54 protein-coding genes and 1 pseudogene (2 of these 55 cut by a window edge) are annotated in these 57,671 nt (G+C 47.5%); 44 read left to right on the plus strand and 11 right to left on the minus strand.

The window, feature by feature from the left end:
• Together ACFORK_RS13350 and ACFORK_RS13355 are read right to left on the minus strand one after the other, a co-directional pair.
• A protein-coding gene (locus ACFORK_RS13350) for a WecB/TagA/CpsF family glycosyltransferase (protein WP_379199587.1) crosses the window boundary here: on the minus strand, positions 1-650 show its 5' portion. It extends 115 nt beyond the left edge of the window; 650 of the gene's 765 nt are visible here — the first part of the coding sequence; its start codon is at positions 648-650; the stop codon falls past the left edge of the window.
• A 56-nt stretch (positions 651-706) separates the two neighbouring features.
• On the minus strand, positions 707-1,579 hold the full coding sequence (locus tag ACFORK_RS13355; protein ID WP_379199589.1) for a LysR family transcriptional regulator: 873 nt from the start codon (positions 1,577-1,579) through the stop codon (positions 707-709).
• Positions 1,580-1,690: 111 nt separating this feature from the next.
• Here ACFORK_RS13355 and ACFORK_RS13360 point away from each other — a divergent pair, with 111 nt between their 5' ends.
• A complete protein-coding gene (locus tag ACFORK_RS13360) occupies positions 1,691-2,110 on the plus strand; it encodes a tautomerase family protein (RefSeq protein WP_379199591.1) in 420 nt (139 codons plus the stop codon).
• On the plus strand, positions 2,107-2,427 hold the full coding sequence (locus ACFORK_RS13365) for a carboxymuconolactone decarboxylase family protein (protein WP_379199593.1): 321 nt from the start codon (positions 2,107-2,109) through the stop codon (positions 2,425-2,427). Before ACFORK_RS13360 ends, ACFORK_RS13365 begins: the two co-directional genes overlap by 4 nt.
• Before the next feature lie 782 nt (positions 2,428-3,209).
• Here ACFORK_RS13365 and ACFORK_RS13370 read toward each other — a convergent pair.
• Positions 3,210-3,776, minus strand: coding sequence for a TetR/AcrR family transcriptional regulator (locus tag ACFORK_RS13370; RefSeq protein WP_379199595.1), 567 nt, complete (start codon positions 3,774-3,776; stop codon positions 3,210-3,212).
• Between the two features lie 197 nt (positions 3,777-3,973).
• Here ACFORK_RS13370 and lpdA point away from each other — a divergent pair, with 197 nt between their 5' ends.
• The 5 genes from lpdA (at position 3,974) to ACFORK_RS13395 (ending at position 7,983) form a co-directional block, all read left to right on the plus strand.
• Positions 3,974-5,362, plus strand: a complete 1,389-nt coding sequence (gene lpdA, locus ACFORK_RS13375; RefSeq protein ID WP_379199597.1) for a dihydrolipoyl dehydrogenase — start codon at positions 3,974-3,976, stop codon at positions 5,360-5,362.
• A 30-nt stretch (positions 5,363-5,392) separates the two neighbouring features.
• Positions 5,393-6,025, plus strand: a complete 633-nt coding sequence (locus ACFORK_RS13380; RefSeq protein ID WP_379199599.1) for a biotin/lipoyl-containing protein — start codon at positions 5,393-5,395, stop codon at positions 6,023-6,025.
• The gene (locus ACFORK_RS13385) at positions 6,009-7,148 is read left to right on the plus strand and encodes an ABC transporter permease (RefSeq protein WP_379199601.1); all 1,140 of its coding nucleotides are present in this window, start codon (positions 6,009-6,011) and stop codon (positions 7,146-7,148) included. The genes ACFORK_RS13380 and ACFORK_RS13385 overlap by 17 nt, the downstream gene beginning before the upstream one ends.
• A gap of 78 nt (positions 7,149-7,226) precedes the next feature.
• Entirely contained in the window at positions 7,227-7,649 is a 423-nt protein-coding gene (locus tag ACFORK_RS13390) for an SRPBCC family protein (RefSeq protein WP_379199603.1), read from the plus strand.
• A 1-nt stretch (position 7,650) separates the two neighbouring features.
• Entirely contained in the window at positions 7,651-7,983 is a 333-nt protein-coding gene (locus tag ACFORK_RS13395; protein WP_379199605.1) for an ArsR/SmtB family transcription factor, read from the plus strand.
• Between the two features lie 171 nt (positions 7,984-8,154).
• Here ACFORK_RS13395 and ACFORK_RS13400 read toward each other — a convergent pair whose 3' ends face one another.
• On the minus strand, positions 8,155-9,060 hold the full coding sequence (locus ACFORK_RS13400) for a DMT family transporter (protein ID WP_379199607.1): 906 nt from the start codon (positions 9,058-9,060) through the stop codon (positions 8,155-8,157).
• 300 nt (positions 9,061-9,360) lie between these two features.
• Positions 9,361-9,953, minus strand: a pseudogene (locus tag ACFORK_RS13405) (YheC/YheD family protein).
• Between the two features lie 318 nt (positions 9,954-10,271).
• On the opposite strand from ACFORK_RS13405, the gene ACFORK_RS13410 reads away from it, so the two are divergent.
• The 10 genes from ACFORK_RS13410 (at position 10,272) to ACFORK_RS13455 (ending at position 22,273) form a co-directional block, all read left to right on the plus strand.
• Positions 10,272-11,252, plus strand: coding sequence for a phosphotransferase (locus ACFORK_RS13410; protein ID WP_379199609.1), 981 nt, complete (start codon positions 10,272-10,274; stop codon positions 11,250-11,252).
• A gap of 230 nt (positions 11,253-11,482) precedes the next feature.
• On the plus strand, positions 11,483-12,331 hold the full coding sequence (locus ACFORK_RS13415; RefSeq protein WP_379199611.1) for an AraC family transcriptional regulator: 849 nt from the start codon (positions 11,483-11,485) through the stop codon (positions 12,329-12,331).
• Positions 12,332-12,778: 447 nt separating this feature from the next.
• Entirely contained in the window at positions 12,779-13,501 is a 723-nt protein-coding gene (locus ACFORK_RS13420) for a GntR family transcriptional regulator (RefSeq protein WP_379199613.1), read from the plus strand.
• Between the two features lie 24 nt (positions 13,502-13,525).
• Positions 13,526-14,890, plus strand: coding sequence for an ABC transporter substrate-binding protein (locus ACFORK_RS13425; protein ID WP_379199615.1), 1,365 nt, complete (start codon positions 13,526-13,528; stop codon positions 14,888-14,890).
• Between the two features lie 53 nt (positions 14,891-14,943).
• Complete coding sequence (locus ACFORK_RS13430) at positions 14,944-15,834, plus strand: carbohydrate ABC transporter permease (protein ID WP_379199617.1); 891 nt, start codon at positions 14,944-14,946, stop codon at positions 15,832-15,834.
• Complete coding sequence (locus ACFORK_RS13435) at positions 15,831-16,697, plus strand: carbohydrate ABC transporter permease (RefSeq protein WP_379199619.1); 867 nt, start codon at positions 15,831-15,833, stop codon at positions 16,695-16,697. Before ACFORK_RS13430 ends, ACFORK_RS13435 begins: the two co-directional genes overlap by 4 nt.
• Positions 16,698-16,723: 26 nt before the next feature.
• On the plus strand, positions 16,724-18,079 hold the full coding sequence (locus tag ACFORK_RS13440; RefSeq protein WP_175371265.1) for a sulfatase family protein: 1,356 nt from the start codon (positions 16,724-16,726) through the stop codon (positions 18,077-18,079).
• A gap of 206 nt (positions 18,080-18,285) precedes the next feature.
• Positions 18,286-20,460: a LamG-like jellyroll fold domain-containing protein gene (locus tag ACFORK_RS13445; protein WP_379199622.1), complete on the plus strand. Its 2,175-nt coding sequence runs from the start codon at positions 18,286-18,288 to the stop codon at positions 20,458-20,460.
• A 73-nt stretch (positions 20,461-20,533) separates the two neighbouring features.
• Positions 20,534-21,508 carry a formylglycine-generating enzyme family protein gene (locus ACFORK_RS13450; RefSeq protein ID WP_379199624.1) on the plus strand — a complete coding sequence of 325 codons (975 nt, stop codon included), beginning with the start codon at positions 20,534-20,536 and terminating at the stop codon, positions 21,506-21,508.
• Between the two features lie 300 nt (positions 21,509-21,808).
• A complete protein-coding gene (locus tag ACFORK_RS13455; protein ID WP_379199626.1) occupies positions 21,809-22,273 on the plus strand; it encodes a hypothetical protein in 465 nt (154 codons plus the stop codon).
• A gap of 384 nt (positions 22,274-22,657) precedes the next feature.
• Here the strand turns inward: ACFORK_RS13455 and ACFORK_RS13460 are convergent, their stop codons facing one another.
• Positions 22,658-23,236, minus strand: coding sequence for an ABC transporter substrate-binding protein (locus ACFORK_RS13460; RefSeq protein WP_379199989.1), 579 nt, complete (start codon positions 23,234-23,236; stop codon positions 22,658-22,660).
• Complete coding sequence (locus ACFORK_RS13465) at positions 23,233-24,147, minus strand: helix-turn-helix transcriptional regulator (protein WP_379199628.1); 915 nt, start codon at positions 24,145-24,147, stop codon at positions 23,233-23,235. Before ACFORK_RS13465 ends, ACFORK_RS13460 begins: the two co-directional genes overlap by 4 nt.
• 102 nt (positions 24,148-24,249) lie before the next feature.
• On the opposite strand from ACFORK_RS13465, the gene ACFORK_RS13470 reads away from it, so the two are divergent.
• Positions 24,250-24,720 carry a VOC family protein gene (locus tag ACFORK_RS13470; RefSeq protein ID WP_379199630.1) on the plus strand — a complete coding sequence of 157 codons (471 nt, stop codon included), beginning with the start codon at positions 24,250-24,252 and terminating at the stop codon, positions 24,718-24,720.
• Positions 24,721-24,731: 11 nt separating this feature from the next.
• Positions 24,732-25,319 carry a YdeI/OmpD-associated family protein gene (locus tag ACFORK_RS13475; RefSeq protein ID WP_379199632.1) on the plus strand — a complete coding sequence of 196 codons (588 nt, stop codon included), beginning with the start codon at positions 24,732-24,734 and terminating at the stop codon, positions 25,317-25,319.
• A gap of 215 nt (positions 25,320-25,534) precedes the next feature.
• Here ACFORK_RS13475 and ACFORK_RS13480 read toward each other — a convergent pair whose 3' ends face one another.
• A complete protein-coding gene (locus ACFORK_RS13480; protein ID WP_379199634.1) occupies positions 25,535-26,284 on the minus strand; it encodes a DeoR/GlpR family DNA-binding transcription regulator in 750 nt (249 codons plus the stop codon).
• Between the two features lie 283 nt (positions 26,285-26,567).
• On the opposite strand from ACFORK_RS13480, the gene ACFORK_RS13485 reads away from it, so the two are divergent.
• Genes ACFORK_RS13485 through ptsP form a run of 8 tightly spaced genes read left to right on the plus strand, consistent with a single transcriptional unit; the run spans position 26,568 to position 35,034 of the window.
• Positions 26,568-27,272 (plus strand): ribulose-phosphate 3-epimerase, encoded by a 705-nt coding sequence (locus tag ACFORK_RS13485; RefSeq protein ID WP_379199636.1) that lies wholly within the window; start codon positions 26,568-26,570, stop codon positions 27,270-27,272.
• Complete coding sequence (hxlB, locus tag ACFORK_RS13490; RefSeq protein ID WP_379199638.1) at positions 27,273-27,833, plus strand: 6-phospho-3-hexuloisomerase; 561 nt, start codon at positions 27,273-27,275, stop codon at positions 27,831-27,833.
• A gap of 20 nt (positions 27,834-27,853) precedes the next feature.
• Positions 27,854-29,011 (plus strand): mannitol-1-phosphate 5-dehydrogenase, encoded by a 1,158-nt coding sequence (locus ACFORK_RS13495; protein ID WP_379199640.1) that lies wholly within the window; start codon positions 27,854-27,856, stop codon positions 29,009-29,011.
• A gap of 19 nt (positions 29,012-29,030) precedes the next feature.
• Complete coding sequence (locus tag ACFORK_RS13500) at positions 29,031-29,468, plus strand: PTS sugar transporter subunit IIA (RefSeq protein ID WP_379199642.1); 438 nt, start codon at positions 29,031-29,033, stop codon at positions 29,466-29,468.
• A 53-nt stretch (positions 29,469-29,521) separates the two neighbouring features.
• Positions 29,522-30,961 carry a PTS mannitol transporter subunit IIBC gene (locus ACFORK_RS13505; RefSeq protein ID WP_379199644.1) on the plus strand — a complete coding sequence of 480 codons (1,440 nt, stop codon included), beginning with the start codon at positions 29,522-29,524 and terminating at the stop codon, positions 30,959-30,961.
• Between the two features lie 41 nt (positions 30,962-31,002).
• Positions 31,003-33,024, plus strand: a complete 2,022-nt coding sequence (gene tkt / locus ACFORK_RS13510; protein WP_379199646.1) for a transketolase — start codon at positions 31,003-31,005, stop codon at positions 33,022-33,024.
• Between the two features lie 17 nt (positions 33,025-33,041).
• Positions 33,042-33,314, plus strand: a complete 273-nt coding sequence (locus ACFORK_RS13515) for an HPr family phosphocarrier protein (RefSeq protein WP_379199648.1) — start codon at positions 33,042-33,044, stop codon at positions 33,312-33,314.
• On the plus strand, positions 33,307-35,034 hold the full coding sequence (ptsP, locus tag ACFORK_RS13520) for a phosphoenolpyruvate--protein phosphotransferase (RefSeq protein ID WP_379199650.1): 1,728 nt from the start codon (positions 33,307-33,309) through the stop codon (positions 35,032-35,034). The genes ACFORK_RS13515 and ptsP overlap by 8 nt, the downstream gene beginning before the upstream one ends.
• A gap of 157 nt (positions 35,035-35,191) precedes the next feature.
• Here ptsP and ACFORK_RS13525 read toward each other — a convergent pair whose 3' ends face one another.
• Positions 35,192-36,382: a coenzyme F420-0:L-glutamate ligase gene (locus ACFORK_RS13525; RefSeq protein WP_379199652.1), complete on the minus strand. Its 1,191-nt coding sequence runs from the start codon at positions 36,380-36,382 to the stop codon at positions 35,192-35,194.
• A gap of 108 nt (positions 36,383-36,490) precedes the next feature.
• Here ACFORK_RS13525 and ACFORK_RS13530 point away from each other — a divergent pair, with 108 nt between their 5' ends.
• From ACFORK_RS13530 to ACFORK_RS13545, 4 genes are all read left to right on the plus strand, one after another.
• A complete protein-coding gene (locus ACFORK_RS13530; RefSeq protein ID WP_379199654.1) occupies positions 36,491-37,381 on the plus strand; it encodes a LysR family transcriptional regulator in 891 nt (296 codons plus the stop codon).
• A gap of 38 nt (positions 37,382-37,419) precedes the next feature.
• Positions 37,420-37,845, plus strand: a complete 426-nt coding sequence (locus ACFORK_RS13535) for a GNAT family N-acetyltransferase (RefSeq protein WP_379199657.1) — start codon at positions 37,420-37,422, stop codon at positions 37,843-37,845.
• A 116-nt stretch (positions 37,846-37,961) separates the two neighbouring features.
• Complete coding sequence (locus ACFORK_RS13540; RefSeq protein WP_379199659.1) at positions 37,962-38,555, plus strand: GNAT family N-acetyltransferase; 594 nt, start codon at positions 37,962-37,964, stop codon at positions 38,553-38,555.
• 44 nt (positions 38,556-38,599) lie between these two features.
• Complete coding sequence (locus ACFORK_RS13545; protein WP_379199662.1) at positions 38,600-39,538, plus strand: SDR family NAD(P)-dependent oxidoreductase; 939 nt, start codon at positions 38,600-38,602, stop codon at positions 39,536-39,538.
• Between the two features lie 219 nt (positions 39,539-39,757).
• On the opposite strand, the gene ACFORK_RS13550 is transcribed toward ACFORK_RS13545, so the two are convergent.
• Positions 39,758-39,985 carry a VOC family protein gene (locus ACFORK_RS13550; protein ID WP_379199664.1) on the minus strand — a complete coding sequence of 76 codons (228 nt, stop codon included), beginning with the start codon at positions 39,983-39,985 and terminating at the stop codon, positions 39,758-39,760.
• Positions 39,986-40,325: 340 nt separating this feature from the next.
• Complete coding sequence (locus tag ACFORK_RS13555) at positions 40,326-42,302, minus strand: beta-galactosidase trimerization domain-containing protein (protein ID WP_379199667.1); 1,977 nt, start codon at positions 42,300-42,302, stop codon at positions 40,326-40,328.
• A 136-nt stretch (positions 42,303-42,438) separates the two neighbouring features.
• Between ACFORK_RS13555 and ACFORK_RS13560 the strand changes: the two genes are divergently transcribed.
• The 13 genes from ACFORK_RS13560 to ACFORK_RS13620 all read left to right on the plus strand — a co-directional run.
• Complete coding sequence (locus ACFORK_RS13560; protein ID WP_379199669.1) at positions 42,439-43,317, plus strand: AraC family transcriptional regulator; 879 nt, start codon at positions 42,439-42,441, stop codon at positions 43,315-43,317.
• Between the two features lie 269 nt (positions 43,318-43,586).
• Positions 43,587-45,926 carry an AraC family transcriptional regulator gene (locus tag ACFORK_RS13565; RefSeq protein WP_379199671.1) on the plus strand — a complete coding sequence of 780 codons (2,340 nt, stop codon included), beginning with the start codon at positions 43,587-43,589 and terminating at the stop codon, positions 45,924-45,926.
• 141 nt (positions 45,927-46,067) lie between these two features.
• Entirely contained in the window at positions 46,068-47,714 is a 1,647-nt protein-coding gene (locus tag ACFORK_RS13570) for an extracellular solute-binding protein (RefSeq protein WP_379199673.1), read from the plus strand.
• Between the two features lie 78 nt (positions 47,715-47,792).
• Positions 47,793-48,713, plus strand: coding sequence for an ABC transporter permease (locus ACFORK_RS13575; RefSeq protein WP_379199676.1), 921 nt, complete (start codon positions 47,793-47,795; stop codon positions 48,711-48,713).
• A gap of 24 nt (positions 48,714-48,737) precedes the next feature.
• Positions 48,738-49,619: a carbohydrate ABC transporter permease gene (locus ACFORK_RS13580; protein ID WP_379199678.1), complete on the plus strand. Its 882-nt coding sequence runs from the start codon at positions 48,738-48,740 to the stop codon at positions 49,617-49,619.
• 244 nt (positions 49,620-49,863) lie between these two features.
• On the plus strand, positions 49,864-51,951 hold the full coding sequence (locus ACFORK_RS13585) for an alpha/beta hydrolase fold domain-containing protein (RefSeq protein WP_379199680.1): 2,088 nt from the start codon (positions 49,864-49,866) through the stop codon (positions 51,949-51,951).
• Between the two features lie 93 nt (positions 51,952-52,044).
• Complete coding sequence (locus ACFORK_RS13590) at positions 52,045-52,452, plus strand: MerR family transcriptional regulator (RefSeq protein ID WP_379199682.1); 408 nt, start codon at positions 52,045-52,047, stop codon at positions 52,450-52,452.
• A 64-nt stretch (positions 52,453-52,516) separates the two neighbouring features.
• Complete coding sequence (locus ACFORK_RS13595) at positions 52,517-53,449, plus strand: alpha/beta hydrolase (protein WP_379199684.1); 933 nt, start codon at positions 52,517-52,519, stop codon at positions 53,447-53,449.
• A gap of 219 nt (positions 53,450-53,668) precedes the next feature.
• Positions 53,669-54,376 carry a FadR/GntR family transcriptional regulator gene (locus ACFORK_RS13600; RefSeq protein ID WP_379199686.1) on the plus strand — a complete coding sequence of 236 codons (708 nt, stop codon included), beginning with the start codon at positions 53,669-53,671 and terminating at the stop codon, positions 54,374-54,376.
• A gap of 71 nt (positions 54,377-54,447) precedes the next feature.
• A complete protein-coding gene (locus ACFORK_RS13605; protein WP_379199688.1) occupies positions 54,448-55,236 on the plus strand; it encodes an ABC transporter ATP-binding protein in 789 nt (262 codons plus the stop codon).
• Positions 55,237-55,486: 250 nt separating this feature from the next.
• A complete protein-coding gene (locus ACFORK_RS13610) occupies positions 55,487-55,948 on the plus strand; it encodes a CcdC protein domain-containing protein (RefSeq protein WP_379199690.1) in 462 nt (153 codons plus the stop codon).
• Between the two features lie 44 nt (positions 55,949-55,992).
• The gene (locus tag ACFORK_RS13615) at positions 55,993-57,249 is read left to right on the plus strand and encodes a sensor histidine kinase (RefSeq protein ID WP_379199693.1); all 1,257 of its coding nucleotides are present in this window, start codon (positions 55,993-55,995) and stop codon (positions 57,247-57,249) included.
• A protein-coding gene (locus ACFORK_RS13620; RefSeq protein WP_379199695.1) for a response regulator crosses the window boundary here: on the plus strand, positions 57,246-57,671 show its 5' portion. Its footprint extends 252 nt past the window's final position; only the first 426 of its 678 coding nucleotides appear in the window; it begins with the start codon at positions 57,246-57,248; its stop codon lies beyond the right edge, outside the window. The genes ACFORK_RS13615 and ACFORK_RS13620 overlap by 4 nt, the downstream gene beginning before the upstream one ends.

Genomic DNA, 57,671 nt, shown 5'->3' on the forward strand with positions numbered 1-57,671 from the left:
TTGAGCTTCTTCCAAATTGTTGGAGTAGGGTTTACTTTTCCCGCAATAACGTCCAGGCTTCCGCCTACACCAAAAACTAACTTTACTCGGCTTAGTTCTTGCTTGTATTTATAAATCCATTTGTCGGAATAAGGTGCCCCCATTGCTAAAATGAGTATATCCGGCTGGGTATGCTGTATATTCTCCAGAATGCCAGCTTCTTCTTCTTTATTGAAAAAGCCATTATGCCGGCCGGCAATTTTAACATTTGGATAGCGTCTGCTGATTTCCTCTACAGCTTCACGGTTTGTCTCCTCGTCCGTCCCCAGAAAAAAGAAGCTCCAAGCCAATTCATTCCCTTGTTCCAAGAGCTGAAGGAGCAGATCATAACCGGTTACCCTTTCAGAGATAGGCTGCCCTTTTCTTTTGGAGGCAAGTACAATCCCAATCCCATCGGGAGTAATTAAATCAGCCTCTCTTACGATGGTTTGAAGTTCAGTGTCTGTTTGATGGGTTATTGTGATTTCGGGATTGGCTGTAATTAGATGATACAAATGAGGCTGTTCCTTTTGGATGTGTCTCGTTAGTTGTTGTGTAGTTTCATTAAGAGTTAACTTGGAGAAGGGCACCCCTAATATATTCACTGTACCTTCCACATAATCACCTTCCATTGCAGAGTATAGAAAGATTGTAACATAGTAGCTCTTTTAGGGTTGTATATTGCTATTTACCGTCGTACATGTTCCCTTATCAAATCTATCATTAGCGATCTCGAAGCTGGAAGATACTCTTCTTTTCGGAGCTGAAGCAGGCCAACCGGAATCGTAGAATCATTCATATCGACCTCTATTTTAACCAACCCCTTAGGCAAGTTAGTCGACTCTAGAACAACACCAACAACATCTAACTCCCGTACGAAGCCTGGAATGGCGGAAATTTGGCTTACGGTATTGAGAAATGGCGCTTTGTCGAACCGGGATAACTCTCTGGATAATCGCAAAGAATATAAGCAGGTGTGCCCACCAGCTATAAGTGGGAAACTCAGCAGGTCTGCGAACGATAGATTCACTTCTTGAGCTAATAGGTGGTTGGCAGGAACGATAAACGCGATCTTTTCTTCATACAATGGTTCAAAGCGAAAAGAGGACAAGTCTGCTGGTTCGCCGCAAATGGCAAAATCCAGCTCCTTATGCAGCAGCGCCTGTGACAGGAAATCGGTGTTCCCTAAGATAATGTTGCACGCGATCCGGGGCTTACGCTCCCTGAATTGGCGCAGTGCACCAGGAAGCACATGACCAGCTAAGGTTTCTAGCCCACCGATGGTTAAGGTCCCAATCTCGTCTTCTTGCAAGGCTCTGGCTTGCTCGGCGACATAATTCCAGTGCTGGATCAACTTGGCGACCTCTGACGCAAATATGACTCCTGCATCCGTTAACTCCGCTTCCCACCCTCGTTTAAAGAGCTGGATACCTAATTCTTTCTCCAAGCGCTGAATCTGATTCGTAATGGTGGATTGTGCGTAGTTCAATTTTGTCGCGGCTTTGGCGAACGTTCCCTCTTGAATAATAGTGTGAAAAGCAGTGAGTTCTCTTAGGTCCATGGTGGGCACCTCCATCTATATTTTAGAACAAGAGTATCATTTTATTCAATTATATAGATGAAGATAGAAGGCGTACAATGGAGACATCCCACAAAAGGAGCGAAAAACTACATGCCATTTATTCGTGTAAGCTACCAGGAAGGTCAGTACAAGCCGGAGGAGTTGCCTTTGATCAGCGAGGTGATTATGGAAGGTCTGATTGAACATTTTAATGTGCCGGAAGATGACTGTTTTCAGGTATTTCATGCCCATAAGCCTTACGAATTTTACTACAATCGGAATTATCTGAATGTCGAGCGGAGTGATCGGCTGTTGTATATTCAGGTCACTTTGAAGTCGGGCAGAAGCATTGCGCAGAAGACGGGTTTTTATAAAAGCTTGGCAGAAAACTTGGCGAGCAAGGTGAACATTAGACAAGATGATGTATTTGCAATATTAGTTGAAACGGAGTTTGAGGATTGGACGTTTGGGAACGGCATCGCGCAGATGATTCAAACCCCGGATAGCCAGAAGGAGGGTGGTTTGGTATGAAGCATCCCCTTATCCGGTCGAGTGCGCGAGATTCTTTTGGAGAGATCGCCCCCGCTTTTGTCCAATATTCCGAGGATGTTCTCTTCGGGGATGTATGGAGAAGGACAGAGCTGTCGCTTCGTGAGCGCAGTCTGATTACCATAGCTGCCTTGATTGCCGGAGGACAATCGGAGCAGTTGCCTTATCATCTCCGGCTGGCCCGGGATAATGGTCTCACTGAGGCTGAACTGGTCGAAGCGATGACCCATCTTGCCTTTTATGCAGGCTGGCCGCGGGCTGCTTTGGCGCTACAGGTTGCGAAGGAAGTGTTCGAGTGAAAGAAGAGGGTGTCTCAAAAGCCTGAACATCTGCTGACTGGGAGCATAATTCAGTCAACTGGCGCATCGAAACGAAATAAGAGCAATTTGGTACCTTAATTTTACGCAAAATCGGCTTATTGGGGAAATAAGTGCAAAAATGCACCTTATTTTCGCAGAAATAGCCTCTTTTCAACCAATGTTGAAGAATTAAGATGCATTTTTTCCCTTAATTACCGTTTTGCGAAAATATACGAGGAATTAAGGTGCATTTTTGCTTCTATTTCCTATTTACATCTATACATCCAAATAAAAACACAGATTTGTCTCAATTGAACAATCCCCCAGGGCGCTTATGCTCGGGGGATCGTTCAACAGTTAGATTTTTGCACAATTTCCCGCACACTTACGCTACAAGCGACGTTACCACGAACAGTTAGCCAACCGTTTACGCAGCAAGTTTGGTACTCATGCAGCAAACAGCGCATTCCCCATCAAAAAGCCAACTGTATACGCAACAAGCACGTTACCACGAACAGTTAGCCAACCGCTTACGTAACAAGCAACGTTACCACTATCAGTTAGTCAACCACTTACGCAGCAAGCAGCACTTTCCCCATCAGAAAGCCTGTCGCTAACGCAGCAAGTAGCGCGGTCCCCACCAGTCAGCCCACCGCTAACGCAGCAAGTAGTGCGATCCCCACCAGTCAGCCCACCGCTAACGCAGCAAGTAGCGCGATCCCCACCAGTCAGCCCACCGCTAACGCAACAAGTAGCACATTCCCCAACAGTCGGTCAACCACTTACGCGACAAGCAGCGCTTTCGCCTGCTCTTTGCCTGCTGCAAGCAGGTTGTCACTCAGGCTAGCATCGTTGACAGAGCGGGCCAGTATAACTGTGCCCACCATGGTACTGAGTAGCGCACTGCCGACGGACTTGTCCACCTCTGCGATATTTGAGATAAAGTCAATCATTCGCTCCAACTCTTGGGTGAAGATGTGCCTAACTTCCTCCGAGGCGCGGGAGATTTCGCTGGAGAGTGCGGGCAGGATGCAGCCCATTTCGGTCTGATCGCGGTGATGCTGGCTCAAATAGTAATGAATCACTGCATGAATCTTAGGGCTTTGTGTTTCCTCATCGGCGGCTTTTTGCAGAAGTGCAATGGTGTCACTGATGGCATACCGACAGACTTCGGCTACCAGCTGTTCTTTATTTTCAAAGTGTGAGTAGAACCCTCCATGGGTCAGTCCTGCCCCTTTCATAATGAAGGGAACGCTGATCTCACGGATGCCATGGGTGCGAAAAGCCTGGGCTGCACTTTCGATGATTTTGCCGCGAACCTTTAACTTATGTCCTTCGGGATAAGGCATATCCATCACTCCGTTATTGTATATAGATGAATTCTTAAAATATTATAATCATCATAAAAAAGAGTGTCAAATTCACTTTACCGGTCTGTCTTTCATGAGAAATGAATAAAGTAGGCTATTGACGATTCTAAAATATGATGATAATAATATATTACGCTCATAATATTTTAAAAATAAAGGATCGGAGGTAACAAAACATGAGTCAGGTTGAAGTGATAGATACATTAGTTATTGGATCAGGTCCAGGGGGATATGTAGCAGCCCAGCGTTCCGCCCAGCTCGGATTGAAGACGGCAGTTGTCGAACGTGATCGTCTTGGTGGCGTCTGCACCCATGTGGGTTGTATTCCCTCCAAAGCATTAATTGCGGAATCACATCGCTTCAGTGCATTCAGAGAGTTGACAACCGTGGATTCATCAGCTTCTTTTGGAAATGCCCAGGCATTCAAGCAGGCGGTTGTGAATAAGCAGTCGAGTGGCGTAGGTTATTTGATGAAATCTGCCGGAGTGACCGTTCTGGAAGGCGAAGCGAGCCTGCTGGATGAGCATACGGCGCGTATTACTAAGGATGGGCAAGAACAGGTCGTTACATTTAAAAATGCCATTCTGGCAACAGGTTCCCGTCCGATTGAGCTGCCATCACTGCCATTTGGCGGGCGTATCCTGTCTTCCACCGAGGCGTTGTCGCTCTCCGAAATTCCGCAGAGTCTGGCCATCATCGGGGGAGGATACATCGGCGTAGAGCTTGGTCAAATGTATGCCAAATTCGGTACAAAGGTCACGATTCTCGAAGGAGGAGGACAAGTGCTGCCAGGATTCGAAGCGGAGCTTGCGGCACCTGTGATCAAACAGCTGAAGGCTGACGGTATCCAGATCATCACCGGGGCAATTGCTTCTAAGGCTGACCAGGGTGAAGACAACATTACACTGCATTATTCAAAAGATCAGGAGCAGCATCAGTTGACCGTAGAATACGCGCTGATTACCGTTGGCAGAAAGCCGAATACAGACGGCAATCTGGGCCTGGACCGCATTGGCTTGCAGGTTACGAATAGAGGTTTGATTGAGACCGACGCACAATGCCGGACGGCTATCCCGCACATTTTTGCAATTGGAGACATTACCGCTGGCCCAGCGCTTGCACATAAGGCTTCTTATGAAGCGAAAATTGCCGCCGAGGCCATCGCAGGACATACAGCGTCTATAGTTGATTACAAAGCTCTGCCGCTGGTCGTTTTTTCCGAGCCGGAGTTAACAAGCGTTGGTTTGAGTGAGACGGAGGCCCGGGCGAAAGGGATATCCGTGGTCATCGGTAAGTCACCATTTTCTATTAATGGTAGAGCGTTGGCCCTGAAGGCAGTGGATGGTTTTGTGAAAATCATTGCGGATGGGAATTCGGGGATTGTAGTGGGTGCGCAAATCGTTGGTGTAGAGGCGTCCACCCTTATTTCGGAGCTGGGACTGGCTATTGAGATGGGGGCTACTGCCCTGGATCTTGCCATGACCATTCATCCCCATCCTACTTTGGGAGAAGTGATTATGGAGGCTGCCGAAAGTGCTGCCAAGAAAGTTAAGATCCACGCATAGAAATTATCAGATTAAAGGGGAGTCATAAGAATGAAATTCAAAGCAGGTCTATCTATTGGTTTAGCGGTCATATTGATCGCAGGCGGTGTACTTCTAACTGTTAAAGGCAATGATGCTGTCACTCAGGCAGAGCATAGAAAACAGGGGATTCTTGAGGCAGAGCAGACACCGGTCCTTTATGATAAAAGTCCGGGGGCTATTGTGAAGGTTAACGGTGCCGAAGGCGATTCCGTGAAGCAAGGACAGAGTCTGTTCACCGTTCAAGCGGCTGATGGCACGGAATCGGATATTTTGGCGCCGGGAGATGGGCTGCTTAATAGAGTAGTAGTCAAGCCAGGAGATAAGCTGCAGCCGGGAATGCCGGTAGCTGTCTTGCAAAAGAATACGTATTATACCGATCTTTATGTCCAGGAAGAGGTTATTCAAAAGCTTAAGCTTAATCAGAATGTTGCTGTTCATTTTCGTAATTTGGATGAGCCAGTTGAGGTCGAGGGCGCGGTGGCTTCCATTGCAGCTGCACCTCAATTCGCCAGCCTGCGGATGACGCGTGAGAAAGGGCAAGCGGATTTAAGCATGTTCCTGGTCAGAATATCTATGGATGCCAAGGCTGAACTGCTTCCCGGCATGACAGCGGAGGTCGATCTTGATGAACTCGCTAATTGACGAGTGGAAATTCGTAGCGGGCAGTAAGTATGTTCGGACGATTTTTATCGCTCCGCTGATTGCGGCCCTGTTCTTTGGTTTAATGTTCTCTCACAATCAGATTAACAAGTCACCCGTTGTAGTGATTGACGAGGATCACAGTTCCTATTCCCGGTCACTGATTAACAAATTAAATGCATCCCAATATATGAAGGTCACGAATGTTTTTCCTAATCGAATGGACCCTGACACCTTGCTGGCTAATGAAAAAGCAGTAGCAGTCATTATGCTGCCAAGCCAGTTAGAGCTGCGCCAGCTTCAGGGGAAATCTTCAAATATCGGAATACTAATGGATAATTCTATGCCTTCCGGGTTAACCGGCGTTCGAACCGCGATTTCTGAGGTCATCCAGACGGAAAATACGACAATCTCCCTGACCCGGCTGGGCCGGAGCGGAATGGATGCCGACTCTTCCAAGGGACTGGTGTCTCCGTTAGCCCTTCAACAACGAATGCTGTTCAACCCGACTACTAGCTATGTTAGCTTTATGGTTCTGGGCTTCGTAAATATCGTCGTCTTAATGATTACTACTACCGCGGCGGGCTCCGTTGCCCCCCGGCTCAGACGCGAAGGTAAGCTGTTCGCAGGTGGTGGCAATCCGGCACAGCTGTGGCTTCGCAGCGTTCCGTACGCTGTATTGAGTGCACTTTCCTTATTCTTGAGCTACGGACTCCTTAAACAGTTAGGTAGTATGCGCTTTGAGGCATCACCTTTTCTATTCTTGATTCCGTTACTGGTCTATTCATTTGCTTTATCAATTTTGGGAATGCTTTTAGGGTATTCTGCAAAAGATATTTCCAAGGTTGGTTCCCGGACCAGTATCGTATTGTACCCTTCCTTTTTGGTGACGGGTATTCAGTTGAGTCCGCTTGCGTTCCCGAAAGCTTTTCAAATTTCCGCTTGGGCTTTGCCAATGAATTGGCTTAACCGTCTTATTCGCGGAATGGGGTTCCGCGGGGGCTCCCTGACCGCTTACAGTCTGGAGATCGGAGCACTACTAATTATTATTGGTGCTGCGGCTTTGTTCATTGGTTTACTGATGCTGCGTGAAGCAGGGAAAGCGGAGGTTGCTCTGGAACAATAGAGGTTTGACATAACACCTAAAGGTGTTATAATTAGATGTGAACCCAAATGGTGTTACATTTAAACCTGGAGGCCAGTTATGTCAACTCAAGAATCATTACCAGAAATCCGTCAGACTATTGTTCTTAATGCGCCGATTGAAAAAGTATGGAAGGCTGTTGCCACGGCAGAGGGAATGGCCGCATGGTGGATGCCAAGTACATTTGAACCCATATTAGGACATGAATTTATCCTTCACGCCGGGCCATATGGAGATTCTCCTTGTAAACTAACAGAGCTTGACCCACCGAACCGGGTTGGTTTCGACTGGGGTAAGGATTGGCATCTGACCTTTGAATTGAAAGAGATCGATGGCAAAACAGAATTCACCTTGATTCATTCCGGCTGGGACCCGAACAAGATGACCGAATTTGGTCAACCACATCCAATTGTCCGTGGCTTCATGAACAGCGGCTGGGAGAAAATCGTGCAGGAGAAGCTTCCTGCCTACCTCGAGGCTTAATATGCCTGTTGCGGAATCTGGTCATGATGTCTTTCAAGCCATCGCAGATCCTACCCGCCGCAGTTTGTTAAAGCTATTGGCGGATAAGGAAATGTCCATTGCATCTATTACCGATTGCTACCCGATCAGCCGAACGGCTGTTAATAAGCATTTGCAGGTTCTATCCGATGCACAGCTTGTCAGCAGCCAGAAGGTCGGACGGGAGACCCGGTACAGACTTCAGCCGGAGCCTTTGGCGGAGCTGCAGGAATGGCTGGCATTCTTTGAGCACTATTGGTCCAATAAGTTATTGGCCCTTAAAGATTTTGTCGAGGCTGACTCTGATGACAATTAAAAGAACCGGGAGGCGTGTGATTGCACGCTTCCCGGTTCTTTGCTGTGTCTATCGCAAACGCTGAGTCTGTCGCAAACGCTGAGTCTATCGCTAACGGCTGTGTCTATTGCTAAAGCTTGTACCTTCTGCTATCAACTACATCTGTTGCTATAGCTGTTATATGTTAAGGATTCAGCCGGATTGCTTGGTTTTCGCCGGGCCGGATAGTTCACCTATCGCCAAAGAGGCCAGAATAACAACAAGTGCAGCGATAGAGGTCCAGGCCAAGTGATCACCTAAGATCAACGTGCCGAGCAGGATACCGAACAACGGAACCAGATAGTTGGTTAACGCTGTGAAGGCGGCGCCGGTTCGTCTGACCAGTGTGTTGTACAGCATGTAGACTAGCCCGGCATGGAAAACCCCAAGGATGATGACATATATAATCTGCTGCCCGCTCAAGTGCAACTGCAGCGGATGCTCAAAGATAAAGGCCAACGGCACAAGGACAACCGATGCCACGAGCAAAACGTTGCGCATCGCGAGAATTGACGATATGGGCGGAAGGCGCTTAATCAGCAGCAGGGAAGCTGCGAAGCTGATTGCAGCACCGAGCAGTGCGGCATAACCGATAAAGCTTCCTTTTCCAGCCAAGGACGTCGACGACAGATCCGGAGCGAACAGCAGGCAGAGGCCTGCGAAGCCGATCAGTACACTCAGCCATTTTTGCCAGGATACCTTCTCGCTGGGTGCAAAGATTTTCACAAAAACAATGGTAAAGATCGGTATGGAACCTAACAAAATCGAAGCGGTGCTGCTGTTGAGATATTGCTGCCCCCAGCCAATCAAGATGAAGGGAACCACGGCTTCAAACAAACCGATCAGGATAAAGGACTTCCAGGTGCCGGTTGGCAGGGGTGTACGTTCCTTTTTACCTGTGAATAGATACAGTACAGCAAGGGTAATGGTGCCCAGCACAGCTTTGCTGGCAGCCAGTATAATCGGCGTAATGTTGCTAATAACCAGGTCCACAAAGAAGAATTGGGAACCCCAGATCAGGCCGATGCCTAAGAGCAGCATGTAGTTTAATCGTTTCATCGTTCAATCCCTACCTTCTTCTATATGATGATTGTCTTCATCATCTTAGAGCGGAGTGGTCCTTGATTCAATGTATTAAAAGGCTATCTGTATCGGTACATCAGCAGAGAAGGCAATCTATTGATCTCGCAACCGCCAGACAAACATAAGAATAGGTATCAAAAATAAAAAGACGACAGGCCCAAAATAATAGGCTTGTCGTCTTTTTTTACATTAATGTTCCTTATATCATAATATTCTGCGGTGCATCGAGGAATCTTTTAAAATTCGGAAAGGGCGCAAGTCCGGTTGATAATCGCCTTACCCGACTTTTCTAACTTTGGGGTAACGCTCGCCCAGTCGCGTGGCAGCCAATAGTGCGATCCGTTCTGCTTTGACAAGCAAGCTCCGATCTCTGATTCGGGCTAATTTGAGCGCCTCAAGGACTGGAATGGTGCGGCTAGCCACATTCGTGACTAGATATCCCTTTGCTGCAACTTTCGCGTATGAGCCTGTCACATTCCAGGTGGATGAAGAGCCTTTTTTTCGCTGAACCATTATCCGCATGTCGAACGGCTTGTGCCCAATTTGAGCCAGTTGCAGACGCCTTTGGACAATATATCCACGATCACTGTTTGTTTTACGAAGCCATTGGAGTAATTTATCGGTATCTTTCATAGTGACCGCATTCTTTTCGTTATGAATACGATAGACTTCGCACCGCTCCGTTTAATGAACACGATATCCCTTCCGTAACGCCCATCGCGAGGTTTTAATACGACGCTTTGATATTGAAGCAGCATCTTCGTTAAAGCGTCTTTCGTGAACAACTGTGTTTCAGGCAACCGTCCGGCGAGAGAGGAACCATTGCGAAGGATGCGATACTGCAACCATTTGTCTCTTTTCATTAACATTGGAATCACAGCCTTTTTCAATCTTCTACGGTAATTCTAAGTCAAATTAGTGAGCAGCATAAGTGGATATTCGTCCATATTTATGAGCCAAGGGGTTGTGAGTCCTGTTAAGGATGACCTTAGAACTTGCCGTTACAGCCAGTACGGTGAACATTACATAAGTAAGAGTAAGTTAATGGTGAGTGATTGGGAGGATTTTCTAAAGAGATATGGAATTTTAATGCAGAAGCTTATTTACGCTCATATGCATTCCTCTTGAACAGGATTTTCAACTAGAAAGGTTGGTTTTAAATGCCGTTAACGACTGAGGGCCAATTAGTGGACGAAATCGCGAGCTGGCTGAAAAAGTATTTTTCGATTGAGGTGCTGTCTGCCAAGCGTGTAAGGCGTGGGCTAAAGAACGAAAAGTGGATTGTCGAGACGAACAAGGGTTGGATGTTCGCCAAAAGCTATCACCCCGGGCGATTTAAAATGCATGATCCGGAGTTTCGCGGCAAGATTGAAAATGCGCTGCAGCTGCAGCTTCTTTTTTATCAGTCGGGTGGACTGTGTCCTGAGCCGTTGACGTTGGAAGGGCGCTGTATGAACATCTTACCGTGCGGAAGGTACATGACCGTTATGACGTGCTGTCCGGGCGCTATGGTGCCTGCTGGCATAATCGGTGAGCGTAAAATGCACTCACTCGGACGAGCTGCTGCGGATATGCATGCCTTCTGGGATTCCGCGGTGATATTAGGGCTTCAAGCAGCAGTGCCGCCGGAGGAACCAATTTGGCGGTTGTCTCGCGAGGAGATGGAGCGCACCTGGGAGGTAAGTTGGGAAGCGGCTCGTAACTCGTCTGTGCGTGTCCGAAACGCAACGCAATTACAGAAAGCGATAATTGATTCACTTGAAGACAATGATTTTACGCCTCTGACTCCGGGCTGGGCTCATCTCGATCTGTGGGCAGACAACCTGCTTTTCGAAGGAGACACGTTGGCAGCCATCGTTGATTTCGACCGAGCACGCTATTCGTTTCCTGCAATGGACCTCGGACGGGCTGTCCTTTCCGGCACGCTCAGTGAGCGCGGGTTCGACAAGGATGCTGTGGCCGCTTTCACTGAAGGCTACCGTAGTGTGCGGCTGCTGCCACCGGGCTCGCTATTGAGGGCTATCAAGTACGTCTGGTGTATTGAATCATTTTGGTGGATCCAGCCGTCGCTCGAATCTTCCAGCGTGGTCCCTGTCCGTTTTGCTGAGGAAATGGTTCAAACCGCGAAACGTTGGGAGCAACTCGACGGCCTTCTTGGAGGCATCTAAGGCTGGCCTTTAAACTTGCCGTTACAGGCTGGGAAAAGTGTTAGAAGTGTCGATGCTGGCAGTGAATGCGCTTCTGATGGTACTTTCGCTTAGCAGAAAGAGATGCCTTAGATCACGATCGTGAAGGGTAAGATGTGCTTGTGTCTCGACATACTGACTTTTTCGTGCAGAAAATGCAAGGTATTCATTTTGTATCTATCATAAAATTTATCTAGAAAGGAGGGAAAACGATGGATTGGTTGGACAGGATGAATAGCGCCATGGAATATATCGAAACAAACCTAGCGGACAATATCTTATATGATGAAATAGCGCAGAGAGCTTGTTGCTCTACTTACCATTTTCAACGAATGTTTCCGTTTATTACTGGAGTATCGTTATCTGAGTACATTCGGCGTCGACGGTTGACATTGGCAGCATTTGAACTGCAAACAACAGATGCAAAGGTTATTGATATAGCTATGAAATATGGATATGATTCGCCAGAGGCGTTTGCACGGGCGTTTAAGAATCTTCATGGGATCATGCCGATATCTGCGCGCGATAAAGGCGTTTCTCTAAAAGCCTATCCTCGAATGTCCTTTCACATTTCAATTAAAGGAGATATCGAAATGAATTACCGCATTGAATCAAAAGGGCCTTTTGAGATGTTTGGAGCTTATGGTCTGGTCAATTCCGATCCCCAAAAAGTATATGATGAAGTTGCTCAATTCCGTCAACAATGTGATGTAGATGGCAGTGTTGAAGGGATGAACGGATTACTGGGACGCTTTAGTAACACGATCTTGCACGCTGCCTTATATGATCATACTGGAACATCTTTTAAATACATGGTGAGTTATTTTTTACCAAAAGGGCTTGAGATTCCGGAGAGATTTACAAAACTTTCTGTCCCGGAACTAACGTGGGCGATTTTCCCGGAACCACAATGTGATTTAATTAAGTTATGGGGACGGATTTATTCCGAATGGTTCCCGACATCGGAATACGAACAGGTTGAAGGCCCTAGTTTCGAGATGTATTATGGAACGGGAGAGTATGTTACTGGGGAGATTTGGATTCCGGTGAAGAAAAAATAATCTTTTACTCGAGTGAATGTATTGCATTCCAACGAAGATGATAGTTGAATAAAGCGAAATCAAAGGAAGGCCATCCTCAATGGATGGCCTAAAAAGCTTGCCTTTACAGACGCGCGGTGAACCGTATCACAAATAGTGGTAAAGCGGAGAGTCGAACTAAAGGTAGACATTGCGACGCTAAATCTAGAGAAGGAAGATCACTTAACTAAAGGAGGTATTGCCGGTTCTGATTTTGGTTTTCAGCCAAAAACCATATTAAAAATATTGACATCTCGCACACTTGCCCCGTATAATTCCAACTAATCGGGTTCGATTTATACGCATTACATTGTTGACCAGTCCACTGGAGGCAATTATTCGTTTTTACGAATAATTGTCTCTTTTTCGTTTACTGGTAATTACCAGATTACCACTTGATCGAGAGAGAGACCAAAAGGGGGAATATTCTTGGAACTGTTGCAAGAGGTGGTACCGTTGTATCACCAGCTCAAAACGTATATCAAACAACAAATCGAAAGCGGCCAATGGCAGCCAGGTATCGCGATTCCAAGCGAGCGGGAACTGGAGAAACTGTTGGGATTGAGCCGTACGCCCATCCGTCAGGCCCTTGGAGAACTTGTTGCGGAGGGATGGCTTGAACGCAAACATGGAAAAGGCACTTTCGTTGCACAGCGTACTTCCGCCGCTGTCACGACGAAGCTGGTCGGACTAGTCGAGCAGCTTCGCAGCCAGGGATTATACCCGACCATTGAAATCGTGGAATTCGGACACTGCGAAGCGCCGGCCGCCGTATCACAGGCACTCGGCATTCCGGCATCTACGCAGATGATCCGTACGGTTAGACGAATTGCGGTATCCAGCGGTCATGTGATAGTGGATGAGAACTATTTCAACATCAATTTATCCGGGGTCATAACGGAAGAGCGGCTTGGGCGCTCAACTGTCTTCGATCTGCTGGAACAGAGCGGAATGAATGTCAAGAAAGGCTCGCAAGGCTACTCAGCAGTCAATGCCGACGCCCGCATCGCCAGACTGCTCGAAGTTCCCGAAGGCACCGCATTGCTAGTCATACAGACGCTGTTGTTCAACAACCGCGATCAGCCTTTGCAATATTCCTTGTCTTATTGCAATCCAGAACGTTACACCCATGAGATATTGCTCAGCCGTTAACAAATTCAAAGGAGATGGAATGTCATGAAATTATGGAAAATAGTAACTTTATCTCTCGTCATCGCAATACTAACCATCGTAACGGCCTGCTCGGGCAGCAGTAATAACGGCGCAAAGCCGGTCAATCAGGCAGGCAACGTTTCAAAAGATAATCAACAACAACAACCAGCCTCATCGGAAGAAAATATCGAACTAACGTTTGCTAACTGGATTTCAACGGAGGATGCGACAAAGGATGCCTACAACCAGTTAGTAGAAGGTTTTGAAAACGCCCATCCGAACATCAAGATCAAGTCACTCGGCATCCCGTTCAACGAATACAAAGATCAGGTACTCATTGCCTCTACCGGAGGCAATACGCCGGATGTGCTGATGGCAAACCAGAGCTTCACGCCGGCATTCGGCAATGCAAACATCGTACAGCCGCTAGAAACAATACTTGGCCGTGACATCATCGACGATATTTTACCTTCGAGCAAAGCAGGAGTCACCTTTAACGGCAAAGTGATCGCTATGCCGTGGGCGCCGCATCCTAATGCGCTGTTCTGGAACAAGACGCTGTTCGCCAAAGCGGGTCTCGACCCCAATGCGCCGCCAAAGACGTGGGACGAGCTTCTGAAATATGCGGAGGCAGTCGCAGCGCTTAAACAAGACGATAAAGGCAACCCAATCTACGGTATCGGCGAAGCAAATAAAACCGGCGCTTACACCGGCCAAATGCTGCTCCGTATAACGCTCTCTCATGGCGGTAAGTTCGTTGACGATCAGGGCAAGCTGATCGTCAACCAAGGCTCGGCGCTCGTAGAATCGCTGCAATACCTGCGCGACATCGCCAATAAGAATGTTGCCCCGGTTGGCGCCGAGATCAAGGATTTGCGCGCCATGTTCGGGACGGGTTCGCTGGGCATGCTCGTCGACGGCGACTTCGGCCGAAACACGTTCCGAACCACTAGCGGCAAAGGGGAAGTTTTTGATAAGGAGTGGGGCGTGACAACCGTGCCTGTCGGCGCGACCGGACGTTCCGAGACCGTCTTCACCGAGCATCAATTGCTTATCTCATCGTCGACCAAACATGCCGAAGCAGCCGCTGAGTTCGTGAAGTATCTGGTATCTAAGGATGCCATGATTTTGTACCACAAACTTAACGGAGTCATGTCCTCCCGCGCTTCAGTTGCATCATTGCCTGAGCTGAACGAGGACGATTACACCAAGGTATTCAATGAGCAGATGAAAACGGCCAGCCCATTCCCGACGGGCAACCCTGCGTTCGAACAGGCTATGAAAGAAACGTCCAACTTGACTGTGCTCGCAACAACAACATCCGAGGATATTCCAGCTATTATCGCCAAGATACTGCCGAAGCTTCAAGAACTGTATGCTGCGAAGTAGGCAATGGCAAATCTTTATTTCAAACACTTATAAGCTAAGGGGGGAGGCAGTCTATGTCAATCAAATGGTCTCGCACCCTTAAAAATCAGGCGTTCGGCATGCTGCTTGTCGCGCCCGCGACCCTGCTGTTGTCTGTGACGATTCTAATCCCGTTGGCTCGTTCCATTTCGACGAGCTTCCGGGGCGCTTCGTTGCTTTCGGCTGAACAGCCCTTTATTGGTCTGGCCAATTATAAGGCGTTGTTGTCGGGACAAGAATTTTATCATGCGCTCTCCATTACGCTTCGGTATGTTGCATGCACTGTCGGCATTGAGATTATTCTTGGACTCGCGAGCGCTTTGCTGCTGAACAGCCGAATCCGATTTCGGGCGTTCTTCCGCAGCATTTTGCTCATCCCGTGGGCGATCCCAACGCTTGTCGCAGCGCTTGTCTTCCTACTGATTTATCAGGCTGATTATGGAGTGTTGAATGGCTTGCTTATCCAGAGCGGATTAACGGACAAGAAGCTGAACGTTCTGAATGATTTAAACTTGGCGTTGTATGGCATCATGGGCGTTGCGATTTGGCGCCAGACGCCGTTGGCCGCCGTAATGACGCTTGCCGGGCTGCAGGGCGTCCCGCGCGACTGGTATGAAGCTGCAACAATTGACGGTGCAAGCAAATTAAAAACATTCTTGTATATTACTCTTCCCGCTTTGAAACCTGTACTCGCTAATGTGACGCTGTTGATGGTCGTTGCCAACTTTCAAATGTTCACGTTATTTTATGCTCTTACCGGAGGCGGACCGGCGGACGCGACTCAATCATTGGCTATTTACACGTACGAAACGGCGTTCCAGGCCTACGATCTAGGTAAGGGCTCGGCAATCGGCGTAATATGGATGCTGTTGCTGCTGCTCATCGCTGTTCCACTTAACCGTGTGGCGCATCGGAGTATGTCATGAAGAGGTTATATCGGCTTCCCACTGTTCGACGTCATCTGCTGAACCGCAGCAATATCGGTGTTTATGTCCTGCTTGCGGTTATTCTCTTGTTGTTTCTATTTCCGGTTTACTGGTTGGTATCGGTCTCACTGCAGACGAACGGCGATCTGTTTCAGTTTCCACCCCAATGGGTTCCGTTCAAGCTGACGATGCAAAGCTATAAGGGTGTCCTGCTCTCGGCGAACTTTCTTACTTTTTACAAAAACACCGCGATTGTCGCGTCCGGATCAACAGCACTTTCAATTGCCGTTTCGATTCTCGCCGGATACGGCCTCTCGCGCTTCCGGTTCCGGGGCAGCCATCTACTGCTCGTCTTCTTTCTATCGTCGCAAATGTTCCCCGCCGTGACGTTATTGATCGGACTGTACACGCTTTACAGCAAGCTTCATTTGCTCAACACCCTGCTTGCGTTGATGTTAGCCGCAACAACGACAGCGCTGCCTTTCTCTATTATGATGATGAAAACATTCATGGACGGGATCGCCGGCGAGTTGGAAGAGGCCGCGGAGGTCGACGGCGCGACACGCCTAAAGGCGCTTATCCATATCGTTTTGCCGTTGACCAAGCCAGGGATCATGGCGGTAACAATCTATTGTTTTCTCGTAGCGTGGGACGATTTTCTGTTTGGCATGACGCTTGTTCGCGATCTCAATATGCGGACTCTCAGTCCGGGGCTATCCCTTACCTTCCTTGGCGAATTAAGCACCAACTGGTCCGGGGCGGCTGCAGCAGCTGTCACGGCTACAGCCCCGCTGCTCGTCTTGTTTCTGTTTTTGCAGCGGTATATGGTGGAAGGTTTAACCGCAGGAGGAGTTAAAGAATAAGCAAAATGCTTGAAAGGAGAAGAAGTATGACAACCGTCAGCAAACCGAATGTTCTCATTTTTTTCACCGATCAACAGCGCTGGGACACTACGGGCATCCATGGCAATCCACTGGGGCTGACGCCTAATTTCGACCGAATGGCTGCATACGGTACGCATTTGGAGCATTCCTTCACTTGCCAGCCCGTATGCGGTCCAGCGCGCTCCAGCCTGCAAACCGGTGTTTACGGCACTACATCCGGCTGCTACAAAAACGGTATTCCATTGCCGGAGCATTTAGGAACGCTCGGACAATATTTCGGGCAGGCTGGCTATCAGACCGGCTATATTGGGAAATGGCATCTGGCAGACGAGGAGCCGGTGCCTGCGGCCAAACGTGGTGGCTATGATTATTGGCTTGCCTCGAACGTGCTCGAGTTTTCGTCGGACAGCTACCGAACGGTTATGTACGATAATGACAGCAATCCGGTACGGCTGCCGGGATACCGGGTTGATGCGCTTACCGATGCTGCAATTCGATACATCGACAACCATCGAGAAAATCCATTCTTTCTGTTTGTATCGTATTTGGAGCCTCATCATCAGAATCATATTGACGACTATCCTGCCCCAGTTGGCTACCGCGAGCAATATGGCGGCCGCTGGATTCCGCCCGATCTCGCGGCACTAGGAGGCACCGTCCATCAGCATATCGGCGGTTATTATGGCATGGTTAAACGGCTAGACGAAGCGCTCGGCCGGGTGCTCGACGCTCTTAAAAGCTTGGAGCTGGACGAGCAAACAATTGTACTGTTTACCTCTGATCACGGCAACCATTTCAAGACGCGGAACGAGGAATACAAGCGTTCTTGCCATGACAGCTCGATTCGCGTCCCTACAGCTTTTAGCGGCCCTGGATTTAGCGAAGGCCGCAAGCTGCGGCAGCTTGTCAGTCTGATCGACCTGCCGCCTACACTGCTGGATGCCGCAGGAATTAAGGTGCCTGCCCAGATGCAAGGGAACTCGATAATGCCGCTCTTGAACGGTGCGGGCTCTTCTCAGCCTTGGCAGGAGGAGGTGTTCGTGCAAATCAGCGAAAGCAGCATCGCTCGAGCGATCCGCACGCGAAAATGGAAATATTGTGTCGTCGCCGAGGGCAAGGACGGTAACGCGCAGGCCGGCTCGGAGGAGTATATCGAGGCTTATTTGTACGACCTTGATGCTGATCCGTATGAACTAACGAACCTGATTGGTCTGGACTCTCATCGTGAGGCTGCGGATATCCTGCAAGCCCGTCTGCAGCATCGCATGGCGGCCGCGGGGGAGAGCGTGCCGATCATCCGGCCGGCGCCGGCCGTGCCGGGAGGCCAGCGTCATGTTTCGTTGCAGGAAGCGCGGAGCTGACAACGGAAAGGGCTGCTGCCCTTCTTGCCGGATCGCTTTTCACATCGCTTGATCTTAATTTCCAGTACTGGTCTCCTTCCGTGACGGGCGCGACTTCCGCTACCTGCCGGTGAAGCCCGCAACTGCGGTACAATTCCCTTGCTTGCCTTGCAAAGAGTGCCGCAGTGCGATTAAACCTACACTGAACGAAGGAGCTGTTTTCCAAAATGATTCGTCAACTAGTCCGATTACTGGTTCTATTAGCGTTGTTAATTCCCGTCTTTGGCACGATAGAGCGCGTACCTTCCGTTTTCGCGGCCGGCATTTCCTATTATGTGGATTGTGCTGCTGAGAAAGCCGGCACGGGAACCGAGGCCGCTCCATTTTACAATTTGGCGGAAATTAATGCGGTTCATCTTACCCCCGGTGATTCCGTTCTGTTCAAACGCGGGTCGATCTGCTCCGGCACTTTTGCGCCGGTAGGAAGCGGGAGTTTCGCCGCACCTGTCACGATTGCTGCCTACGGTCCGGGCTTGGCAAGACCCGTTATTAACGGGAATGGTCAGACCGACGCTATTTTGCTGCGTAATTTGCAATATATAGAGTTAAGCGATCTCGAACTGACAGCTTCCGGCGATAATAAGATGGCTAGACGGGGGGTACACGTTCTTGGCGAAGACGCAGGCGACTTATACGGCATTACGTTGCGAAACTTATATATTCACGATGTCCGCGGCTACATGCCTTCAACGGTCAGCGGCAACTATCACGGCACAGGCAAATACGCGAATGCTTCAGGCGGCATCGTTATTGAGGTGCTTGGCACAGCGGTGCCGACCGCTTTTCATCAGGTGCAAGTGTTGAACAATCAGATTGCAAGCGTAGACCGTCAAGGGATTTATGTTTGGTCTAATTATTGCCAACGACCGGGACTGGTGGAGTTTTGGGGGAGTTTGTGCAACGGGTCGTGGAAGCCGATGACCGACCTCTACATTAGCGGTAATACGCTCTCGGATATCGGCGGGGACGGAATCGCACCAATGACGGTTGACGGGGCGCTGGTCGAATCCAACACCTTAACCGGTTTCAATATGCGATCCGACTCGCCGAACGCAGGTATGTGGACGGCGAACGCAAACAATGTCACCTTTCAATTCAACGACACGTCCGGCGGCAAAACGACTAAGGATGGTATGGCATATGACATCGATCATTCCACAAGCAATATCACATTCCAATACAACTATTCCCATGGAAACGAAGGCGGATTTTTTCTGATTTGTGCCCAGGGAAACAGTAAGGCGGTCAACTTCGTGATCCGATACAATATTTCGGTCAACGACCGGGCGCGTATGTTCCAAAGCTGCGGCGGCGAGGTGGTTTCAAGCCATATTTACAATAATACAATGTATATAGGTTCCGGCCTTGCGCCCGTTATTTATCAAGAGACGACGAATCAGCGGCAGGCAATCCAGTTCCGGAACAACCTCATATACAAAGAGGGTGGCGGTCAGGTTACATGGACGCTGGATGATTTGAATTTCGTTATCGACAATAACGCGTTTTTCGGAGTGCCGGTTCCAGCATGGGCGACTAATACGTTAACAACTGACCCTTGGCTGAACGGCCCCGGCAGTCTCGACCAGGCGGGTTACAAGCTGGGAGCCGGCTCGGTGGCACTGAATGTAGGGGCTGTGATCCCTGCAAACGGAGGCCGAGATTATTTTGGTAATGCTGTTTCTTCTACGACAGCGCCGAGTATCGGAGCATATCAAGGGCCAGGACTTGCACCTGCATTCGTTAGTCCGCTTGCTCATTTCAAGCTCGATGACGGAAGCGGCGTCACGGCCGCTGATGCAGCAGGTACGAATAACGGCAGTTTGATGGGCAACCCGGTCTGGAACAACAACGGCAAAGTCGGCGGTTCGCTCAAGCTGAACGGCAGCGGCGATTACGTGAGCGTGCCGGCCGTACTGAATCCGGGCTCAGGCAATTTTACCGTTGCGGGATGGGTCAAGCTGGATACTGCGGCTGGTGTTAACCAAGTTATTTTTCAACAGGAGGGCGTTTTGGGGCGCACATTACTATACCGAGTAACTTCGACCGGCCAACTCGGTACTTTTCTTGGCGGAAGCGCATTGCTCTCATCTGAGAGAATTCCTACAGGAGAATGGACGCATGTAGCGGTTGTAAATCGGGGCGGAGCCGTCACGCTTTATGTGAATGGACAACCGGTCGGATCGGCAACACGCACCATCGAATCGCAAACGTCCCCGTTCCGCATCGGGACCCATAAATCGCCTACCGATGCCAACGATTATTGGAACGGCAGCGTAGATGATTTCCAGCTATACAATACTGCGCTGAACAGTGCCCAAGTGTACCGGCTATACAACAGTTAAGTTTAAGCTCCCTGTCCGTTAGTTCGGCCAGGGAACTTTTGCATATTTGAATACTGCGACAGGAGAGATAAAGATGAACCATCCAATTCCCAAAGCATGCTGCTCGGTGAGCAGACAGCATACGAATGATAAACTTATACAAGCAGCAGAACCGGTTGCGACTCCATGCACTCTCGGTGCTCCGTCTAGTCTCCGATTCGACTGGGTAAGTTTAACAGGCGGTACGTTCGAGATGGGAACGAATGACTCGGAAGGCTTTCCGGACGATGGGGAAGGGCCAGCTCGAAAGATTGAGATTAATCCGTTTTACATTTCGGCATACACAGTCACAAATGCGCAATATCAAGCTTTTGTTGAGGCTACGGGTTACATAACGGAAGCGGAGAAATTCGGTTGGTCTTATGTATTTCATCTTCTGGTGTCCGAAGAGACAAGGAGCAAAGTGAAGGGTTCCTCGCAACAGGCGCCCTGGTGGTTGGCGGTAGAAGGAGCAAATTGGAGAAGGCCGGAAGGAATAGAGAGTGGCATCACGGATCGAATGGATCATCCGGTCGTTCATGTCACTTGGAATGATGCAATAGCATTCTGCAAATGGTCAGGGACAAGGCTGCCAAGCGAAGCGGAGTGGGAATACGCAGCACGTGGTGGATTGAAAGGGAAAAGATACCCGTGGGGAGACAAACTGAAGCTTGACTACCAGCACATGTGCAACATTTGGCAAGGAAAGTTTCCTGTTAAAAACCATGCAAGCGACGGTTATATCGATACGGCTCCGGTTCATACATTCGAACCGAATGGCTATGGTTTATATCAGATGGCAGGAAACGTATGGGAGTGGTGCGCAGACTGGTTCAGCCCGGCTTATCACCAACAGACGCAAAATGTGAATCCGATATTTAACATCGATACAGGACATAAATCGATGAGAGGAGGATCTTACCTTTGTCACCGTTCCTACTGTAATCGCTACAGGGTTGCTGCTCGAAGCTCGAATACACCGGATAGCTCAAGCGGTCATTGTGGTTTTCGAGTCGCAATGGATGCATAAAAGTTCCAAGGGACTACCGGAAATTATGATTTGGAAATTTCAATCTATTTGGGAAGATCACTTATTGAACGCAAAAAGCTTTCCGAAACGGACCAGCAACGTGGCTCGTATTGAAAAGCTTTTTGCGTTGGCTGGATCTAGCCGAAAATATGACGAAGCTCGTCCGGCACCGGACGGCTTTTTCACGTCGCCGGGTCCATTGCTACACTCGTTACTAACGTTTCGGAACATAGTTCGCCCTGGTCGTACGTATAAGCTGCAGCATCCATTTCTGCCAATCGTCCGAGAATGGTCACTACCATGTCCCTGCTCAATGCTTTATTTGGTGCAAAGGTAAGTGCATGTTCGCGTTTTAACTTTAGTGTGGATTTTCCCGGTAATTGGGATTACAGAGTTGAAGGAACTGAAAATTACAAAGCTACCGCAACGAGAGAAGCCATACCCGATGCAGGAATTGTTATAAATGCCGGGAACGATCCTGAACAAAAAATATCTTTGTATGGCCAAGAAGGACCACTGTCTTGGGACCCCGCAGGTAATGCTGTTGTAGAAGACTTTGTCACGCAAACCGGATTAAAAGGTAAGAAATATACCAGTGAGGATCAAGATACGATCTCCATTTATTATGTCTTTGATCAGAATCAATTAAGTAATCATGGATACAATGCAAGAGCTTTAGGCGGGAACATCCACATGACGAAGGACGTTTACGAGCAAAACAAGGACACTATTGAACTTATCATTCTGAGTATCCGCCTCTCATAGCTAGTGAAAATACCCCGGCAGTCTCATTGGCGTGACCTATCTTGCGTCCCCTGAGCAATTGGTTGAAATAAGTGCCGTCGCACACACGAACTAACTCGGCCACCGTAGTCGGCGCAACAGGGACGGTCGGGCTTCGGATAGGCACAACCGCCATTGGCGCAAAGCAGAAGGGTTTTACCTAGTAAGTGTGAAGTAGTCTCCATCTGATCGTTAGGTGGGGACTATTTTACGTTTACGGTGTTCATCCAGTCTACGTTATAAATCTATGGCTCTAACCTATATCCTCACAATACAAATTAGGTCAGCTATTATAGCTGGCTTTTTAGCATGATCTTGGTTTCGTTTTATAGAGTAGAGAGAATCTTTAGCCAGATTGTTTCCTAACTACCGATCAAGCAGCAGCTTCATCTGCACGTCCATTTGGCTGTGCATAGTGATGGGGTCGCTGACAGCGAAATGCTCCGGATCTATGGAATAGACACGATTATTTTGCACAGCCTTTAACTGCTTCCAGGAGAAAGTTTTCTCCAGCACTATGAATCGAACCGGATCAATAATGCTCACAAATAACCGGTCGCCTGCGTATAGGGAAAGTTGCTCCTCCGTAATCAGGCGATAAGCCTCACGGTTAAGCATCTCTTGCTCAATAATGGGAGGGGCTGTCATGCCCAGTCCATCGTATAAATTATAAGCTCCACGGCACCAGAAGTTGCCGAAGACATAAATGGAATCGGTGCGGATTTCGATAACAGATACCGTTTCTTCTTTGGATATAAATCTTCGTAATTCAGTTCTGTGACTCTCAGCTTTCTGCTCATATTGCACAATAAGCTGCTGCGCCATCCTCTGTTTGTTAAAAGCTTCGCCAAGCATCGCCAGTAAAGTCATTGGTTTATGGTCGTTTTGTGAGAAGATCATCGTAGATGCAACGGTTGAAATAGAATTTATCCTCTCTGCTATCAGCCAGAATAATTACCCATCATTTTATTTAAATAATTTCGAAAGTCTTCAACATATGCTTTGGGCTCTATGATGGTTAGATTTGTGCCGAAACTTGCTAAAAAATCAAATCCCGTACTGTTTTGAGGGACATAAATGGTTGCTAATAAGTATTCAGCACTATAGTTTTCAATACTCTTCCGACCGTACCGTTCAATGAATTGATCTTTTATGCTAGGCGAAATCAATGCCTTAATAGCGACTAATTGTGGTTGATAACTTGCTTCACGTTCTTGTTCTAATAAATATTCTCTAGGGCTAAATGTTTTTTCATCCATAGTAAGCTTATCGATTCGAGATAATTTAAACGTTCTATATCCCATACGATCTAAACAGAATCCTTTCAGATACCAACTTCTTTCGCTAAAATGAAGCTGATAGGGCTCGACAATTCTATTCGAAGTAGCGCCATCTTTATCTATATAATCAAATGAAACTAACCTTCTCATTAATATGGCTTCTTGACATGTCCTCAAGGTTTGAAGGATCTCAGACCGCCCCTCCCAATCATAAAATGACAGTTGAATTGAACTTTTCAGAGATAAGGGGCTAACCATCGCTTCTATTTTTTTTATAGTAATTTCAACTTCCTCGCTAATTAGAATTTGTTCCAACCCGCCGAGCGCAGTTAATATATTCTCTAAGTCGGAGTTGCTTAAAAGACGTTTATCAACCTTGTATTCATCCATAATACCGTAGCCGCCATTAACTCCATGGGTAGCATAGATCGGGATGTTTGATAGACTCAGTGTTTCCATATCACGAAGAATCGTTCTTTTGGAAACATTAAATAATTGCGCGAATTCACTAGTCGAAACGATATTTTTTTTCAGCAAAATCATTATTATAGAAATAAGTCGCTCAACCTTGTCCATATTTCCTCCTCTTATTTCTCTACATCATCTGAGAACGGTGACATATAGTTGTCACCTTTTGTAGATTATACTACATTTATCACAAGAAGGAGGGATTACTTTATGTCAACTATCGCATATTTGAATTTTGATGGAATCACAGAAGAAGTGATTGAATTTTACGCGGAGGCTTTAAGCGCAATTGAAGTAAAGAAAGTGAAATTTGGGGATATTCCGCAAGATCCAAACTACCCAATGCCGGAAAATGAGTTAAATATGATCATGGAGTCTTCCATCGAATTCGCAGGCGGGAAGATCATGATGTCGGACATTCTGCCTTCCATGAAGGTGGTAACAGGTGAGCTGGTGCAAGGGAATAATATTCTGATTAGTCTGGTCATTGACGATAAGCAAAAACTGGAGCAATACTTTAATGGTTTGTCCCTTGGCGGACATGTCACCATGCCGTTATCCAATTATCCTTGGTCTTCGTGCTTTGGAACGCTGGTTGATAAGTTTGGGGTACACTGGAAATTTAATAGTGACGCAGATCAGTTTCTTGATAACGTAAATGAATCAATGAAGAAAGGATAATGTATCTTTCTATGGAAATAGATAATTTGATTCCCGTAAAATCGAGAGAAGAGCTTAGGTTCTGGCTACAGGGAAATAGTGGGACTAAAAAATTTTGTTGGGTCTTGGTCAGTATGACGCCCAAACCGGATACGCTCTTATATTTGGACGCGGTCGAGGAAGCTTTGTGCTTTGGATGGATCGATGGAGTCAAGAAGAAAATATCTGAAACGGAGCTGGCTCAGAGACTGTCTCCCCGAAGCAAAAAAAGCTCATGGACTGAATTGAATAAAGAACGTGTCCGCCGCCTCGAAAAGTTGGGACTCATGACAGACGAAGGAAGAAAGGTTCTTCCTGATATGGATTACGATTCTTTCAGAATAGATGAAGTTATAGAGGAAAGGCTCAAAGAGGAAAGGCAACTATATAAAAATTACATGGCCTTTCCAGATCTTTATAAAAGAGTTCGGATCGACACGATACAAAGCAATAAGTATCAGCCAGAGTTATTTCAGAGCAGATTAAACAAATTCATAACAAATACTAGAGAAAATAAAATGTACGGTCAATGGAATGATAATGGACGTCTACTAGATTACGTTGTGGAGAAAGAGGAATAAAATAGCTGCAGCATTTGCATGCAGACAGGACTCCCGAATGAGGTGGTCCTGTTTGTGTTATTTATGTAGGTACTTTTAAAGGATAAGTTCTTCTGGTCAACACGTAAAAACCCCCTTATACAAAGAAAGTTATCTTCGTATAAGGAGGTCTTTGTATGCTCAATTACAGGTTAATACAATCAGGTGCAATTTAGGGGGAGTATATCGGAGGGCGGCTATTCCGTTACAATGATACCTTGATTAGCGTACAACCCTGTAATTTCGGGATGCACATGCTCTGTAACGAGATAAGTCAGTTGGTTGGACGGACATACAATATGATTAGAAATCGTATTAAGTTTATTAGAGGTTACCATTCCCAGCACCTCGGTGGAAATAGATATCATTTTGCGTTTGACCAACGCCTCTGTCAGACTCGGAACACTTATGCCAATATACGGATCAATGTTGTAGATGCCCATAATGTATAAGTCGCTGCGCATGGTGTTAAGTGTTTCCACGGTATCAATGCCTAAATTGACCATAGACTCCTTGAACAAGGTGCCGCCGATCATAATGACCTCTACTGAATTATGGTTGGACAAGGCCATCGCGATAGGAGGACTGTTGGTAATAATAGTAGCTTTTAATGTTAATGGAAGCTGCTTCACAAGATACAGGTTGGTCGTGCCTCCATCAATAAGAATGACCATATTGTCTTTGATATAATCCAGCGCTTTGAGTGCCAGCTTCGTCTTCAAGTCACTGGACACATTTTGCCTCGTGGAAAAATCCTCAACAGGTGGGCCTATGCGGAGTGCACCGCTATGAACTCGTTTGACAAGCCCCTGTATGTCAAGATCCTTCAAATCTCTGCGGATGGTATCCTCAGATACGTTTAAGCGTTTACTTAAATCGCTGGCGATGACCTTGTGCTCAGTGTTTAAAATCTGCACGATTTTTTGCTGACGTTCTTCTTTTAACATGTAGTCCGTACCCTTCTTTTCTTTTTAGTGTAGCACAATTTTCAAAAAAACTGCAATAAACAGGTCCTTGTTTTGCATGTTTATCATTATTATGCCTAAATTATTCGCGTAATTTGCCGTTTTTGATGCAGTTTATATGCATGGAATGATAAATGTAATGCCTTTTTTATGCGCGTTTATAATTGTTATTTTGGTTAATGCAGAAATAAACGCTTTACTATGCATATTTTTTGTTTTATACTCGTACAAAGAAGCATATAAACGCATAAAAGGAGACATAAACATGAGCAACAGAGCAATCACAATTGCACCATCTATCATGTGTGCGGATCTTTGCAATCTGGAAAGAGGAATTAAAGAAATCGAGCAGGTCGGACTGGATACCTTGCATGTTGATGTTATTGATGGAAGCTTCAGCCCAAGCATGCCGCTGGGAATCGATACAATCAAGCAACTCCGCAAAATTACAAATATGAATTTTGATGTTCATATTATGTCGAATAATAACGAATTTTTTATCCAAGAGATGATCAATATCGGGGTACAACAAATTACTTTTCATGTTGAAAGCGGTATACATGTTGATCGTTGCCTCCAGCTTATTAAAAAAAGTGGCATTAAAGCAGGGGTAGCCTTAAATCCTTCTACGCCGTTGTCTGTGCTGGATCATATCCTGCCGGAATGTGATGTAGTGCTGCTCATGCTTATTAATCCAGGCTTTGCAACAGATAAGAATGAGAAGCAAGTGCCTTATGCTGTGAAGAAGGTAGAGGAGTTGCAGCAACTGATCCAAGCGAAGCAGTTGAACACAAAAATTGAAGTGGATGGTCGGGTATCCCTGGATACGATTCCTGCACTTGTAGAGGCAGGGGCTGACATTTTGGTCGCGGGCTCAACCAGTTTGTTTATCCCACACCGCAGCTTGGCTGACAACAAAGTATTGGTTGAGGAAGCAATTGATCAAGGGCTTCAAGCGGGGGTGAAGTAAATGAGTCCATTCAATGAGGTATCCAAGGCCATTGCTAACGAGCTTTCTGAGACATTGAACAGTATCGAGCCCCAGCAGGTTGAAGCGTTGGCAGCAGCGATCAAAAAGGCGGATAAGGTTTTCTTTGTAGGTGTTGGCAGAGTACTGTTGTCCCTAAAGTCAATTGCCAAACGATTAGCACATCTCGGTGTGAACACCTACGTAGTTGGTCAAATTACGGAGCCGGCGATTACGGAAAAAGATCTGCTTATTGTGGGATCTGGCAGCGGAGAGACGGCCTTCCCGCTTATCATTGCCAAGAAGGCGAAGCAATTCAAAGCTACTGTTGCACATATCGGAGCTAACCCGCAGAGCTCTATGAGGGAGTATGCTGATGTATTTGTACGAATTCCAGTTAGCACAAAGCTGAATTTACCGGGTGAAATCCCGTCGATCCAACCGATGACCAGCCTGTTTGAGCAAAGTCTGTTGTTGCTCGGCGATACGATTTCACTAATGATTGTCAAAGAAAACAATGTCGATATGCACGCTCTGTGGCAGTATCATGCCAACCTGGAATAAGAGGTAGAAGGGGGCTTACGATGAAAGCGGTTCATTTTGGTGCCGGTAATATCGGCCGAGGTTTCATAGGGAATGTGCTTAGCAAAGCCGGGTTTGAGGTATGTTTTGTTGATGTCAATCAAGAGATGATCGACACCATCAACAAAACGAATAGCTATAAGGTTGAACTTCTCGATGCGGATCATACGATTGAAGTCATCTCGCCGGTGTCAGCGCTCAACAGCATGACACAAGAGGAAGAGGTCATTGCGAATATCGGAGCAGCCGACCTTATTACGCTATCTGTAGGTGTTCCCAACCTGTCTAAGGTTGCCAATATTCTACTCAAGGCTCTGCTGGCCAGAGCAGAACTTCGCAAGGACTCAATAGATATCATTGCTAACGAAAATGCAATCAACGCATCGACTACATTGCGTCAGGAAATTGAAAGGCTCGCCTCTGCAGAAGAAATGGCAACGATCCTTTCGATTGCAGGCTTTCCTAATGCGGCAGTCGACCGGCTTGCATTATCCCGAAGAACTAGCGAGGGGGATTTGGTTCAGGTTGAGCCATTTTTTGAATGGATCATTAATCGTTCGGAGATGCTGAATCATTCTTTGCCTTTATTGGATAAAGTCATTTATGTAGATGATTTGACGCCCTATATTGAGAGAAAGCTATTTATTGTAAATATGGGTCATGCCGCTGCAGCCTACCTGGGCTTCCTGTTTGACGAGCCGACTATTCAGCGTGCGCTTACTCATCCCGACATCGAAGCTACGGTACAGGGGGCGATGTATGAGGTGGCCCGTTATTTTGAAGCAGCCTATGGTAAGTCTGCCGAAGAGTTAAAAAGTTTTATCGAGACAACATGTAAACGCTTCAGAAACGAACAGGTGAGCGATGATATTTTTCGGGTTGGCAGGTCCCCGATTCGGAAGCTTGGTGTGGATGAGCGGCTTGTAAAACCAGCAACTGAGTTGTATAAGCGAGGTCTTCCTTACAGCCAGCTTGCCAAAGTAATTGCCGCCGGTTATTTATTCCGTAATACGAGGGATGAAGAGGCGGTTGAGCTGCAAGACTATATCGCAGAACAAGGTTTGATAAGCGCTTTGGCAGCTTTTTCACACATTACCGAGCCGGAAGTACAGGAAGTCATTAGACAGCATGTTTCTGCATTGATAGCAGTATCCAAATGAATGAAGAGGGGCTAACATCATGTTAAGTCAATTTTTGAAAAATAACACCAAATTCCTTCAATCGGTTCCTAGCTGGGAGGAATCCATTCAAATAGCGGCCCAGCCATTACTGGATCAAGGCGCCATTACAACGGCTTATGTCCAGGCCATGATAGATAATGTGGATAAGAATGGTCCGTACATCGTAATCGTACCGGGTATTGCTATGCCGCATGCTAAGAATACAGGAAATATTAATGCCACAGGAATGTCCTTTTTGAAGCTGGAAACACCAGTGATATTCCCGGAAGGCAAGGAAGTGAGCATACTGTTTGTGCTTGCAGCTGAGGATAGTACCGGACATTTGGAGCTTATTACAGACCTCTCCTCTATGCTTATAGACGAGGATGTAATGGTGAAGCTGCTGCAAGTGAGCAGTGAGACAGAATTAATATCCCTCATCGAAGAAGTGGAATAACACCTGCAAGTGGTGTTGAGCAGCAGAAAATTTGAACTAAGGGGACGATTCCAATGTCCAGTGTTGCAAAGCAGAAATCATCAATACGTGCACGGATTCAAGTTGTAGGCGGTTTTTTGACCAACATGGTTATGCCTAATATTGGTGCGTTTATTGCTTGGGGGATTTTGACCGCTCTATTTATTCCCACGGGCTGGTTCCCAAATGAAAAATTGGCGGAAATCGTCGGTCCGGCCATCACGTATTTACTGCCTTTACTGCTTGCATCTACCGGCGGAAGAATGGTAGCAGGCAATCGGGGTGCGGTAATGGGTGCAATCGGGGCGATTGGTCTGATTGTCGGATCCGATATACCCATGTTTTTGGGGGCTATGATTATTGGTCCTCTGGGCGGATGGGTCATTAAGAAATTCGATAAGAGCCTGGAGAACAGAATGCCAGCTGGTTTTGAAATGATCATTAACAATTTCTCTATCGGAATATTGGGCTTTATCTTAATGGTGTTCTCTTACTATGTAATTGGTCCGGTGATCGAGGGAGCGAATGCCTTTGTCACAACATCGATTAAAGCCATGGTTGCAGGCGGCTACTTGCCGTTGCTGTCTCTCATTAATGAACCGGCCAAAGTATTATTCCTGAATAATGTTATCGATCAAGGCATTTATTATCCACTTGGTATGCAGGATACGTTAAGCTCAGGCAAATCCATTTTCTTTACAGTTGCCTCCAACCCGGGACCAGGTCTTGGCCTTCTGCTTGCATTTTCATTCTTTGGGAAAAAAGCAGCGAAGAAAACAGCGCCGGGCGCTATTATTATTCACTTCTTCGGCGGGATTCATGAATTGTACTTCCCTTATGTATTAATGAAACCTCTGACGATTATTGCAATGATTGCAGGCGGCATGACAGGCATTACAGTCTTTAATCTGTTTCATGCCGGTCTGGTAGCAGGACCAAGCCCAGGCTCTTTTATTTCATATTTGGCGTTAACGCCAAAAGGAAGCTTCCTCGGCATGTTTCTGGGCGTGCTTGCTGCGACAATCGTTTCTTTTGTGATCACCTCTATTATTTTGAAGCTGGACAATAAGTCTGATGATGAGGAAAGCTTCAGCAGCTCTCAGGAAAAATCCAAAGCAATGAAAGCTGAAGGTAAGGAACTGCTTAATGAGATTATAACGGATACACCTGCTACAACAGAAATTAACAAGATATCTTTTGCATGTGATGCCGGAGCAGGAAGCAGTGCTTTAGGAGCTACCACTTTTAGAAAGAGACTGCAAAAGAAAAGCATTACCGGTATTGAGGTTAAGCATTTCAGAATCGAAGACGTACCGGATGATTCCGATATTATTGTTGTTCATAAGGACTTGTATGAAAGAGCGTTGCTCAGACATAAAGGCAAGAACATTGTGACGATCAGCAATTATATTGATGATCCAAATTTAAGAGAACTGCTTGAGACAATTGAGAAGAATAAAGGAACTACAGCGTAAGCCACTTGATATATATTTTGAGAAGAGGACGGGCGAAATGCATGAGTCAATATAAGACAATAGACGATCTTTCGATTGCAACCATCCGCACGATAGCGATCGATGCGATAGAGAAGGCTAATTCAGGGCACCCGGGTATGCCGATGGGGGCAGCACCTATGGGTTATCAGTTATTCGCCAACACTATGAAGCATCATCCAGGTCAGCCGGGTTGGTTGAATCGTGATCGCTTCGTACTATCAGCAGGACATGGATCAATGCTGTTGTACAGTCTGCTGCATTTATGCGGTTATGATCTTCCGCTTAGCGAGATTAAGCAGTTCCGGCAATGGGGCAGCAAAACTCCGGGTCATCCGGAGTATGGACACACACCTGGGGTTGATGCAACGACAGGTCCCCTCGGTCAGGGGATTGGTATGGCTGTCGGCATGGCTGCAGCCGAGGCGCATATGGCCGCGACGTATAATAAAGAACAATTCCCGATTATCGATCACTTCACATACGCGATTTGCGGCGATGGTGATTTGATGGAGGGTGTGGCCTCTGAGGCTGCATCGCTTGCAGGCCATTTGAAGCTGGGTAAGCTGATCGTGCTGTATGATTCCAATGATATTTCGCTTGACGGCGAGTTGGGACTTTCCTTCTCAGAGAAGGTTCGGGACAGATTCCAAGCTTATGGCTGGCAAACCATACTCGTAGAAGACGGGAATGATTTGAAAGGTATAACTGCTGCCATAGAAGAGGCACAGCAGGACAGCGAGCGCCCAACTTTAATCGAAGTCAAGACGGTGATTGGATATGGCAGCCCGAACAAGCAGGGCAAAGGCGGACATGGAGGACCGCATGGTTCTCCGCTTGGTCAGGAGGAAACCAAGTTAACGAAGGATTTCTATCAATGGGAGTTTGAAGAGCCTTTCCATATACCGGATAAAGTCCGGGAACACTTTGAACAAGTGAAGCAGCGTGGCATCGAAGCATACCAGGCATGGGAGCAGCTGCTTATGGCGTATAAGGAGGCTTATCCAAAGCTGGCTGACCAGCTTGAAACGGCGGTGTCGGGAGGGTTGCCTGAGGGCTGGGAGCAACTACTGCCAGTGTATGAACAAGGGGATGCTGCTGTATCTACGCGAGTAGCGTCAGGTCATGCGTTAAATAGCTTGGCACAGGCAATTCCTTTCCTATTAGGCGGGTCTGCTGATTTGGAGAGCTCGACGATGACGCACCTGAAGGGTCAAGCCATGTTCACTCCTTCCAGCTATGAGGGCCGGAATATTTACTTTGGCGTACGTGAATTTGCCATGGCTGCTGTGATGAACGGTATAGCTTTGCATGGCGGGTTAAAGGTATTTGGGGGAACGTTCCTCGTATTCGCTGACTATTTACGTCCGGCCATTCGACTGGCGGCACTAATGAAGCTCCCGGTTACCTATGTGTTCACACATGATAGTATCGCTGTGGGTGAAGATGGGCCAACACATGAGCCGATTGAGCAAGTGGCTTCTTTACGGATTATTCCTGGTCTGACGGTGATTCGGCCTGCCGACGGCAATGAAACATCTGCAGCCTGGGCGCTTGCGGTTAACAAGCAAGAAGGACCGACCGCATTGATTTTGACAAGACAAAATTTGCCGATTCTGAAGCAGAGCCTGGCACAAGTCTCTGAAGGTGTGAATCGGGGCGGGTATATCGTATCGGATGTATCTACAGGGAAGCCGCATGTGCAGCTAATTGCCACAGGCTCGGAGGTACAGCTTGCCGTTCAGGCGCAGGCAGTGCTTGCTGAAGAAGGCATCCTGGCACGCGTCATAAGTTTACCGAGTTGGGAACTGTTCAAACAACAAGATCAGGCTTATCGCGATGCTATATTGCATCCGGAAGTTCACGCACGACTTGCAATCGAAATGGCACTTCCGTTTGGCTGGGAACAGTTTACGGGAACAGAAGGTGCTATTCTTGGGATTTCGACTTTCGGTGCATCTGCACCGGGAGACCGCTTAATGAAAGAGTTTGGATTTACAGTGGAACATGTAGTTGCACAGGCTAAGGCATTATTGAATTTATAAAGATGGAGTGAAGCCGGATGAACAAGACATTTATTATTACAAGTAAGGAAGGCATTCATGCGCGCCCCGCTACTGCTCTTGTAAACGTAGCACAGAAATTTCAATCAGAGGTAACTGTTGCTTCTAATGGTCGTAATGTGTCGCTTAAATCGATCCTTGGCGTGCTTTCACTAGGTGTCGGGCCAGGAGAATATGTTTCCTTTCAGGCTACAGGAGAAGATGCGCCAGCTGTGATCTCTGCTATTGAAGCGGTATTTGAGCAGGAAGGGCTGGGCACAGTTCATGAATAACATATCCGGGATAGCTGCCGCCGCAGGAATAGCAATTGCTAAAGCCTTTGTTATTAAAGAGCTTGAGCTAACAATTGAACTGCGGGCTGTTCCAGATCCGGAAGCGGAAGTCGCTCGTTTTCATCAGGCACTGGCCGTCTCTAGGGACGAACTGAAAGCTCTGAAAGAGCGGACACTTCAGGAGCTAGGCGAGGAAAAAGCTAAAATTTTTGAAGCACATCTGCATATCATGAGTGATCCTGAACTGATCGAGCCGGTAGAAGCGCAGATTCGCAGCGGCCACTGCAATGCCGAGTTTGCACTGCAAGAAACTTCTAATATGTTCATTAAAATGTTTGAAGATATGAAGAGCACTTATCTGCAAGAGCGGGCAGCAGATATGCGAGATGTGACCAAGCGTGTATTGAACCATTTATTGTATGCCAAGTCGACAGATCTCAGTTCTATTCATGAAGATGTCATTCTTGTTGCAGAAGACTTAACCCCGTCTGACACCGCACAACTGAACAGGAATTATGTAAAAGGCTTTACGACGAATATCGGAGGGAGAACTTCTCACTCTGCCATTATGGCGAGATCTATGGAAATCCCTGCTGTTGTCGGAACCAAGCACATTATTGACCAGGTGCAGGATGGTGACCTGTTGATTTTGGATGGATTAACAGGAAGCGTGTTTGTCAATCCCGATCAGGAAACGGTTGCTTTGTATTGTGACAAGCAGGCTGCATACGAAGCGCAGAAGCTGGAATGGAAACGGCTGCTGCATGAGCCAAGCGTAACGGCTGATGGTCATGGGGTAGAGCTGGCAGCGAATATTGGTTCTCTATCTGATGTAGAGGGAGTTCTAGCGAACGGCGGAGAAGCGGTAGGATTGTTCCGGACAGAGTTTTTGTATATGGGCAGAGACACTATGCCTTCGGAAAACGAGCAATACCATGTGTACAAAACAATCCTTGAGAAAATGGGGGATAAGCCCGTTGTCGTTCGGACGCTGGATATCGGCGGAGACAAGGAGCTGCCTTACCTTCAGCTTCCCAAGGAAATGAATCCGTTTCTAGGCTTGCGGGCCATCCGCCTATGCCTGGACCGGGAGGATATATTCCGAACACAGCTTCGAGCACTTCTTCGGGCCAGTGTTAGTGGCAAATTGCGTATTATGTTCCCGATGATCGCTACGCTGGATGAGTTCAGACAAGCGAAAGATATCTTATTGGAAGAGAAGGACGCACTGGTGCGTGAAGGTATTCCGGTTGCGGAGGATACTCAACTAGGCATTATGGTGGAAATTCCTTCGACAGCTGTCCTGGCGAATCTGTTCGCCAAGGAGGTTGATTTCTTCAGTATCGGCACCAATGATCTGATTCAGTATACACTTGCCGTTGATCGCATGAATGAAGGGGTCTCCTACTTGTATCAGCCATACAATCCTTCCATACTGCGACTAATCAAAATGGTGATTGACGCTGCGCATGCAGAAGGCAAATGGGTTGGTATGTGTGGAGAGATGGCAGGGGATGTAGTAGCAATCCCGTTATTGCTCGGTCTGGGATTGGATGAGTTTAGTATGAGCGCAAGCTCGATTCTTCCAGCCAAAAGTCAATTGACGAAGCTGTCTTTCCAATCGGCTCAGCAATTGGCGGAGAAGGCGCTGAACTGTGCAACCTCGCAGGAAGTTGTAGCGCTTGTACAAGCAAATAGTGAGCAGCTGACGGTAAGTTAACAGCATTTGCCCTTGGCATAGAATAAACCTTCAAGCGATGACTTTCAGTGAAATCACTGTGTCATATCCCATAAATGAAGTAAAGCTGGGCACCTGTAGAGGTGTCCAGCTTTTTTGCGAATAGTCTTTTATGATGGGAGCAGGCCCCCAAAAAACTCTAATTCGTATAGTTATCAAAATATCCTTGAATAAAGATAATTGGCGTGCCCTTATCTCCACTTCCGGAAGTAAGGTCTGATAAAGAGCCGATCAGATCGGTTAATCTTCTAGGTGTCGTACCTTGTGCTTCCATGGCACCTACTAGATCAGTTTCTTTATTGTTAATGTATTGAGAGATAGCCTGCTGCAATTCCTCACCTTTCAAATCAGCGAAGTTGTTATCAGCAAGGTATTTCAATTTTACTTCGTTTGGTGTGCCATCAAGTCCCGCTGTATAAGCAGGCGATACAACCGGATCAGCCAGTTCCCAGATTTTTCCGACAGGATCTTTGAAAGCTCCATCCCCGTAGATCATCACTTCGACGGTCTTGCCCGTTTTTTCCTTGATTCTATGTTGAATATTATCCACGATAGGTTGGCAATTGCGTGGGAATAACTTGATGCTATTTTCTGTTGATTTATTAGAACCAAGCAGACCATAGCTTTCATTACATCCACTGCCATCCACCGATGCAGCCAAAATGTCATCCAGGCTATATACTTTTTCTCCGCCATTGGCTTTCAAAATTCTCTTCGTTCTGAATCTTGTATGTATATCACAAGTCAGTACATGTTTAGTATATTGCAGAATAGTCTTTGGATTATTGGAGAAAATAACTTCACATTCCACGCCGTATTCTTCAATCAATGATTTATAGTAATCGATATAATCGATGCCGGTGAAGGTATGCTTCTTATATCCGAACAGCTCGCGGAACTGTTGCTCTGTCAATACATCTGTCCAAGGATTAACTCCTTTTTCATCAAGCTCGTCCAGATCCACTAAGTGGTTGCCCACTTCATCCGACGGATAACTGAGCATGAGCACAATTTTTTTAGCACCTTTAGCAATGCCACGCAGACAGATGGCAAAGCGGTTCCGGCTTAAAATTGGGAAAATAACGCCGATTGTATCTTCTCCAAATTTGGAGTTTACATCTTGTGCAATATGGTCAATGGTAGCATAGTTGCCTTGGGCGCGTGCAACGATGGATTCCGTAACGGTAATGATGTCTTTATCCTGAATGCTGAAGCCTTCCACTTCGGAAGCTTTTAGAACGCTATCTACAACGATGTCTTCGATGCTGTCCCCTTGATTAATGATAGGGCAACGGAGGCCTCTTACAACTGTTCCGACGACTCTTTCCAATATAATCGCTCCTTGCATGATTTGGATTCCTATTTGTAATATACACCCATCTAGTGGTATAAATGAAATTAATATATTGAATATGGGATATAAGAGGTGCTTATAGCAGTGAGCAAGTTAGATTTATATAAAGTGTTTTGTACGGTGGCTCAGAGCACAAGCTTTTCCAAAGCGGCTCAAGAGCTTTACATGACACAGCCGGCTGTCAGCCAGGGGATTATGCAATTAGAAAGAGAACTCGATACTCGATTATTCACTAGAACATCAAAAGGTGTATTTTTAACGGATGAAGGCCGCCTCTTATTTGATTATGCCAATTCGGCCATGAATTTAATTAACGTCGGGGAAGAAAAATTACTCGAATTGAAAAATTTAACGACAGGCGAGCTGAAGATAGGAGTAGGTGATACGATTTCCAAGTATTTTTTACTTCCTTACCTAGAAGAGTTTCATAATCGTTACCCCAATATTAAGTTCAAGATGGTGAATGGTACTACCCTTGAGATTTGTGCGCTAATTAAATCAGGCAGTGTAGATATTGGTATTTGTAATTTTCCACTGGAAGATCCGGCACTAGCCTTAATTCCCTGCATTGATATTCATGATATTTTTGTATATGGCGAGAAATTTAAGAGTCACTTATCCGGAATGGTCACCCTGGATCAGGTTGTCAAATTGCCGTTAATCTTCCTTGAGTCGAAGTCCAACTCCAGAAAGTATGTGGAAGACTATATGCTGTCTAAAGGGATTAAAATTTCTCCCGAATTTGAACTGGGTTCACATCATTTGTTATTGGAATTTGCCAAGATCAATTTAGGCGTAGCTTGTGTGACAAAGGAATTCTCCCAGAAGTATTTGAATAATGGAGTATTACATCAAGTTTCACTAACCGAGGAAATACCCAAGCGAAGTATCGGCATCTCTTTTTTGAAAAGTGTATCCTTATCGCCAGCATCGACAAAATTTGTGGAGATTATTAAGAACAAGCTATTGGATTGATTTTAGGCTAATAAAAATTCTAGAAATGGGTGAGATGAGTGTCTACGAATGTAAGGTTGGCGACGCTTCACGATGCAGAGTCATTGTCTAGACTAAATCATGAGTTCAACGGTGGAGACCAGCGTTCTGTGTCAGATATCATTAAGTGTCTGAATAGCAACAATGAATTGGTAGCCGTGGCTACGATAATGGACGAAGTGGTCGGCTTTGCCTGTGCTCAAAGTATGCAATCGTTTTGTTACAATGAAGCTTACGGCGAAATTACTGAAATGTATGTTCAGGAATCTGCTCGGCGGAACGGAGTAGCTACTTCCTTGATTTCTTTTCTGGAAGACCAACTTCATACCCGTGGCGTCAAAACGGTTAAGATTTTAACGGGAAGAGACAACAATCCAGCCATTAAGACCTATGAACTAAGCGGCTATGTGAAGGATGATGAAGTAATGTTAAAGAAAAAGCTTTAGCATCCTCTGCTTACATGGATAGTATAGTTTAGCTATAATTATTTTATCCAAGTCATAGAATCTAATAAATCATTAAGATGAGTAAAAAGGACATTTTTTCCAGAAGGAGATAGTTCATGGACACCTATACTCATTATCATGCAGGAGACAACACATTTCGGATTGAATGTAAGGACATCATTTTAAGAGAATACATAGCCCATGATTTAGATACATTTCATTCGCTTACCTGGCAACCTGAAATACATGTATTTTTGCCAGGCTGGAACGTATCGAAGGAGCAACGGGAAGAATGGCTCATACACTACGAAATTCCAGAAAACGGGCAGTTCCTGAAGGATGTAGCGGAGGGTGGAGATATTGGTGAACTCCGTCTTCGACTGGGTATTGTTTTGAAAGAGACGGGAGAGTTAATCGGATGGTGCGCCTCAGGGATCAAGGACGAATTGCCGCCAACAAACCGGGAAATCATGTACGCAATATCCAGGGATTATCGGGGTAAAGGATATGCAACACAAGCTGTACAAGGGATGGTCAAGTACTTATTCGAACATACGAACGTTGAGGTGCTGAATGCTGTTGCACTATTAATTAATTTGCCGTCCAATAGAGTCATTCAAAAATCCGGATTTCAATTGCAAAGGATTATTGAGCTGGATAACGAAAGCTATAATCACTATAAACTTGATAGAAAGAATTGGGTAATCTAAGGCTAGCAGTCCAAGGCAAAATTAAAGTGTCAGGGAGGCCGGGTATGAAAGAGCGAATTGTGATCATTACTGGGGCAAATTCGGGTATCGGCAGAGCGGCCGCGCTGAAGTTCGCGGGTGAGGGCTATCATGTGGTGATGGCCTGTCGTAGCTTGCAGCGCAGCAGGATTGTTCAGGAGGAAATCAAACGTCTCACCAGTAATGCTAACGTCGATCTCATGGAGCTCGATATATCTTCTTTTGCATCTATCCGTGCATTTTGTACAGCTTTTACAGCTAAGTACCCCCGTCTAGATATCCTCATCCATAACGCAGCTTACCTGAATCATGGTGAAAAAGAGTATAAGCTCAGCCCCGAGCATGTCGAGCTGACCTTTGCGACCAACACATTTGGGCCTTTGCTAATGTCTCATTTGCTGAGTGGCCTGCTTGAACAAGCGCCAGACCCGCGGATTCTGCATGCCTGCACAACCAACATCAAGCATTTCTTTGAACCTAAGCGGACGATTGAGTTCGACAATCTGCGCGGTGAGTTCCGTGACAGCCGGCCGTTCAACATGTACAAGCGGTATGGAGATTCCAAAATGGCCTTATTGCTGTTGAGCTTCAAGCTGGCCGAAGAGTATAAAAGCCGAGGGATTAGTGTCAATGCCCTGCAGATTAATCGGGTGAAGCTATCCCCAGCGACGATTAATAAAATGAGCCCTATGTGGAGAGTGCTGGCACGAGTCCAAAATCTGAGCAATCCCGCGCCATCCGGCATGGCTGACAATTACTTTTATATCTGCACCTCTGCCGAATTCAAGTCTGTTAGCGGGCGCCTAATTAACCACAGGCGAGGGATTATGCAACCAGCGACAAAGGAGACAGGACTTGCACAATTGAGGAACATCTTTGGACTACACAGCTATCCCGCTTATGCTGCGGAGGAGCAGAACATAGAGAAGATATGGGCGCTGGGCATGGCGCTGATCCAGGAGTAGATTGGGGCATGTCCGTTCACGTAGCGGGCCTGAACTCAAGGCCTGCAGTGGAGGTATGCTGCTCAGTACTTTAATGAAGAAAGCAGATTGCATGTGCAATCTGCTATTTGAGCTATCGTTCTCGGCAGCTTCGTTCATCAGCTGTTTTTATTTCCCGAACCGAAACCTATTACGTATCCATCCAAGTCTCTAACAGAAAAATCTTTCCAGGCTCCCCAGTCAAATTCGGATATCTTTGGTTCGGATACAATCCTCGCACCATTTGATTTTAACAACACTTTTTGTTTGAATTAATTTAAAACCCAAAGCGAACTGATCTCGACTTGCCCAGTGTTCGTTGACCTTACATCCCAAAGCCTCTTCATAATATTTCATTGACTTTTCTAAATCTGAAACTAACAAAACAGTAAGGGAATTTTCAATTTTCGCTTTGACTTTTTCTGTCACTACGCAACCACTCCCAACTTGGAAAGTATATCCAATGAAAATATAGCGGATGTACGTTCAATTGTAAAGTAGAAAGCATAGAGCGAGAAGGAACGGGGGGATTTAGAACTGTAGGCGCGTAGCGATCGCCTGCAAGCTTTCCTCAGGAAAGCTCGCACCCGTAAGCAGGAGTTTTCTGAGGATTTTACTGCTAAAAGGATCGTAAGTCTCAACCCTCACCGTAGCGACAACTGAGCCTTACGTTACTAACATAAGTTCTCCTTAAAAAAGAGTATCCCCGCTACCAGCATGGGCGCAGGGATACTCTGTATAAAAACGCACTATTTTCTAGACATCCGCACTAGAACTGAATTACAACCATTTGATGACAGGACCAGAGCGGTACGGTATAGCTCAAGTTACCGTCTACTTGGCTGAATGGAAGACTCTCATTCTGAGGTGCCAGATATACATCCTTAACTTGCGGTGCTGCTGCAAGGGTGACCTCTGTATTCATGAGTGGCAGCAGATCCTCGATAATCTCTACACCTTCCCCTCTGCGGACCGGAGAAGCATATAACAGATGATTCACCCAGCGATTGGAGGCTGGCTGTGCCTGTAAGGTGGTGACGCCTTGCGCAGGCAGGTTGGTCGTCAGTGATTTATGAGTTCCTAGCAGGCGATCCAGCACGTAGCAGATGATTTCTTTCACTGGTAGGCTGCCTTTCACTGCATAATCCTCAAACACATGCCAAGCTACATAGATACCGTCCTGGCCTTCTGCGATGCCCGCTCCTGCCTCTTGTAGATCGGAAGGTGTATGCTGGTGCGAGCAGAAGGTGAACAAGTCACGGTTAAAGTATGAATTCTCCTTGCTGCCGAGCAGAGTACCGTTCGGTGTCAGCACTGTATCCTGACCTTCGGTATAAATGACAAAGGAGGCTGTGCGCAGGGAAGGAAGCTCGAAAGACGGTCGTAAATACGAAGGGCGGAACGCTGATACCCCCTGCCATGCAACGCCCAAATCCAGTGCAAAGCCGCTTCCGTCCACCGACAGGCCGGAACGTCCGGTAGCCAGGATTTTGCCGCCGCCAGCAATAAATTCATCTAGTTTAGCCTTAAGTTGCGTTGTGATCAGGATCTCGTCCGGGAGAATCAGAACTTTGTATGGTGCCAGATTGGCCTCCAAATCCACGACATCAAATAGATAGTTGCCCTCAAGCAAAATCCGCACAGCTCCCGTATCATGCTTGTTGTGCTGAGGGATGGGACCATTGCCAGCAGCCCATGATGCAGCCTCGAGCGATAAAAGGGCGATATCAGCTATGCCAGTGGTATCCCGGCACCACTCTTCCTTAACTTCTACCTCGCGGTAAGCCTCGCCGATCAGCGTGTAGGTGGCGAGATCCATGCGGCCACCGGGATGCAGCTGATCCCCGATGGAGCAGCGTGCTCCATTGGCAAGGCTCAGCCCGGCTTCATAGCGCAGTGCATTCGGATGCTTGTATCCGCCGAACTCGCCCCAGGAGGTATGGAACTTTCCGGTCATCCCAAGGAAGTCCATGCCCAGTGTCTGCGCATAACGCGCGGAGAGAGGGAAGTGGTCATAGCCCCAACCACCTGTCGGCAGTGACTCCAATTCCAGATGGGTATTGACATGGGCGAGGTCACGCCGCCCGCGGTCAACGTGGCTGCTGTTGTGGAACACTGGCAGTCCGGGCTTCACCGCGTGGACAGTATCATTCATTCTTTTGGCATACCGGGCATAGGTCTCTTCCCATAGCTTCCGCATGTCCTGCAGGTTACGCGGGTCTGAGCCCCGCTCCCGGATCTCCGCCACACAGTATTGACAGTAGCATTCCCGGACGCCAACGATATCCAGGAAGATGCCGTCCGCATCGTAATTCTTCACGACTTCCTCGACCTGTTGGGCCAGAACGTCAAGGTAAGGGGTATTCATACAGAATTGATGATATCCTGGCGTCATGAAGTTACCTGTCCAACTGATAACCTCCTGCTGATTGCGAATTAGCCATTGTGGATGCTTGCGGGCGAGTCGCTCATCCAGTCCGGCGGACAGATAGACCGGTGTCTTCACACCGATTTCATGAGCAGCCTCAATCTGGGCGCCCAGAAGGTCAAAGTCCAGATGTGGATGCATTTCATTGGCGGTTGTTGGATGATAAGCCCAGCCATGATGGCATTTGGAGAAGATGGTGATGGAATCGACATGCCCGGTCTTGAGCATCTCTTGGAATTGTTGTTTGGAAAAGTCCTGGCCAATGCCTTCAATAGCTTCGGATGTATGGAAATCGAGATGAACCTGACGAAATTTCATGCTTGCGTCCCCCTGGTCATTAAATGATAGAATCATATTATATCTACCACTCTAATGGAATATTAGATGATATACAGCCGACAATTCCGACTTTGTATAGTACAATTTCTGTATGTTTTAATCAGGAGGACGTTACATGCTTGTGCTTGAAATACCGGTCCCACCCTTTCCATTGCTGGCGGCAATCGGTCACACACTATGGCAGCCCGGCGTGCAGCATGCTCAGCGCCAGTTTGAGGTGTTCGACCTCATTATATGCGCCAAAGGGTTGCTACACATGGAGGAGGATGGTATTGCTTACGAGGTAGCCGAAGGTATGATGCTGGTTCTGGAGCCTGGCAAAACCCATCGCGGTTTACGGCCGACCGAGGTAGAGACCGAGGTCTACTGGATTCATTTCCAGTTCCCAGTGTCTACCCATCCAATGTTGAAGGAGAAGACTCATTGGCAGCAGCCTCTGCTCCAGCGGAGTGATCAAGATACGGAGGCTCCTCCGGGAGTCATTGAGATTCCGAAATTCTCTACTGTGGATCTGCACTCGCTTCAGCCCCTATTGACTGAGATGCTTGAGCTGCACCATGTGCTGACCTTACAGCGTTCGTTCGAATTGAATATCCTGCTCGGCCAATTTCTTCTGCAACTGCAGAGCGGGATGCGGCGCAGCAGTCCACAGGCGCGTTCTTATTTCCTCAGCGAGAAGGTGGCAGCTTACTTGAATCAGCATTTAGAGCAGCCCTTTGATTCCGTGCAAATGGAGCGTGATCTGCTCTATCATTTTGATTATCTGGCCCGTTGTCTGAAGCAGTACACGGGGATGAGCCCGTTGCAATACAGGCACCATCTTCAGATTGAGAAGGCTAAGCGGTTGCTGGCGCATTCCGAGCTGTCACTGAAACGGATCGGGGAGTTGTGTGGCCTGCAGGATAGTAACTATTTTACACGCTTATTTAAACGTCAAACTTCGCTCACGCCAGGGGAGTACCGCAGGCAGTATCAGGTGTTTTTAATGGAATAGATCCATGGAGTTGCCTGTCACCGTTGTACCCCAGTACCACTTTTAGATCCAGACCCATTCTCCGTAACTCATTGGAGGATGGGTTTTTCATGATTTTTACAATTGAATATATGTGGTATCTCCTTACAGATCATACAAATGGATACTCCAGTGAACGAATGGTTAGGTCCTGCCCACTTATAATGATGGTATACTAAAGCCTGATTGTAGAGTGAGCATGGAGCTCAAGGTCACAACAATAGAGCGGAGGCGGAGGAGAGCCGATGGGGATGAAGGGTATGAAAAGCTGGAAGTGGTTTAGGTTCAAAGGCGCGTGGCCTGCGTTGTTCTGGTCCTATATCTCAATACTTCTGCTGTTGCTTGTTCTCGGCAGCATACTTTATTGGAGCGCCAGGGAAGTGGTGGTGAAATCCGTGGAGCGCAGCAATTCGGCTATGCTGGGGCAGCTGCGGGAACTCGCTGATGGGCAATTACAAATGATCGAGCAATTGGAACAGCAGATCGCCAATCATCCCAAGCTGCTGCAGCTAATGAGTAGTAGGGCGCCCCTGTCTGATAAGGAGCAGTACGAGATGATTGGACTATCCGAAGATTTGAAGCGCTACAAGCAATTGACACCATTCATTAATGATTACTATATATATCTGCCCAAAACCGGAACCATGCTGGGACCAGGCGTGAAGACAACACCAGAGATTTTGTTTGATCAGGCGGTTCGTTTTGACGGATTGAGTGCCGCTGAGTGGGTGCAGAAATTTGAAAGCGGATACCATTTCCGTCTGTTCGAGCCATCGCTGCATGCGAGAAGCAGTATCGGGGAGTCGAGCGACATTCTTGCATATATGCAGACCCTTCCGCTAGGCAACCGTTCCAATGGATTAGCAACACTGTTTATCATGATTAATGAGGATGAGATACGCAAGATGTTCCAGGGCCTGGCGGATGCCGGACAAGGTAGCATCTACATTGTGGACAGCAGTAACCGGATGATCAGCACAACGGCTGCCAGTAAAGTTCCGTTATCTTTTACATATGGAGACATGCAAGGCGAGCAGGGCAAGCTGGAGACCCGGCGTGAGGGGAAAGAGATGATTGTATCCTATGTAACTTCAAGTGTCTTCGGGTGGAAATATGTGCTGGAAGTTCCCCGCGTTGTTTTTCTGAAGGAAGTGAACGAGGTACGGAGTTGGGCCTTGTTGCTGCTGGTTTTAGCAGCGCTTTCAGGGGCGGCAGTATCGGTCTACCTTTCCTATCGCAACTTCCGCCCACTACGTGATCTGCTGTCGGTTGTAACAGGCAACAGTACCGCCTTGCCGGGCAAAGAGGGACCGCTGGAATATCAATTCATACATACATCGATTCAGTCAGCCCGAATAACAGAAACTGAACTCAGGGGCCGCTTGTCGCAGCAGACACCTATTATCCGCCATCATTTCCTGAACCGGCTGATCAAGGGTTACGCAGATCCTCATGAACTGCAGCCGGAAGCCTTGGAATTCATGGATATTGTCTTCATTTCCGATATGTTTGCGATCCTGTTGATCGATGTTGAGGATATGAGTGCTTTTTCTAGTGAAAATGATCCTAAAGAATGGCTCTTTATCAATTTCGTCATTTCGAATATTGCCACCGATTTGGCGGGAGAACGCCATACCGCCTACACTACTGAGCTGGATCAGGGCAGAATTGCTCTTCTGATTAATTTCAGTGAAGGCGAAGAGGCGGCATGCAGAGCAGAACTGGCGGCGATCACAGAGCAATTGGAACATATGTTGTGTAAGCGATTCCGCCTAAAAGTGGCTGTAGGGTCCAGCTTCATTGCGCGGGAAATAAAATCGATCGGCGAAGCCTTCCGCGATGCTCTTAAGCGGCTCGATGAGGACGCCAAGCGGCAGGCCAAAGATTATGCAGTTGATCAATTGCGGGAGCGACCTCCGGTGTATTATTATCCGCTGGATATCGAACAGCAGCTGTCCAATTATGTGAAATCAGGCGAGGAAGAGAAAACAGAGCAGCTCTTGAATGCCTTGTATTCCGATCATTACAGTGCTGACGGCAATAATCCGCTAATCGGCTCTTATTTTCTGCTGCATCTATCCTCAACGCTGTTCCGGATTGTCCAGAATACGCCGAATGCGGATGCGGAGCTTGCCATGCGGCTACTGCAGAGTCAGTCCGATCGCAGCGGGGATACTCACCACACATTCCAGCAGCTAAAAGGGGAGTTTCAGACCGTCTGCCGACTCTGGCGGGAAGGGCGAAGCGATCAGGGCAGCCGAATGCTGGAGACCATCAAACGAATTGTTAATGAACGTTACAACGAGAACATGTTAAGTGTGAACCTTATTGCGGATGAATTGGGAATCACTCAACCGTATCTATCTTCTTTTTTCAAAAAGGTTACCGGGCATACAATTCTTGAATTTATTGCGGAGACCCGGCTGAAGGAGGCCAAGCGACTGCTGGCGGATACGGATTGTACCGTTGCCCATGTGGCACGTGCGGTCGGATATTCTAACGACATTGGTTTTATACGTTTTTTCAAGAAGCATGAGGGAATTACCCCTGGTCAATATCGCACGAACAAACAAACGGAACATCGATCTTAGAGATATGTAGTCCCGGATCTATCAATTGGGATGGAGATGTAACATCCAGACCATATTCAGATGCTGAGTGCCAGAAGTATGATGATGTCGAGGCTGCGAGTAGACGCACGCCATTCATCAACTAAAAGGGGGATTAGATTCATGAGTTATGGAAAAAAGGGCATGATCACCATGCTGGCGGCTGTAACAGCGCTGACCGTCTCCTTATCGGCCTGTTCAGGGGGAAATGGAAATCAAGCAGAAGAACCGACGAATTCGCAGGCGCCGGGAACCGGGAATGTGGAAGAGCCAAAGGATGGAAAGATCGTGTCCAGCCCGCTTACATTAACTTACTACATCCAAGGTTTGGGCAGTGCGGCGCCGGGGATTAAGACTCAGAATGATATTGCTGCTTTCCAAGAGACAGAGAAGAAGACAGGAATTCATATTGAATTCCAGAGCCCAACTACCGGTCAGGAGAAGAACCAGTTCAATCTGCTGATGAGCTCAGGCTCTTATCCAGATGTTATCGAATGGGGCTGGAATGATTATCCGGGCGGCGGTGTAGGGGCCATGAACAGCGGTGTGATCATTCCACTTAATGATTACATTGAAAAATATGCTCCAAACCTGTCCAAACTGCTGGCAGACCATCCGGAGATCAAGAAAGAGGTTTCTACGGATGACGGACGGATTTATGCATTTCCTTTCCTGCGGGCTGATCCATTCTTGCGTACGTACTTTGGCCTTGGCATCCGTAAGGACTGGCTCGATAAGCTAGGACTTCAGGTACCAACAACTATTGATGAATGGCACACTGTGTTGAAAGCGCTTAAGGAAGGAGATCCCAATGGAAACGGCAAAGCCGATGAAATTCCACTCCTGATTAAAAAGGACACGATGCTGAATTTCAGTAACGTATTCCTCAATGCCTGGGGAATTAACAGCCAATACTTTTTGAAGGACGGAAAAGTGGCTTACGGTCCAGTTCAGCCGGAATATAAAGAGTTCCTGAACACGATGCGTAACTGGTATGCAGAAGGCCTCATTGACCGCGATTACGCAGCGACAGACGACAAGCAGAAGGACGCCAAATGGACCGGTGGACTGCTAGCTGCATCTGAAATGGCGGTTGGCGGCGGAATCGGAAAATATATGACCGCGATGTCTGAGAAAGAGCCCCAATTTAACCTGGTAGGTGCCCCTTATCCAACGCTCAAGAAAGGCGACAAGCCGGTTCTGGGTCAAATCACCCCAATCTTCAACAGTGTGGGGGCGGCTATTACTAGCAGCAATAAGCATATTGAAGAGACAGTGAAATGGTTGGATTTCAAGTACGGTGAAGAGGGAAGCATGCTGTTCAACTTTGGTGTTGAGGGTAAGAGCTATGAGATGAAGGATGGTTATCCTACCTATACCAATGAAATTATGAAGAATCCGGATGGTATGGCTTTCGCTACTGCGCTCGGCCAATATGCTATTCCGTTCGGTGGCCCGTTTGTACAGGATAAACGCTATCAAGAGCAGAATGTTGCGTTGCCTCAGCAGAAGGAAGCACTCAGTACCTGGATGGATGTGGAAAATAGCAACTGGCTTCCGACGCTGTCGCTGACCAATGACGAATCGGCACGATTGGCTGCGATTATGACGGACGTGACTACTTATCGTGATGAGATGTTCGACAGGTTCGTTATGGGAGTGGAGCCAATCGATAATTTCGATACCTTTGTAAAAACCATTGAAAGCATGGGCATTCAAGAGGCTATTGATATTCAGCAAGCGGCTTACGAGCGATATTTGAAACGGTAACGCTGATTTGAGCGGGTTCCTAATGGTATCGTCGCGCTACCTGCGCCGGCCTGGGACCCGCTGTTTTTTACTCTGTATATGAAGGAGGTCTATGTGTTGAAGCTGCTACGAGACTGGTCCCGTCATAAATACATCTATATCATGCTGCTTCCCGTTGTGCTCTACTATCTGGTGTTCCTTTATTTTCCGATGTATGGTTTGCAGATTGCCTTCAAGGATTTCTCACCCGTCAAAGGAATTTTGGGCAGCGATTGGGTCGGGTTCAAGCATTTCATAGCTTTTTATGACAGTTATTATTTCTGGCGCTTGATTCGCAATACACTGCTGATTAGCTTCTATGAATTGATTTTCGGCTTTCCAGCTCCCATCATTCTGGCGCTGCTACTTAATGAAATCCGAAGCAGTGTATTTAAAAATGTGGTGCAGTCCATTACGTATCTCCCACACTTTATCTCTATTGTCGTAGTGGCGGGAATGATGGTCGACTTTCTGTCCGGGAACGGTCTGATCAATCAGTTGACTGGCTTGTTCGGTATTCCTTCCGTTTCTTTCCTTATTGTACCTGAATGGTTCCGGACCATTTATGTCTCTTCCGGGATCTGGCAAGGCGTAGGCTGGGGCTCGATTATTTATTTGGCGGCGATTACAGGGATTGATCCCAGTCTTTACGAAGCTGCCAAGACGGATGGCGCTGGACGTTTCAAACAAATTCTGCATGTCACACTCCCAGGAATTATGCCGACGATCATCATTATGCTGATCTTGCGATTTGGTACGCTTATGGCTGGGGGCAGTCTGGAAAAGATTCTTTTGTTGTACAACTCGACAACCTATGAAACGGCGGATGTTATCTCCACGTTCGTCTACCGGCGAGGATTGCTTCAGATGGACTATGGTTTTTCGGCAGCAATCGGCCTGTTCAACAATGTAATTAACTTCCTGTTGCTCGTCTCGGCCAACAAGATTAGCCGGAAGATCAATGAAACAAGTCTGTGGTAGTCCATTCCAGGGGGTGTATTATCCTTGAAAGCTTCTATTTCCTGGGGTGAACGGCTGTTTGATATCTGCATCAATGTCTTTATGGTGGTGCTGATGGCTGTTACCCTGTATCCATTTTTGTATGTGCTGTTCGCTTCTCTCAGCAACCCTACCAATCTGATTCGGCATCAGGGTCTGCTGTTGATGCCAACGGGCTTCAGTCTTGAATCCTATAAGCTGGTATTCCAGAATCCAATGATTTCTATCGGATATCTTAATACTCTGATTTATGTCGTCGTCGGTACGACGCTGAATCTGACGCTTACTAGCTTCGCTGCCTATGCACTATCTCGCAAGGGTGTTCGATTCGTCGGACCCATTATGTTTGCCATCGTATTCACGATGTTCTTCTCAGGGGGGCTAATTCCCACCTATCTCAATATGAAACATCTGGGGTTGCTTGATACGCGGTGGGCGATGATTCTGCCATCTGCGATCAGCACCTGGAACCTGCTGGTCATGCGTACCTCCTTTGCAGGTATTCCCGCAGCGCTGGAGGAATCGGCGCGGATCGACGGGGCTAATGATTTTCGTATCCTGTTCCAGATTTTCATCCCGGTTTCGCTGCCGATTATGGCTGTAATGACCCTTTTCTACGGTGTGGGGCATTGGAATGCCTATATGGATGCGCTGATTTACTTGCGCGACAAGGATTTGTACCCGCTGCAGCTTGTTCTGCAGGGAATTCTGATCACGAACAGCACAGACTCCATGATGAGTACCGTGGCGGACGTTGACAAAGGTCTGATTCAGGAGACGATCAAATATGCAACGATCATTGTTGCGACAGTACCGATCCTGCTGCTCTACCCATTCCTACAGCGATATTTTGTCAAAGGGGTTATGTTAGGTTCCATTAAAGAATAAGGCTCTAACTTTGAAGTGGGAATCTAAGCTTGGCTATTTGTAGACAGATATTGGTGGCGATAGTGTGTTTTTTGAAGCTAAATACGTAATATTACACTTGTTTTACGAAGAATGCAGGATTGTTAAATGCTGATTGGAAATCTAGAATGAAATTAGATTTGGTATTATCTTACTGCCGGCTAATTCTGCGAGTCAGCGCGGGGTATGGATCATACAGCTAAAATCATTCTAGGAGGTTGTCACAGTGAGGCGCAGGCTTGTTTATGTGATTCCGATTCTGCTTATTGTTCTAGCTGCCTGGTTATATCTGTATGATCGTGAGGATAACAAAGTTTCTGATAATCAAAAGAAGGAGGTGGTATCCGTGGAGAACCCTGCCAATAACAGTGTAACACCGCTCAACGTTAAGGTGATTCACGAGCAAGAGCCGGTGCAGTATTTGACCCCGGCTTATGAGGTTGATGTGAAACGTGATATTTTGTACGCCACGAAGAAGAATGAGACAGAAGCGGAGGAAGGGTTGAAGCTTGACCTGTACCAGCCCACTGGCGACAACAACAAGCTGAGGCCGGTCTTCGTCTTCATTCATGGAGGCGGTTATTCAGGAGGAGGTAAGGAAGATGCTGCAGATTTTGCAACGGCGATGGCTAAACGGGGATATGTGGTCCTGTCCGTGGATTACCGGTTGAAAAAAGACCCGTTTATAAACTTCAGCCGAACGCTTACCGATGCTTGCGAGGATATACGGGATGTGATCCATTGGATTAACGATAATGTAGTGACTTACGGACTGGATGCCGATCATATTGTGATCGGAGGAGATTCTGCTGGTGGCCATCTTTCTATAAATTTTGTCAATCTCTCATTGTCCAGTGATCCGGCTCTTGTGAAGTCTGTCTTTGCCATTGTGGATATTTATGGCGGGGATCTGACAAGGCTTCCGGATAGCAAGCTTCCACCGTTTCTTATTATCCATGGGACCATAGACAAGCTGGTTCCATACCAGCTAAGTGTGGATTTGGGCAATCAATTGAAGGAGCAGGGAATTTATCATAATTTGCTTACGATGGAGGGCGTAGGCCACGATTACAAGAACGCAAAGTATATCGACGAGATTGTAGAGACAACTTCGCATTTCATATGGAACCTCAGGAACACCCGCGAGCTTGATCGGTTACCGGAAAACTCCAGTCTCTCCGTTGCATCCGGTGATGTTTTTGACATCAAATTGCCCGAAGCTTACAGAGGTAATACCGGAGAGCAGCTACATGTCTCTTTGCCAGATGGGTGGGAGCTCATTGGAGAAGAGAACCACATACTGCAGATCCAGACTCCAGATGCCGTCAAGCGAGGGAATCTATCCGTTGATGTGTGGCAAGGAGCGGTCCGTGAGACCGCCCAGGGCTTTACCGTTAATGTGAATGTCGCCGATCCGCTGAAGGTACATTATATGACTTTCTATGATTCATCACACCAAGCGATAAGAACGCATATGGATGTCACCAACCGGTCCAAGAACAAATTCAGCGGGTTATTGGAAGTGGATTATGAGACAGCACGGTCTACTCCAGGCACTTTTACAACTGCAGTGGAGGCACTGCAACCAGGCGAGAAGGTGGGTGTTGATCTCCCGGAACTGGCAAGAGGTCAGCGCACACTGAAGGCTACTAACGATCAGGGTACATTGGTACAGACAGCGATGGATACTTTGAATGCTCTTCTTATTCCGAAGCTCGGTAAGCCGCTGAAGATCGATGGCAACCTGTCAGACTGGAATGACTTTGCTCGCTTTGAGGTAAAGGATGTTAAGATTAGAGATTGGAAGGGAGAACAAGATCTTAGTGCCAACGGCCAACTCTCATGGGATGCGAATAACCTTTATCTCGGGGTAGAGGTTACCGACGACAAGCATGTTCAGACGGCATCGGGGGATGCCATCTGGAGCGGGGACAGTATCCAGATCGGGATTGGCATAGCGAAACCGGATGGCACGGTTCCGTCAGAGTATCATGAATTAGGCGCCGCGAGAGGTGACGACGGAACGTTGTACAAGTGGCGCTGGATCGCACCAAGCGGCTTTTCAGTGGGCGATGCCATAGATCTTAAATACGTCATCAAACGGGAAGATTCAAAAACCACCTATGAGATGGCGATTCCATGGGAAGAGTTAAGCCGTGATACCGCACTGGTGAAGAAGGGCCTGAAGCTGAAATTCTCAATCCTGGTCAATGACAACGACGGAGACGGGCGCAGAGGCTGGGTAGAATACAACAGTGGCATAGGGACTGCCAAGGATATCGACGCCTTCGGAGATTTATATTTGACAGAGTGAGAGAGACTTCGCATGATTCCAAGGCCTGATGTTCAGGTCTTGGAATTTTTTTGCTAGAATAAGAGCAGATGGATGGTGAGAGGAGTCACGGTGATGACGGGATACTTACGTGGACAGGTAGCGAAAATAGCTAATGTGAATATGGAAACGTTAAGATATTACGAGAAACAAGGGTTGTTGCCTCCGCTACAGCGGTCAGAATCCGGCTACCGTATCTATTCAGAAGAGGTGCTGGACCGACTGACATTTATCCATAACGCCAAAACCTGCGGATTCACGCTGAAGGAAATAAGAAAGGCCTTAACCAAATCAAGAAATAGTGAAATAAACATTAATGATTTCATAATGACCATAGATCGAAAACAGGAGAAGATCAGATCCGAGATCTCGAAAAAAGAGGACACACTGCTGGCGCTGACTCAGTTGAAAAGCAACTTACAGGCCACGGATAGACATCCTGGCGTGCAGGCGACACTGCAAATCCTCAATATGGATTCCTAGTTGACCCTGTACCTAACTACAGGTCTTAAAGTAATTGTAACAAGACCAGTAGGAGGGCGTTAATATGTTAAGGACCAGTGTAGAGCAGCTAGAGGCTATTAAAGACTATTTGCGGCAAAACAATAATTATGCGAGTCAGACGGTGGCAGAGATAAGGCGGAGCATGGCAAATTCGGCAGCGGGAATGCCGAGGCACGATGAGATAACTTACCGGACAGAAAGCATCGGATCGCTGCGGGGCGAATGGGCTATTCCTGGCAACCTGGTTCCTGATATGGAGAACAAGGCGATTCTGTATTTCCACGGAGGAGGCTTTGTTGCTGGAACTTGCGATTTTTACCGGGATCTATGTACTAGAATCGCAAAGTCCAGCGGGATTAAGATACTCGCTGTGGAATACCGACTGGCCCCTGAACACCCTTTTCCCGCCGCCAATGACGATTGTCTGAACACATACCGCTGGTTAAGGAATCAAGGTTATGCTGCCGGAGATATTATACTGGGGGGAGATTCTGTAGGAGGCACGCTTGTCCTGATGACCCTATTATCATTGCGGGATCAAGGCGAGGAGCTGCCGGCCGGAGCTTTTTTGCTATCCCCGCACACAGATCTGGTTCATCTGGATGGAGAATCGTACAGCAGTCGTGCAGCACTTGATCCAACAGGGAGTCGGGCCGCCAATGAGAGGATACTGGAAGACTATGCAAGTATCAAGGAAGCAGAGCACCCGTTACTTTCTCCGCTAAGGATGGATCTACACGGTTTACCTCATTTATGGATACAAGTGGGAGATCATGAGGTGCTGCTAAGCGATGCAATCCGATTGCAGGAACGGGCCGATGCGGCCGGCGTTAAGGTGGAACTGGAAATCTGGGAGAATATGTGGAGCGTGTTTCAATTCCTGGCTCATATGCTACCCGAAGCACAACAGGCGATAGATCATATTGGTGGATTCGTCAGGAAAAGGCTGGAGGGAACGTCGCCGAGCAATTTCTGAAAAGGATTAAGAAACACCGCGGTAATGTCATGCTATGGCGGGAGGCGGGCTTATGCAAGGAATCGTGGGTCCCAAACAGAGTTAATTTGTTCTAATCCTAAACCTGGTGAGGCCTTGAAAAGACGCTATCACCGGGTTTTTCTACATGCGAATTTGGAAAAAAAGAGGTTGCCCCCATAACCGCACCGTGATATTATCCAATAAACAGGAGATGATCTGATGAATTCTAAAGTTTCATTCAAGGCATTGAATCGTCCCAAGCTGGTGGATGATGTGGTCAATCAACTGCAGAAGAAAATTTCCGACGGAGAGCTCAAGCACGGTGATAAAATCCCCACGGAACCAGAGCTGATGGAGCAGTTCGGCGTTGGACGCTCGACGATCCGCGAGGCGGTCAGGGTGCTGGTGCATGCAGGTCTGCTGGAGAAGCGGCAGGGCTTTGGCACGTTTTTGACAGCCGACCCTATTATTCATGAACCGCTGGTTCACCGGCTGCGGAGAGCTGAATTACTGGAGGTATACGAAGTAAGGAAGATGCTGGAGCTGGATATTTCCCGGCTGGCTGCACAGCGGCGGAGCGAGAAGGACCTAGAGCATATGCGGACCGCACTGGATCAGAGGGTGCAGGCACTGGACAACGACGATACGACCGCCTACCTGAATGCGGATATCGCTTTTCACCTGGCAGTGGCGGTAGCGAGTCATAACAGCATTGCTGCTGATTTGTACAGAACGTTCTCGTCCGTGCTGCTAGACTCGCAGCATACGCTGGCCAAAGATCAGGAAGTACATGACCCGCATCATCTTTTTCATGAGAATCTGTATCTGGCGATCCGGGACAAGGATGTGGCTGCGGCCGAGCACTGGACACTGCAAAATTTGAACGGCACCGTGGGGCAACTCAAGAAATTTCTGAATCAGGATTAAATTTTTTTGAAGTCAAACATCAGATGATATGATGAATATCGCCCATTTTCCTTCAAGGAGTGATTAAGCAGATGACGAATGTGATCGAAGTGAACAATGTAAGCTGGAACCGGGACAACAAGACGATCCTGGAGCAAATTGACTGGACCGTGACCAAAGGAGAACATTGGGCGATCCTGGGACTTAATGGCTCGGGCAAAACGACGCTGTTAAACGTCATCAACGGTTATATCTGGCCGACCAAGGGTCAGGTATCTGTGCTTGGGCACAGATTCGGGGATGTGGACCTTCGGGAGCTGCGCAAGTCCATCGGCTGGGTCAGCTCCTCATTACAGGAGAGATTGCATGCCAATGACAAGACCCAGAATGTGGTGATCAGCGGAAAACATGCCTCCATCGGATTATACGCCGAGCCGAGTGAGGAAGATTATGAACAGGCCCGGAAGCTGATGGAGCGTTTGTCCTGCCTTCATTTGCTGGATCGCGCTTATCAATCCTGTTCACAGGGAGAGAAGCAGAAGATTCTGATTGCCCGGGCACTGATGGCTTCGCCAAGACTGCTTATTCTGGATGAAGCTACGAACGGACTTGATTTCCTGTCCAGAGAAGCGCTGCTTGCAAGCATCAGTGAGTTGGCTCAGGAGCCGGATGCTCCAACGCTATTATTCGTTACCCATCATATCGAAGAGATCCTGCCTGTATTTAACCAGACCTTGCTGATTCGGCGGGGCGAAGTATACTCTAAAGGTCATTCACAAGAGGTTTTGACCAGCGCCAACCTGACCTCTTTCTTTGAAACCCCGGTTCAGGTGAGTTGGCAAAATCAGCGGGCCTGGCTCTCTATTCCCGAAAATAACTAAGACGAGCTTCCATGAAGACATAGCCTTAACAGGCTGTGTCTTTTTTCTTTGTCCCATAAGGCGGGACGTTCTATAGGTATTAATGCAGGGCCGAGAGGGCAAAATGCCTGCATCAGGCATTTCGGACTCTTTCCCAAGATCCATCTCCGGGTGGAGCGTGAGCATCAACCTGTGGGTGGACTCCATAGAACCGTAATTTCGGTACAATTATGCCATGCCTTACAAATTGCCACAGAAAAGAGGAATTCAAATGAGTATGACCAACTATGTGATTGTGGTGATCCTTGTTGTAATTTTAAATCTGCGGGAAAAAGAAATCAGACCCTCCCGTTTATGGATTACCCCGATTCTTTTTGCATATTTGATGTTGTCCAGTATGACCACAATCGACCTTACTCCTGGCAGTTTGCTGGTCTACCTGATCTGCATCGTCTTAGGTCTTGCTCTGGGCGCCTGGAGAGGCAAGCTTCAGAAGGTGCGGGTGAATCCTGATACGGGCAAAATCACGTCGCAGGGCTCGGTAGCCGGCATTGTGATTTTTCTGGCCGTGATGCTGATTCGCCATCTTGCGCAGTACTGGGGTGCGCATCATGCTGTGTTGTCTATAAGCACCGGATTGCTATTTGTTTCGATTGCTAACGTCTTTGCTCGCCGCTATTTTGTATATCTGAAATACAAACAGTTGGCAGGATATTCCGGCAGATTGAGATAAAGGTGTTATAATGAGATATCATTCCAAATGGCAAGGATTCTATTATGAAAATCAAACCAAAGCTCGGTCCATTGGCAGGCTTTCTCCTGACCCACCAGCGAAAGATCGTCCTTAGTCTTATACTGTTATATACGCTAAATGTTGTTCCCCAAATCATAGTGCCTTCGTCCAGATTCCCCGCAGCAGGCCCGGCTGTGGGAATACTGGCGGTGCTGATTTATTTGGTCCTTTTGTGGTTGCCAGGGTCGAGCGTCAAGGCCTCCTGGCGTGGCATTATGGTGCTGCTTAGCTGGCTGCTGACATTGCTCTATTGCCAGATGTTCAGTACCCCGGCACCGCTGATTGTCTTTGTTTTCTATCTTATAGGCTATGCTACGCTGCGGCTTCCGTTGTTTTTTTCGATCCTGCTGGGCGTATTGATGATATCAGGTGATGCTCTCATTTTCTTTCTGTACGGGGTGCAGAAGAATGATATTTTAGTCGCTTCTGTTCTCCACATGGGTACGTACATTATATTTTGGGGAGTGCGGGTCCGCAGGGAAGCTACCCGGTCCAGTATGCTCCATTATGAGCAATTGCAGGCGGTTCATGCGGAGCTGGAGCAAGCGCATCATCAGTTGCAACATACTCACCAGGAGTTGGAGGAGGCAACGGTCCAACTGCTTCGTTATGCTGTTCTGGAGGAGCGAACCCGCATTTCCCGTGATCTTCACGATAGTATCGGCCACGGTCTGACTTCCGTGATCGTGCAGCTTCAGGCGTTGCCCTTTATGATGAAAAGTGATGTTGCTGAAGGTGAAAAGGCGCTGCGGACGGTTCTTGACGTCGCCCGTCGATGTTTGCAGGATGTCCGATCTGTCGTCCGGCAGATGGCGACGGATGAGGACCGGCTTGGCCTTGTGGCTTTGCAAAGTCTTGTCAAGCAGGTGCAAGAGCAGGCTGGACTTATCATCAGAATGTCCGTTGACGGGGATGATCAGGAATGGGGAACAGAGATTTCCGAGCTGTTGTATCGGGTGCTGCAGGAGGCACTTACGAATGTGATCCGACATGCGCACGCTTCTCATGTTGAAGTGGTTATTACTAGCCATAGCAGAGAACTGATCCTGACTGTTGCAGATAACGGGATCTGGCAGCCTACCGCTGCGACGCAGCCCGGCTTTGGTCTAGCCAGTATGGAGGCCCGCTGTGTGCGTGCGGGCGGCATGCTGCAGATAGAAGGGGTTCAGCCGCACGGGATGAGACTGATAGTTACAGTGCCGCTGGGTGAAGAGCAAGGCAGAGAGGAAGAGAGACGATGACGGAATCAATGATTCGAGTCATGCTGGTTGACGACCAGCAGTTGGTTCGTCACGGCATGCGATACATTATTAATGCGCAGGAGGATATGGAGGTGGCGGGCGAAGCGGAGAGTGGGCCAGAGGCCGTGGAACTGATTCAGCATATCCGACCTGATGTAGTGCTGATGGATGTTCAGATGCCAGGTGGCAGCGGAATCGAAGCAACACCCCGTATTTTGGAGATTGATCCGGAGTGCAAAGTTGTTATCTTAACTACCTTTGATCAAGAGGACTATGTCTATGAAGGAATCCGATCCGGTGCGGCTGGTTATTTGCTCAAAGATGCCGCTCCGGAAGATTTGGTGGATGCAGTGCGAGCGGCATTCCGTGGGGAGGCCATTTTCCGGACTGCCGTGGCCTCCAAGGTGATCGGACGGGCCATG

The organism is Paenibacillus sp. GCM10012306 (assembly GCF_042649265.1).
GTDB lineage: Bacteria > Bacillota > Bacilli > Paenibacillales > Paenibacillaceae > Paenibacillus_AQ.

Excerpts from the sequence above, each read along its gene's own strand:
- ACFORK_RS13355 (WP_379199589.1), bottom strand. The coding sequence starts at position 1,579 with ATGGACCTAAGAGAACTCACTGCTTTTCACACTATTATTCAAGAGGGA.
- ACFORK_RS13360 (WP_379199591.1), top strand. The coding sequence starts at position 1,691 with ATGCCATTTATTCGTGTAAGCTACCAGGAAGGTCAGTACAAGCCGGAG.
- ACFORK_RS13365 (WP_379199593.1), top strand. The coding sequence starts at position 2,107 with ATGAAGCATCCCCTTATCCGGTCGAGTGCGCGAGATTCTTTTGGAGAG.
- ACFORK_RS13370 (WP_379199595.1), bottom strand. The coding sequence starts at position 3,776 with ATGCCTTATCCCGAAGGACATAAGTTAAAGGTTCGCGGCAAAATCATC.
- lpdA (WP_379199597.1), top strand. The coding sequence starts at position 3,974 with ATGAGTCAGGTTGAAGTGATAGATACATTAGTTATTGGATCAGGTCCA.
- ACFORK_RS13380 (WP_379199599.1), top strand. The coding sequence starts at position 5,393 with ATGAAATTCAAAGCAGGTCTATCTATTGGTTTAGCGGTCATATTGATC.
- ACFORK_RS13385 (WP_379199601.1), top strand. The coding sequence starts at position 6,009 with ATGAACTCGCTAATTGACGAGTGGAAATTCGTAGCGGGCAGTAAGTAT.
- ACFORK_RS13390 (WP_379199603.1), top strand. The coding sequence starts at position 7,227 with ATGTCAACTCAAGAATCATTACCAGAAATCCGTCAGACTATTGTTCTT.
- ACFORK_RS13395 (WP_379199605.1), top strand. The coding sequence starts at position 7,651 with ATGCCTGTTGCGGAATCTGGTCATGATGTCTTTCAAGCCATCGCAGAT.
- ACFORK_RS13400 (WP_379199607.1), bottom strand. The coding sequence starts at position 9,060 with ATGAAACGATTAAACTACATGCTGCTCTTAGGCATCGGCCTGATCTGG.
- ACFORK_RS13415 (WP_379199611.1), top strand. The coding sequence starts at position 11,483 with ATGGATTGGTTGGACAGGATGAATAGCGCCATGGAATATATCGAAACA.
- ACFORK_RS13425 (WP_379199615.1), top strand. The coding sequence starts at position 13,526 with ATGAAATTATGGAAAATAGTAACTTTATCTCTCGTCATCGCAATACTA.
- ACFORK_RS13430 (WP_379199617.1), top strand. The coding sequence starts at position 14,944 with ATGTCAATCAAATGGTCTCGCACCCTTAAAAATCAGGCGTTCGGCATG.
- ACFORK_RS13435 (WP_379199619.1), top strand. The coding sequence starts at position 15,831 with ATGAAGAGGTTATATCGGCTTCCCACTGTTCGACGTCATCTGCTGAAC.
- ACFORK_RS13440 (WP_175371265.1), top strand. The coding sequence starts at position 16,724 with ATGACAACCGTCAGCAAACCGAATGTTCTCATTTTTTTCACCGATCAA.
- ACFORK_RS13445 (WP_379199622.1), top strand. The coding sequence starts at position 18,286 with ATGATTCGTCAACTAGTCCGATTACTGGTTCTATTAGCGTTGTTAATT.
- ACFORK_RS13450 (WP_379199624.1), top strand. The coding sequence starts at position 20,534 with ATGAACCATCCAATTCCCAAAGCATGCTGCTCGGTGAGCAGACAGCAT.
- ACFORK_RS13455 (WP_379199626.1), top strand. The coding sequence starts at position 21,809 with ATGTCCCTGCTCAATGCTTTATTTGGTGCAAAGGTAAGTGCATGTTCG.
- ACFORK_RS13465 (WP_379199628.1), bottom strand. The coding sequence starts at position 24,147 with ATGGACAAGGTTGAGCGACTTATTTCTATAATAATGATTTTGCTGAAA.
- ACFORK_RS13470 (WP_379199630.1), top strand. The coding sequence starts at position 24,250 with ATGTCAACTATCGCATATTTGAATTTTGATGGAATCACAGAAGAAGTG.
- ACFORK_RS13475 (WP_379199632.1), top strand. The coding sequence starts at position 24,732 with ATGGAAATAGATAATTTGATTCCCGTAAAATCGAGAGAAGAGCTTAGG.
- ACFORK_RS13480 (WP_379199634.1), bottom strand. The coding sequence starts at position 26,284 with ATGTTAAAAGAAGAACGTCAGCAAAAAATCGTGCAGATTTTAAACACT.
- ACFORK_RS13485 (WP_379199636.1), top strand. The coding sequence starts at position 26,568 with ATGAGCAACAGAGCAATCACAATTGCACCATCTATCATGTGTGCGGAT.
- hxlB (WP_379199638.1), top strand. The coding sequence starts at position 27,273 with ATGAGTCCATTCAATGAGGTATCCAAGGCCATTGCTAACGAGCTTTCT.
- ACFORK_RS13495 (WP_379199640.1), top strand. The coding sequence starts at position 27,854 with ATGAAAGCGGTTCATTTTGGTGCCGGTAATATCGGCCGAGGTTTCATA.
- ACFORK_RS13500 (WP_379199642.1), top strand. The coding sequence starts at position 29,031 with ATGTTAAGTCAATTTTTGAAAAATAACACCAAATTCCTTCAATCGGTT.
- ACFORK_RS13505 (WP_379199644.1), top strand. The coding sequence starts at position 29,522 with ATGTCCAGTGTTGCAAAGCAGAAATCATCAATACGTGCACGGATTCAA.
- tkt (WP_379199646.1), top strand. The coding sequence starts at position 31,003 with ATGAGTCAATATAAGACAATAGACGATCTTTCGATTGCAACCATCCGC.
- ACFORK_RS13515 (WP_379199648.1), top strand. The coding sequence starts at position 33,042 with ATGAACAAGACATTTATTATTACAAGTAAGGAAGGCATTCATGCGCGC.
- ptsP (WP_379199650.1), top strand. The coding sequence starts at position 33,307 with ATGAATAACATATCCGGGATAGCTGCCGCCGCAGGAATAGCAATTGCT.
- ACFORK_RS13540 (WP_379199659.1), top strand. The coding sequence starts at position 37,962 with ATGGACACCTATACTCATTATCATGCAGGAGACAACACATTTCGGATT.
- ACFORK_RS13545 (WP_379199662.1), top strand. The coding sequence starts at position 38,600 with ATGAAAGAGCGAATTGTGATCATTACTGGGGCAAATTCGGGTATCGGC.
- ACFORK_RS13555 (WP_379199667.1), bottom strand. The coding sequence starts at position 42,302 with ATGAAATTTCGTCAGGTTCATCTCGATTTCCATACATCCGAAGCTATT.
- ACFORK_RS13560 (WP_379199669.1), top strand. The coding sequence starts at position 42,439 with ATGCTTGTGCTTGAAATACCGGTCCCACCCTTTCCATTGCTGGCGGCA.
- ACFORK_RS13565 (WP_379199671.1), top strand. The coding sequence starts at position 43,587 with ATGAAGGGTATGAAAAGCTGGAAGTGGTTTAGGTTCAAAGGCGCGTGG.
- ACFORK_RS13570 (WP_379199673.1), top strand. The coding sequence starts at position 46,068 with ATGAGTTATGGAAAAAAGGGCATGATCACCATGCTGGCGGCTGTAACA.
- ACFORK_RS13575 (WP_379199676.1), top strand. The coding sequence starts at position 47,793 with ATGAAGGAGGTCTATGTGTTGAAGCTGCTACGAGACTGGTCCCGTCAT.
- ACFORK_RS13590 (WP_379199682.1), top strand. The coding sequence starts at position 52,045 with ATGACGGGATACTTACGTGGACAGGTAGCGAAAATAGCTAATGTGAAT.
- ACFORK_RS13595 (WP_379199684.1), top strand. The coding sequence starts at position 52,517 with ATGTTAAGGACCAGTGTAGAGCAGCTAGAGGCTATTAAAGACTATTTG.
- ACFORK_RS13600 (WP_379199686.1), top strand. The coding sequence starts at position 53,669 with ATGAATTCTAAAGTTTCATTCAAGGCATTGAATCGTCCCAAGCTGGTG.
- ACFORK_RS13605 (WP_379199688.1), top strand. The coding sequence starts at position 54,448 with ATGACGAATGTGATCGAAGTGAACAATGTAAGCTGGAACCGGGACAAC.
- ACFORK_RS13610 (WP_379199690.1), top strand. The coding sequence starts at position 55,487 with ATGAGTATGACCAACTATGTGATTGTGGTGATCCTTGTTGTAATTTTA.
- ACFORK_RS13615 (WP_379199693.1), top strand. The coding sequence starts at position 55,993 with ATGAAAATCAAACCAAAGCTCGGTCCATTGGCAGGCTTTCTCCTGACC.